Origin of the sequence: Streptomyces mobaraensis (genome assembly GCF_020099395.1) — a bacterium.
GTDB lineage: Bacteria > Actinomycetota > Actinomycetes > Streptomycetales > Streptomycetaceae > Streptomyces.
Genome location: NZ_CP083590.1, coordinates 173014 through 230684, shown reverse-complemented (window position 1 = coordinate 230684; position 57671 = coordinate 173014). Strand labels below are relative to the sequence as shown.

The 57671-nt window shown below is 71.6% G+C and carries 27 protein-coding genes and 2 pseudogenes (1 of these 29 running past the window's edge); 16 read left to right on the top strand and 13 right to left on the bottom strand.

Annotated features, from left to right (window positions below; all coding sequences use genetic code 11):
* Positions 1 to 1755: the 5' portion of a CASTOR/POLLUX-related putative ion channel gene (locus tag K7I03_RS00700; RefSeq protein WP_185945124.1), read on the bottom strand. 294 nt of this gene lie to the left of the window's left edge; 1755 of the gene's 2049 nt are visible here — the first part of the coding sequence; the start codon lies at positions 1753 to 1755; its stop codon lies off the left edge, out of view.
* Positions 1756 to 2279: 524 nt separating this feature from the next.
* Here K7I03_RS00700 and K7I03_RS00695 point away from each other — a divergent pair.
* Both K7I03_RS00695 and K7I03_RS00690 read left to right on the top strand, forming a co-directional pair.
* Complete coding sequence (locus K7I03_RS00695; RefSeq protein WP_398858444.1) at positions 2280 to 3665, top strand: amidase family protein; 1386 nt, start codon at positions 2280 to 2282, stop codon at positions 3663 to 3665.
* Positions 3666 to 3857: 192 nt separating this feature from the next.
* Positions 3858 to 4814: a tetratricopeptide repeat protein gene (locus K7I03_RS00690; RefSeq protein ID WP_185945123.1), complete on the top strand. Its 957-nt coding sequence runs from the start codon at positions 3858 to 3860 to the stop codon at positions 4812 to 4814.
* Positions 4815 to 4821: 7 nt separating this feature from the next.
* Here K7I03_RS00690 and K7I03_RS00685 read toward each other — a convergent pair whose 3' ends face one another.
* A complete protein-coding gene (locus K7I03_RS00685) occupies positions 4822 to 5217 on the bottom strand; it encodes an ArsR/SmtB family transcription factor (RefSeq protein WP_185945122.1) in 396 nt (131 codons plus the stop codon).
* A 164-nt stretch (positions 5218 to 5381) separates the two neighbouring features.
* Between K7I03_RS00685 and K7I03_RS00680 the strand changes: the two genes are divergently transcribed.
* The 8 genes from K7I03_RS00680 (at position 5382) to K7I03_RS00645 (ending at position 15008) form a co-directional block, all read left to right on the top strand.
* Positions 5382 to 6833, top strand: a complete 1452-nt coding sequence (locus tag K7I03_RS00680; RefSeq protein ID WP_185945121.1) for an MFS transporter — start codon at positions 5382 to 5384, stop codon at positions 6831 to 6833.
* Between the two features lie 256 nt (positions 6834 to 7089).
* The gene (locus tag K7I03_RS00675) at positions 7090 to 7686 is read left to right on the top strand and encodes a DsbA family oxidoreductase (RefSeq protein ID WP_185945120.1); all 597 of its coding nucleotides are present in this window, start codon (positions 7090 to 7092) and stop codon (positions 7684 to 7686) included.
* A 254-nt stretch (positions 7687 to 7940) separates the two neighbouring features.
* Positions 7941 to 8450 carry a hypothetical protein gene (locus tag K7I03_RS00670; protein ID WP_224346797.1) on the top strand — a complete coding sequence of 170 codons (510 nt, stop codon included), beginning with the start codon at positions 7941 to 7943 and terminating at the stop codon, positions 8448 to 8450.
* Positions 8451 to 8643: 193 nt separating this feature from the next.
* The gene (locus K7I03_RS00665) at positions 8644 to 10059 is read left to right on the top strand and encodes a hypothetical protein (RefSeq protein ID WP_185945118.1); all 1416 of its coding nucleotides are present in this window, start codon (positions 8644 to 8646) and stop codon (positions 10057 to 10059) included.
* 90 nt (positions 10060 to 10149) lie between these two features.
* Positions 10150 to 11397, top strand: a complete 1248-nt coding sequence (locus K7I03_RS00660) for an AAA family ATPase (protein WP_185945117.1) — start codon at positions 10150 to 10152, stop codon at positions 11395 to 11397.
* 320 nt (positions 11398 to 11717) lie between these two features.
* Positions 11718 to 12989 (top strand): vWA domain-containing protein, encoded by a 1272-nt coding sequence (locus tag K7I03_RS00655; RefSeq protein WP_224346796.1) that lies wholly within the window; start codon positions 11718 to 11720, stop codon positions 12987 to 12989.
* A gap of 47 nt (positions 12990 to 13036) precedes the next feature.
* A complete protein-coding gene (locus K7I03_RS00650) occupies positions 13037 to 13909 on the top strand; it encodes an endo alpha-1,4 polygalactosaminidase (RefSeq protein WP_224346795.1) in 873 nt (290 codons plus the stop codon).
* Positions 13910 to 14024: 115 nt separating this feature from the next.
* Positions 14025 to 15008, top strand: coding sequence for an LppY/LpqO family protein (locus K7I03_RS00645; RefSeq protein ID WP_185945116.1), 984 nt, complete (start codon positions 14025 to 14027; stop codon positions 15006 to 15008).
* Positions 15009 to 15023: 15 nt separating this feature from the next.
* Here the strand turns inward: K7I03_RS00645 and K7I03_RS00640 are convergent, their stop codons facing one another.
* Positions 15024 to 15527, bottom strand: a complete 504-nt coding sequence (locus K7I03_RS00640) for a metallophosphoesterase family protein (RefSeq protein ID WP_185945115.1) — start codon at positions 15525 to 15527, stop codon at positions 15024 to 15026.
* A gap of 116 nt (positions 15528 to 15643) precedes the next feature.
* Here K7I03_RS00640 and K7I03_RS00635 point away from each other — a divergent pair, with 116 nt between their 5' ends.
* Complete coding sequence (locus tag K7I03_RS00635) at positions 15644 to 15904, top strand: DUF6332 family protein (protein ID WP_185945114.1); 261 nt, start codon at positions 15644 to 15646, stop codon at positions 15902 to 15904.
* A 79-nt stretch (positions 15905 to 15983) separates the two neighbouring features.
* Here K7I03_RS00635 and K7I03_RS00630 read toward each other — a convergent pair.
* Both K7I03_RS00630 and K7I03_RS00625 read right to left on the bottom strand, forming a co-directional pair.
* Positions 15984 to 16577, bottom strand: a pseudogene (locus tag K7I03_RS00630) (chitinase); the annotation flags it as partial.
* A gap of 626 nt (positions 16578 to 17203) precedes the next feature.
* Positions 17204 to 17422, bottom strand: a complete 219-nt coding sequence (locus K7I03_RS00625; RefSeq protein WP_185945113.1) for an MbtH family protein — start codon at positions 17420 to 17422, stop codon at positions 17204 to 17206.
* 208 nt (positions 17423 to 17630) lie between these two features.
* On the opposite strand from K7I03_RS00625, the gene K7I03_RS00620 reads away from it, so the two are divergent.
* From K7I03_RS00620 to K7I03_RS00610, 3 genes and pseudogenes are all read left to right on the top strand, one after another.
* The gene (locus K7I03_RS00620; protein ID WP_449657234.1) at positions 17631 to 40478 is read left to right on the top strand and encodes a non-ribosomal peptide synthase/polyketide synthase; all 22848 of its coding nucleotides are present in this window, start codon (positions 17631 to 17633) and stop codon (positions 40476 to 40478) included.
* Entirely contained in the window at positions 40475 to 47392 is a 6918-nt protein-coding gene (locus K7I03_RS00615; protein WP_224346794.1) for an amino acid adenylation domain-containing protein, read from the top strand. The genes K7I03_RS00620 and K7I03_RS00615 overlap by 4 nt, the downstream gene beginning before the upstream one ends.
* A 206-nt stretch (positions 47393 to 47598) precedes the next feature.
* A pseudogene (locus K7I03_RS00610) lies at positions 47599 to 48475 on the top strand (IS5 family transposase).
* A gap of 252 nt (positions 48476 to 48727) precedes the next feature.
* Here K7I03_RS00610 and K7I03_RS00605 read toward each other — a convergent pair.
* The 4 genes from K7I03_RS00605 to lanL all read right to left on the bottom strand — a co-directional run bounded on the left by K7I03_RS00605 (position 48728) and on the right by lanL (position 53287).
* Complete coding sequence (locus K7I03_RS00605; protein WP_185946076.1) at positions 48728 to 49819, bottom strand: lanthionine synthetase LanC family protein; 1092 nt, start codon at positions 49817 to 49819, stop codon at positions 48728 to 48730.
* Between the two features lie 318 nt (positions 49820 to 50137).
* Positions 50138 to 50269, bottom strand: coding sequence for a hypothetical protein (locus K7I03_RS33700; RefSeq protein ID WP_260630472.1), 132 nt, complete (start codon positions 50267 to 50269; stop codon positions 50138 to 50140).
* 37 nt (positions 50270 to 50306) lie between these two features.
* Positions 50307 to 50462 (bottom strand): hypothetical protein, encoded by a 156-nt coding sequence (locus tag K7I03_RS00600; RefSeq protein ID WP_185946077.1) that lies wholly within the window; start codon positions 50460 to 50462, stop codon positions 50307 to 50309.
* A 44-nt stretch (positions 50463 to 50506) separates the two neighbouring features.
* Positions 50507 to 53287, bottom strand: a complete 2781-nt coding sequence (lanL, locus tag K7I03_RS00595; RefSeq protein WP_185946078.1) for a class IV lanthionine synthetase LanL — start codon at positions 53285 to 53287, stop codon at positions 50507 to 50509.
* Positions 53288 to 53582: 295 nt separating this feature from the next.
* Here lanL and K7I03_RS00590 point away from each other — a divergent pair, with 295 nt between their 5' ends.
* Positions 53583 to 54464, top strand: coding sequence for a chitosanase (locus K7I03_RS00590; RefSeq protein ID WP_185946079.1), 882 nt, complete (start codon positions 53583 to 53585; stop codon positions 54462 to 54464).
* Positions 54465 to 54530: 66 nt separating this feature from the next.
* On the opposite strand, the gene K7I03_RS00585 is transcribed toward K7I03_RS00590, so the two are convergent.
* Both K7I03_RS00585 and K7I03_RS00580 read right to left on the bottom strand, forming a co-directional pair.
* The gene (locus tag K7I03_RS00585; protein ID WP_185946080.1) at positions 54531 to 54890 is read right to left on the bottom strand and encodes a hypothetical protein; all 360 of its coding nucleotides are present in this window, start codon (positions 54888 to 54890) and stop codon (positions 54531 to 54533) included.
* Positions 54891 to 55109: 219 nt separating this feature from the next.
* Complete coding sequence (locus K7I03_RS00580) at positions 55110 to 56021, bottom strand: LysR family transcriptional regulator (protein ID WP_185946081.1); 912 nt, start codon at positions 56019 to 56021, stop codon at positions 55110 to 55112.
* Between the two features lie 101 nt (positions 56022 to 56122).
* Here K7I03_RS00580 and K7I03_RS00575 point away from each other — a divergent pair, with 101 nt between their 5' ends.
* The gene (locus K7I03_RS00575; RefSeq protein WP_185946082.1) at positions 56123 to 56389 is read left to right on the top strand and encodes a YciI family protein; all 267 of its coding nucleotides are present in this window, start codon (positions 56123 to 56125) and stop codon (positions 56387 to 56389) included.
* A gap of 116 nt (positions 56390 to 56505) precedes the next feature.
* Here the strand turns inward: K7I03_RS00575 and K7I03_RS00570 are convergent, their stop codons facing one another.
* Positions 56506 to 56865, bottom strand: coding sequence for an SH3 domain-containing protein (locus K7I03_RS00570; RefSeq protein ID WP_185946083.1), 360 nt, complete (start codon positions 56863 to 56865; stop codon positions 56506 to 56508).
* A 135-nt stretch (positions 56866 to 57000) separates the two neighbouring features.
* Positions 57001 to 57522, bottom strand: a complete 522-nt coding sequence (locus tag K7I03_RS00565; RefSeq protein WP_185946084.1) for a hypothetical protein — start codon at positions 57520 to 57522, stop codon at positions 57001 to 57003.
* Between the last annotated feature and the right edge of the window lie 149 nt (positions 57523 to 57671).

Below are 57671 nucleotides of genomic sequence, written 5' to 3'. Positions count from 1 at the left end.
GGCGGAGAACAACTCCTGGAAGACGGCGGCCAGATGACGGTTCTGCGAGATCTGGGCCATCAGCAGGCCGATGAGCTTGCCGCTGACGATGAAGTCGGCCCCCGGGCTGACCGGGGCCAGGGCCCGGTTGCGGTCGTCGGTCATCTCGGTGACCACCGGCAGCTCCCGCCCGGACGCCGCCTCCAGCGCGCGCAGCAACAGCAGTGTCACCAGCGTGCGGTCGTCCGGTTCCTCGGTGGCGCCGCCCGGGCCGGGCACGGGGTCGGGGCCGAGGACGATGACGCTGTCGTACGACGCGGCGTCCACCGCGTCGACCGTCTCCCGGTCGGCGGGGTCGCCGGGCCGCAGGACGACGGACAGGGCGCCCCCGGCCTCGCCGTCGGCGGCGCGCACGGCGGCGGCCGTCGCGGGCGCGGCCTCGGCGACGACGTCCACGACGGAGCCCGGCGCCGTGTACCGGCGCAGCCGGCCCACGATGAGCGGGGCCCGCCGGTTCCAGCCCAGCAGGAGCACCCGCTCCGGGCGCCGCCGCTCCGGCGGGACGTCCGTGACGATCGCCGCCTCGTCGACGGCGGGCGGCCGTTCGGCCAGGACGGCGGTGTCGTCGTCGCGGGTGACGACCACGATCCGGTCCGCCGCGCCGATCACCGTCTCCGCCGGCGGGTTGAGCAGGAGAGAGCCGTCGGTGCGGATCAGGCCCACGGCGGACGACGTCGCGTACGCCAGGAGCGCCTCCCCGAACGTCCGCCCGGCCAGGGCCGGTTCGCGGACGGTGTAGAACTCGTCGCCCGCGAAGTCCAGGAGCTCCTGGTAGACGAGGGACAGGCCGGGCCTGCGGGCGGACTGGACGATGAGCCGGGCGGTGATGTCGTCGGTCTCCAGGACCACGCCGCCGTCGCCCGCGGCCAGGGAGGCGGCGAGCCGGTAGCGGGCGTCGCGGACGGCCGCCACGACCCAGGCGCCCGCCCCGTTCGCCATGCCGCCCCCGCCACCTCCGCCGCCTTCGACGCCCGGGGGAGTGTCCGTACCGGCGTCGTCCGGTCCGTACGCGGCCCGGGTCGCCGCCCGCAGCGCCAGGAGCGTCTTGACCACCTCGGCGTCCCCCGACGGCCCGTCCCGCGGCAGGACGAGGACCGCGCCGGCGGTGTGCGGGCTCACCCGGGGCAGGACGGCGGGATCGGTGGTGGAGCCGCTGCGGCAGATGAGCCGGGTGCCGCCGGTCGTGCCGACCTTGATGTGCAGCGCGTCCTCCATGGCCGTCTTGTCCCGGTCGGCCAGGACGGCGACGGCGGCCCGCCGTTGGTTGGCGTTGGCGGCGACCAGCTCCGTGACCACGGTGAACACCTGCTCGGACCAGCCGAGCACCACCACGTGCCCGTCCTCCAGCACCGTCGAACGGCCCCTGCGCAGGGCGGCCATCCGCTCGTTGACCCCGGCGGTGATCAGACCCACGAGGGCGGAGACGTAGATCAGGGCGACGAGGGCGAGGATCACCGACAGCAGGACCTCCGCGGGCGGTCCCACCAGCCCGCCCAGCCGCAGCGTGTCGCCTGTCCGGTGCCAGACCTGGGCCAGCTTCCCGGGGAGGGACGCGGGCGCGTCCCGCGCTGTCCACACCATCAGCGCGCTGACCGGGACGACCACGGCCAGGCAGGCCAGGACGAGCCAGCCGATGAGGGCGGAGGCGCCCCGCGCCAGCGTGTTGTCGAACCAGTAGCCCGCCCGTTTCACCCACCGTAAGCGCCGCCGCGCCATGACCGCCCCCTCGCTGCCCAGCCGTCGCCCACCCGGCCCGGCCTCTCCCCTCGCACACCGCCGCCCCGGGCTCGCGAGAGCCCGATCACGTGATGACAGCGTGACAGGCTGAGGCCAGAAGAACGGACGTACGCATGCTTTTTCACTCTTTCGGGGGGGTGTTCCCGCTTCGCCCCCGCAGCCCGCCGGAACACCGGCGCGGCGGGCGGGCGCCACGGCACCCTTGCGCCCGCCCGCGGACATGCAGTGCGCTGGCTCGTATGAAGAGAAGCGAGTGGAGCACGAGACGAACGAGGCGACGGTCAACCCCCGTCCTGCTCACCGCCCTTGCCACGGTCGCCCTGACGGCCGGAGCGGCGTACCCGGCGACACCCCCGGCCCCCGCCCACCACCCGTCCGTGCCGGCACCGCGGCCCGCTCCGCCCAACCCACGCGATCAGCCCGATCAGCCCAGCCGGCCCGTTCCGCCCGGGCTGCCGGGCATCGACCTCGACACCGCGACCATCCCCCGGCTGCAGGCCCGCATGGCCGACGGCTCCCTGTCCTCGGCCGCGCTGACCCGCGCCTACCTGCGGCGGATCGCCGCCGTCGACCCCAAGGTCAACGCGGTGCTGCGCACCGACCCGACCGCCTTGCGCCAGGCGGAGGCCAGCGACGCCCGGCACCGGCGCGGCACCCCGCGCGGCCCCCTCGACGGGATCCCCGTCCTGCTCAAGGACAACATCGACACCCGGGACCTGCCGACCACGGCCGGATCCGCCGCCCTCACCGGCAAGCCGCCCCGGGCCGACGCCCCGCTGGTGACCCGGCTGCGGGCGGCGGGCGCGGTGATCCTGGGCAAGACGAACCTGTCCGAGTGGGCCAACTTCCGCGCCGCCAAGCCGACGTCGGGTTGGTCGGCGGTGGGCGGCCAGACGCACAACCCCTACGTCCTGGACCGCAACCCGTGCGGCTCGTCCGCCGGTTCGGCCGCCGCGCTCGCCGCCTCGCTGGCCCAGGTGGCGATCGGCACCGAGACGGACGGCTCCATCGTGTGCCCGGCCGGGATGAACGGCGTGGTCGGCCACAAACCCAGCCTGGGGCTGGTCGACCAGGCCGGCGTGGTCCCCATCTCCGCCGAGCAGGACACCGCGGGACCCCTGGCGCGCAACGTCACCGACGCCGCCCTCACCCTCGCCGTCCTCACCGGTTCCCGGGCACTCCCCACGGAGAGCCGTCCCGCCGATCTGCGCGGCAAGCGCATCGGCCTCTGGCGCCTGCCCGAGCTCGGCCCCGGCGTGGACGCCCTGATGACCCGCACCGCCCGGACCCTGCGCGCCGCCGGCGCGGACGTCGTCGAGGTGACGCCGCCCTACCAGCAGCGCCTGGCCGAACTCGAATACCCCGCCCTGCTGAGCGAGTTCCACCGGGACATCGACGCCTACCTCGCCACCCGCGACGGCCCTCGCGACCTCGCCGCGCTGAACGAGTTCACCCGGACCCACCCCGCCGAGCGGACCTGCTTCGCCGGCCGGGAACTCTTCGAACGCGCCCTCGCCGCGCCCGCCGCGGGCGGTCCGGAGCACCGGGCGGTCCGCGCGGAGCTCAAGGACCTGGCCCGGCGGTCCATCGACGAGACGTTGGCCGCCCACCGGCTGGACGCCGTCGCCGCCCCGGCCAACCCGCCCGCCTGGACGACGGACTGCGCCCGCGGCGACAACGACGTCATCCCCTCCTCCACCCCCGCCGCCGTGGCCGGCTACCCCTCCCTGGCGCTGCCGGCCGGATTCGTCGGCGAACTCCCCGTCGGCCTCCTGCTGACGGCCGGCGACCGGCAGGACGCCCGCCTGCTGTCCCTCGGCGCCGCCGTCGAGCACCGGCTGCCCGCCCGGCGCGCGCCGCGGTACCTCCCGACGACGGGTTGCCCGTGAGCCCCGGCAGCCCTCATCGACGCGTGAGCCCCGGCAGCCCTCATCGACGCGTGAGTCCCGGCAGCCCGCTCGGACGCGTGAGTCCCGGCAGGCCGCCCTGGCCGTTGGGTTCCGGCAGCGCCCTGCCCCCTGAGGGCCGCCGGCGCACCGGCCGGTAAGTCCCGGCGGCGTCCGGCCCGTTACGATCAACCGATGCGCCGCACCTCCGCCGGCCGGTCCGACGCGACCGCGCCGCACGACCTCGCCGCGGCGGCCCGGTCCGCCGCCGGCCGCCTGGTCGCGACCGACGCGGCGCGGGGCGCCACGGCCGCGCTGCCCGCCCTGCGCGCGGCGGCGCGGCGCTTCCCCGACCCCTTCGCCACGGGCGGCGCGTACCGGTGGGACGGGGACCGGCTCGCGGCGCTGGCCGAGCTGTACGAGGTGATGGGCTGGATCCTCTTCGACGCCGGACGCCACGGGCCCGCCCGGTGGGCCAACCACCGGGCGCTGGCCCTGGCGCGCCTCTCCGGCGACCGGTGGACGGAACGGCTGGTGCTGCTGAACGACAGCATGCTGATGAGCCACCTGGGACGGCCGCGCGCCGCCCTGGAGGACGCCGCCCGGGTGCCCGGCGCGCGGCGGTTGCCCGCCCTGGTCGACAGCCTCGTCCTGATCCGCCGGGCCCACGCGGTCGCGGCGCTGGGCGGGGAACGCGAGGCGGTACGGCTCGTCTCCCGCGCGGAGAGCCGCTTCCTGGACGGCGCCTCCGCGAACGACCCGCCGTGGGCCTGGTGGATCGACCACGACGAGGTGCTGGGCCACCGCGGCTGGGTCATGGCCCGGCTGGGCCGCTGGGACGAGGCGCTCCCCTTGCTGCACCGGGCCTCCACCGCCCCCGGCCCGTCCTACCGGCGGCTGTTCACCGCGCACCTGCTGGCGTCCCTCGCGCGGGCCGGCGCGTGGCGCGAGGCGGAACGGCTCGCCGACGACCTCGTGCCCGGCGTCCCCGCGATCGGCTCGGCGCGAACGCTGGGCACCCTCCGCACCACTACGGCGGCCCTGCTGCGCGGGGACGGCCGGCCCCCCGTCGCGCTGCGCGAGGCGGCCGGCCGGCTGCGGCAGGCGCTGCCCGCGGCCGGCGTACGGACTCCCGGCGGCCGTAACGCGTAGCGGCGCGCTACCGCTCCCCATCGTCCTCGCGCAGGACCAGGGCGAGCAGCCCGGGGAAGCGGGCGTCGAACTCCGGGCGGCGCAGCCGGTTGAGCCGCTTCGGTCCGGCGTCCCGCTGCTCCAGCAGCCCCGCCTCGCGCAGCACGGTGAAGTGCCGGCTCAGCGTCGCCTTCGTCACCGGTACGTCGAAGCTGCCGCAGGGCCGTACCCAGTCTCCGGCCGACGCCAACTCCCGTACCAGGGTGCGCCGTACGGGGTCGGCGAGCGCGAGGAGCGCCGCCTCCAGCGAGACCTCCGCCGGGTCGGTGTGGACGGGCGCCGGGCGGTGGTGCGCCGCCCGTGCCCCGGCCGGCTCCTGCTCCCGCCCCGACTCGCCTGCCCGTGACCGCGTCTGTGCCGACATGTTCCGTTCTCCTTCTGCCGTGCGTACGCAGCGGCGGATTGCGGAGTGTTCGATGACGTGCGTACACTCCTGATTGTTCGCCTCTCGACGAACACTCTAGCCGGGGTGCCGCATTCCGCGACCCCCTCCCGCTCCACCGCTGTGCCGAGGCAAGGAGAAGGACCATGGCACCCACCCAGCCCCCGTCCGGACCCCGACCGGACCGTCCCGCCCTCACCCTCCTCGCCGCCTGCCTGGGCTTCGTCGTCGTCATCCTCGACGTCAGCATCGTCAACGTGGCCACGAAGGCGCTCGCCGGCGACTTCGGCGGCAGCATCTCCGGCCTCGAATGGGTGATCAACGGCTACACCCTCACCTTCGCCGCCTTCCTCCTCACCGCCGGCGCCATGGGCGACCGCTTCCACCCCGGCCGGATCTTCGTCGGCGGCTTCGGCCTCTTCGCCGCCGCCTCGCTGGCCTGCGGCGCCGCCCCCTCGCTCGGGGTGCTGATCGCGGCCAGGATCGCGCAGGGCGTGGGCGCCGCGATGATCGTGCCGTCCTCCCTGTCGCTCGTGAACGCCGGCTTCCCCGACCCCGCCCGGCGCGCCCGCGCCATCAGCCTGTGGGCCGCCGCCGGCGGCCTCGCCCTCGCGCTCGGCCCGGTGATCGGCGGCCTGCTGGTGGACGCGCTCGGCTGGCGGTCCGTCTTCTACGTCAACGTGCCCCTCGCCGCCGTCGGCATCCTCCTCGCCCGGGCCGACGCCCGCCCCGCCCCCACCGCCCGCATCACGGCCGGGCGCTCCCTCGACCTGCCCGGACAGCTGCTCGCCGTCGTCAGCCTGGGCGCCCTCACCGCCGCCACGGTGGAGGCCAACTCCCGTGGCTGGTCCTCGGCGGCCGTGCTCGGCTGCGCCGCCGTCTTCGCCGTCGCGCTGGCCGGCTTCGTCACGGTGGAGCGGCGCGGCACCGACCCGATGCTGCCGCCGCGGCTGTTCGGGAACCGGACGTTCACCGCCACCACGCTCATCGGCGCCCTGCTCAACTTCGCCTTCTACGGCCTCATCTTCGTCTTCAGCATCTTCTTCCAGGAGGCGTGGGGATACTCGCCCAGTGTCGCCGGTCTGGCCTTCCTGCCCATGACCGCCGCCATCATGGCCGCCAACCTGGCCTCCGGCCCGCTGGTCCGGCGCCTCGGCGCCCGGGTGGTGCTGGTCCTGGGCAGCGCCCTCGCCGCCCTCGGTTACCTGACCGCCGCCCCCGCCGTCGGCGCGCACTCCTACGCCGCCGTCGTCGCCCAGTTCCTCGTCGCCGGCATCGGCCTCGGCCTGGCCGTACCGGCCATGACCAACGCGATGCTCGGCGCGGCCGACCCGGCCCACGCGGGCATCGCCTCCGGTGTGCTCAACGCCTCCCGCCAGATCGGCGGACTGCTCGGCGTGGCCGTGATGGGCCTGCTCGTCGGCGACGGCACCGCCGGGCAGCTCGTCCCCGGACTGCGCGCCGCGCTGCTCTGGGCCGGGGGAGCCCTCGCCGTCGCGGCGCTCCTCAGCGCGGTGGGCGTCCGCGGCGCCGCCCGGACCGCCGCCACGGCCCCCGCCGACACGCGACGTACGCCGGCCTCCGTGCCCACCCGCTGACGCCCCCCCCCGCAGTGCCGACGCCGCACCGCCCACGAGCCACGGCTCGCGGGCGGTGCGGCGGTCGCCGTCGGCCCGCCGGTCGCCACCACGCCCCCGGCGCCAGGGCGTCGTGACCCGAGACGCCGTGACCAGGGCGCCGTGACCAGGGCGGACGAACCCCGTCATCCGACAGATGCGGCCCCGGTCGCCGCCGCCGTAGCGTCGGGACGTACCGGGACAGCGTCCGCCACCCGCTTCAAGGGAGTTCACCGTCATGAAGGTCCGTATCGTGCTGGACGTCGCCTGCGCCTGGTCGTTCCTGGGGTTCACCCACTACCTGCGGGCCGTGGAGCGGTTCCGGGCCGAAGGCGGGGCCGTGGAGACCGGGTTCCTGCCGTTCCAGGTGGCCCCGGACGCCCCGACGGACGGTGAGCCCCTGCGGGAGGTCCACCGCCGGGTCTTCGGGCCGGCGGCCGAGGAGCGGACCGCCGAGTTCACGGCGGTGGCGGCCCGCAGCGGTCTGGACGTCCGCTTCGACCGCGCGGTCTTCGTCAACACCCGTCCGGCGCACGACCTCATCGCGCGGGCGGCCGCCCAGGGTGCGGGGGAGCGGGCCGTGGCCCTGCTGTTCGACGCCTACTTCACCGAGGGCCGCAACGTCGCCGACCCGGCCGTCCTGCGGGACGTCGCCGCGCGGAGCGGCGTCGACGCGGACGCGGACACCGGGGTGGCCGCTGACTTCCGCGCCACCGCCGAACTCGGCGTGCGCGCCGTGCCGTTGTTCCTCTTCGAGGACGGGAGCTCGGTGAGCGGCGCGCAGTCGCCGGACGCCTTCCTCGCCGCCCTCCGCCGGGTCCCCGCGAGCCGTTGACCGGATACCACGCGCACTCTCGCTCGCGCATGTGTTCGATGGCGGTGATGCACTTCTCACATCCCCGTCGGGCCTGATGACATTCCCGTCCCGCTCCGATGTCCTTACCGCCGACGACAGCCCTGATATGGGCATGACGAGGGGATCGGTGGGAAATGGACAGGCAATTCCGGCCATGGTGGAGCCTGCGGCGACTCGCTTCCAGAACGCCGGGAACCGACCGGACGACCCTGGGCGGCAGGATCGCCGCCGCCGTGGCTGCGGTCGCGCTGCTCGTGGCCGGCCTCACCGGCGTGACGGCGGGCGAGGCCGCCGCCCGGGACGGCAAGTGGTCCTGCTCGGGGGCTCCGGTCCCGGACGGCTGGGTCATCACCGGCTACGACCGCAACGGCTGCCAGGGCGCGGGATCCTGGTACCAGCAGCCCGTCAAGGACGGGATCTGGACGTGCTCCGGCTCGCCGATCGTGTCCGGCTACGTCATCACCAACTACGACCGCAACGGCTGCACCGGCATCGGCGCCTGGTACCACCAGCTCGCCCAGGACGGTCGCTGGACCTGCGCCGGTTCCCCGATCCCGGCCGGCTACGTCACCACGAACTACAACCGCACCGGCTGCAACGGCATCGGCTCCTGGTACCAGCAGCAGATCCGCAACCGCATGTGGGCCTGCTCCGGCTCCCCCATCCCGCCGGGGTACCGCAACACAACCTTCTCGTCGACCGGTTGCAACGGCGTCGGCGCGTGGCTCATGGTGCGCACCTGAGCGACACCCGGCAAGCGCGCACCGCACCGGACGCGCCCCGCGGCCGGTCCGTCCCGCACGGGAGCGGACCGGCCGTTCCCCGAGGCGGCGTGTAATTCCCTGGCGGCCGCCGCCCGACGGGCCATACGATCATCGTGATGACGACTTACTCCTCACACAGATCGGGGGTCCCGTCCGCGCAAGGTGAGCGCTGATGGGCACTCATCTCGCGAACGGGGATTCCCACCTCTCCTTCTGGCCGCGCGTGCGCGAGTTCGCCGTGCCGCCCACCATGATCGAGACCGCCACCGCCCGCCGCCGCGCGGGGGACTGGGCGGGGGCGTGCGCCGCCGCCGGGTTCGACGTGGACCTGGACCTCCGGGCCACGGCCCGCACCCACGGCCGGGAACTCGCCGCCCGGATCCGGACCGACCTCCGCCACCTGGCACCCGACCTGCTGCGCTGGCACCTGCCGAGGATCGCCCCCGACGGGCTGCTGCGCCCCGGCCTCACCCTCACACTGGCCCGCCACACCACCCCGGCCGGCCGTGCCGTGCACCTGGTGGCCCGGACCGCGCCCGCCTGGGCGGACGCCGGCCAGCGCGTCAGCCTCGCGCTGTGGGACGGCACCCGTCCCGAGCCCGGTGGGCCTTCCGGTCCGCGCTCCCACCCCCACCCGCGCCCGAACCGGCGGTTCCGCCTCGACCTGCACCGGCACCTGTGGGACGCCCGCAGATCCGGTGAGTTGGGGATCCGGTCCGGCGCCGGGCTGCCCTCCGCTGGCCCCCACCCCGTACCGGACGCGTCAGGCGGCCCGCCGCACGGGCCGCGTCCCGCCGTCGGCCGGTGGGCCGAGGAGGCGGCGCTCCTGCTCCGCGCCGAGGGCCGGTCCGCCGGGACCGTCCTCGTCCGGTGCGGGGCCCGGCGCCGGCTGCTCCTCGACGTCGTCGCGGACGGCGACGGGCCGCCCTCGGCGCGGATCACCCCCGCGCCGGCCCGCGCCGACATCACCGCGCTGCCCGTGCTGCCCGACGCGGCGACCTGGGTGCCGCCCGACCTCGAACTGCTCCGCGCCGGGGCCGTCGAGGCCGGCCGGCTGCACCCGCTGGTCGCCGCCGCCCTGGTACCGGGCCGGGTCCCCGACGCCCCGCCCCGGGAGCCGGAAGCGGCCGGCCGGTTCCACCTCGTCGAGTGCCGCGACGACGGGGGAGGCGGGCCGACGACACACCGCATCGGCCTCGTCGACGGGGTGCTCGTCCCGCTCGACCACGATCCGGACACCCTCCGGCGGGAGGAACTGCTCGCCGCCCTCACCGGCACCCCGCTGCCCTGCCTCCAGGCCGTCGACGAGGCGCACCGCCGGCCCGACTGCCTCACCGGCGTCCGCGAACGCCTCGACCACGGGGACACCGCGGGCGCGCTGGCCGTCGTCGAAGGACTGCTGGGGGCCGGCGCGGCGCTGCGCGACGGACCCCTGCGCGACGCCCTGGAGACGGCCGCGCGCCGGCGGATCGCGCACGGGATGTACCGGGCGGGCCTGACGGGCGCCGGGCCCGCGCCCGTCCGCGTCGGCGCGTACGCCCGGCCCCGCGACCGCCGCGCCCGCCCGCGGCACGCGACCCTCAACTGACCTCAGGCACCGCCTTTTCACCCGACTGACCTCAGGCATCGCCTCCTTCACCCATCGGCCCTCCCGGCCCCGCACCCCCAGGTGAACCACATGCCCAGCCGTACCGCTGTCCTCTCCGATCCCTCCGACGCCTCCCGGCTCGACGTCGCCGGCGCCCTGCTCGCCCTGCTGCGCGAGACGACCACCGAACCGCGCCCCGACCTCCAGCTGGAGGCCCTGACCCTCACCGTCGCCGCCGACCTCCCCGTCCTGCTGTGGGGCGAGCCGGGCATCGGCAAGACCGCGGCCCTGACCCAGCTCGCGGCGGCCCTCGACCTCCCGCTCACCACCGTCATCGCCAGCGTCCACGAACCGTCCGACTTCTCCGGCCTGCCCGTGATCGGGGACGACCCCGCAGAACAGGGCGTGCCGATGGCCCCGCCGGACTGGGCGGTACGCCTGGTCCGCGCGGGCCGCGGGCTGCTGTTCCTGGACGAACTCTCCACCGCCCCGCCGGCCGTCCAGGCCGCCCTCCTCCGGCTCGTCCTCGAACGCCGGATCGGCGCCCTGCGGCTGCCGCCCGGCGTCCGCATCGTGGCCGCCGCCAACCCGCGGGCCTCGGCCGCCGACGGCTGGGAGCTGAGCGCGCCGCTCGCCAACCGGTTCGTCCACCTCCAGTGGACCCACGATCCCGAGACCGTCGTCCGGGGCCTCGGCGGAACCTGGCCCCGGGCCGTCCTGCCCCGGCTCGACCCCGGCAGGCTGCCGGAGGCCGTGGACCTCGCCCGCCGGGCGGTATGCGGGCTCCTCGCCGCACGGCCCGCGCTCGTCCACCGGCTGCCCACCGGCGAGACCCGCCGGGGCGGCCCCTGGCCGTCACCCCGCAGCTGGGAGGCGGCGCTGCGGCTGACCGCCTTCGCGACGGCGGCCGGGTCCTCCCGCGACGTGCTGTCCTCGCTGGTCCGGGGCACGGTCGGCGACGGGCCCGGGCTCGAACTGCTGGCCTTCCTCGACCGGATGGACCTCCCGGACCCCGAGAGCCTCCTCGCCGACCCCGCCGGCGCCGTCCTTCCCGAGCGGGGCGACCGGCGGCAGGCCGTGCTCGACGCCGTGGTGGCGGCGGTCCGCGAACGGCCCGAGCGGTCCCGCTGGGACGCGGCCTGGACCCTCCTGGCCCAGGCCGCCGAGACCGGCGCCCCCGACCTGGTGGTCGTCCCCGCCACCACCCTCGCCGCCCTGCGCCGCGCGGACTGGGACGTTCCGGCGGCCATCGAGGGACTGGCCGGAGCGGTGAACCTCTCCCGACGGGCCGACCGGGCGGCCCACCGCGCGGCGACCGGCGCGCGGGGCGGCCGATGAGCGGGAAGGGAAGGCGGACGACACCGGACGACTCCGGGTCACCGACGACGCCGGAGGTCTCCGGTGCGGGGCACGAGCGGCGCGCGGAGCCGGTACGGGACGGGGCGCGGGCGCCGTCGGTCGCCTCCGGTCCGGGTGTTGGGCCGAAAGCCTCCGGCGCAGGGGGGAGTGCGGACGCCTTCGCCGTCCGGGCGGTGCCGGACGCGTCCGGTCCCGGGAACGCGCGGTGTCGGGAGGGTACGGCGGGAAGCGCCGGCCTCGGTGCTGCTGCCGGTACGGGTAACGCGCGGCGCCCGGCGCCCGTACGGGACGGAGCACGGGTGACGCCGGACGCCCCCGGGACACTGCACGCGCGCCCTTGGGCGCGCGAGGCCTTGGACGCCGACAAGCTGTTCGCCGCCCGGCTGTACGCCGCCCGCGTGCGGCCCTACCTGGCGACGGCGCTCTTCGCGCTGCGTCCCGTCGCGTCGTGGCGGGTGCCGACGATGGCCGTCGACCGGTACTGGCGGTGCTACGTCTCGCCCGCGTTCGTCGCCGGCACGCCGGTCGGGGAACTGGCCGGCGTCTGGGTGCACGAGGTGTCCCACCTGCTGCGCGACCACCACGGGCGCGGCGACCGGATCGCCCGGGAGCGCGGACTGACCGGCCGGGGCGACCGGTTGCGGATGAACATCGCCGCGGACTGCGAGATCAACGACGACGTGTACGGCGACGGGCTGGTCCGGCCGGAAGGCGCCGTCGTCCCCGCAGCTCTGGGGCTGCCCGAGGGCGAGCTCATGGAGGACTACCTGAGCCGCTTCGGCCTCGGACGCTACGACCGCGACCTGGCCTGGCTCGACTGCGGCAGCGGCGCCGACGGGCTGGAACGGGAGTGGGAGCTGGGACCGGAAGGGGCGGACGCGCTCAGCGAGCAGGAGCGGGACGCGGTCCGGTTCCGGGTGGCCCAGGGCATCACCGCCCGTCCGGGGGACTCCCCGCGCGGCTGGCGCCGCTGGGCGGAGGAAGTGTTCCACCCGCCGCAGCCGTGGCGGGAGTTGCTCGGTGCGGCGGTCCGCTCGGCCGCCACCGGTTCCGGCGCCGGCGAGGACTACTCCTACGGCCGGCCGGCGCGCCGCTCGGCCGGGGTCCCCGGCGCGGTGCTGCCGAGCCTGCGGCGCCGGCCTCCCCGGGTGACGGTGGTCGTCGACACCTCGGGTTCCGTCAGCGACGCCGAACTGGGCGGCGCGCTGCTGGAAGTGGCCGCGATCTCCCGCGCCGTCGGCTGCCGCCGTGATCTGGTCACCGTGGTGTCCTGTGACGCGGCGGCGCAGGGTGTGCACCTTCTCTGCCGCGCCGAGGGGATTCCGCTGGTGGGCGGTGGCGGGACCGATCTGCGGGCCGGGTTCGCGAGGGCGCTCGAAGCCCCGGGGCGCCCCGACGCCATCGTCGTCCTGACGGACGGTCAGACGCCGTGGCCGGACGTCCGGCCACCGTGCCGGACGGTGGTCGGCCTGTTCCGGCGGCCGGACGCGGGCCCGTCGTGGGACGAGGACGACCCCGGCCACGTCCCTGACGCACCGCCGGCTTGGGCGCGGGTCGTGGAGATCGGGTAGCGGCCCGCGCGGACGGACCGGCGACGGCCGGAACGTAAGGTGGCTTCGTGACGATTCTCCGCTCCCGCGCCGCAATCGCCGTCATGGCCCTGTCCACGGTCCTTGTCACGGCTTGTTCCGCCACCGGATCCGACGAGGACGCCGGTTCCGTGGCGTCTTCGCGCGCCGACGCCACGGAGAAGGCACGGATACCGGAGAAGATCCGGGTACCGGACGCGAACACCGCCTTCGACTACCAGCTCGGCGGCGCCTACCCGCCGCCCGTCGGCGTACGGGCCGTCTCCCGCGACCGCGCGGCCCGGCCCGCCGCCGGGATGTACAACATCTGCTACGTCAACGCCTTCCAGACACAGCCCGGCGACGCCGTCGACTGGTGGAAGAAGCGCCACCCCGACCTGCTCCTCAAGAACGACGACGGCGACCTGGTCGTCGACGAGGACTGGAAGGAGCCCCTGCTGGACATCTCCACCCCGGCCAGGCGCGACGCCCTGATGAAGATCGTCGGCCCCTGGATCGACGGCTGCGCGGATGCCGGCTTCGACGCGGTGGAGCCGGACAACCTCGACTCCTACGAGCGCTCCGACGGAAAGCTCACCCCGGAGCACGCGGAGGCCTTCGCCCGCCTCCTGGCCGCCCGCGCCCACCGCAGGCACCTGGCCGTGGCCCAGAAGAACACCGCCGACCTGCTGCCCCGGCGCACCCGCATCGGCTTCGACTTCGCCGTCGTCGAGGAGTGCGCGCGCTACAAGGAGTGCCCCGACTACAGCGAGGCGTACGGCGGCCGCGTCTTCGACATCGAGTACGTGAAGAAGGACTTCACCGCCGCCTGCCGCTCCTGGGGCGGAAAACTGTCCATCACCCTCCGCGACCACGACGTCCGCCCCGCCGGTTCCCGGGGGTACGTCCGCGCGTCCTGCTGACACCGCCCCGGCGATCCGGCGCGCGGAGCCGCTGCCCCGGACGGGCGCTCCCGTATCGCCGCCCCGAACGTCCCGGTGTGGGATGGGAGGACGGCAACCGGAGCGGAGGCTTTTTATGCGACAGGGCCGACTGTACGGCGCGGACAAGGGCAGACGGAGGGCGGCGCGGCGGTCCCTGATGGCGGGGACCGTACTGCTGTCGGTGCTGCTCACGGCCGGGGCCGCGCGGCCCGGCGACGCGCATCACGCGCGGCGGATCGAGCCGTCGGTCACCCGGGAGTCCGACTGGCGGGACGTGGCGACGGCACTGGGGCACCAGGGCGTACTCGTCGACCGCCGGGCCTACGGGATCGGGTTCCCCCGGGCCGACCTGGACGTGGTCAGCAAGGGCTACCACGTCAAGGCCATCGGGTCGTTCGTCTCGTTCATCCGCTACCCCGACCGGCAGACCATGATGATGGGCGAACTGGCGGTGACCGAGCGGGAAGTGCGCAAGGTGCTCGACGTCCTGAACGCCCACGGCATCGCGCAGACGTCCGTGCACAAGCATCTGCCCACTCACAGCCCGGCGCTCTGGTGGGTCCACTTCCACGCCATGGGTACCAAGCCGCTGACCATGGCCCGGGGGCTGAGGGCGGCGCTGGACGCCACCGGCACCCCCGCCGTCTCGGGCACTCCCCGGAAAGTCGTGCTGGGCCTGGACCAGCCGGCCGTCGACAAGGCACTCGGCGCCCGGGGACGCGCCCAGGGCCGGGTCTACAAGGTCACCTTCGCCCGCCGGGAGACCGTCGCCGACCACGGCCGGGTCCTGCCCCGGATGACCGGCGCCACCTCCGCGTTGATCTTCCAGCCCGTCGGCGGTGGCAAGGTGCTGCTCAACGGGGACATCGCCGTCGTCGCGAAGGAGGCCCCGGCCACCATGAAGGCGCTCCGGCGCGGCGGCGTGGACATCATCTCCTTCCACAGCCACATGCTCACCGACGAACCCCGGCTGTTCTTCCTGCACCTGTGGGCCGTCGGCGACCCGGTCCGCATCGCCAACAACCTCCGCAGCGCCATCCGCCACACCAACGCCGCGGCCACCGCGACGACGTCCTGACGGGGGACGGAGACGTCACACTCGCCGGGGCAGCGCGTGCAGCCGTACGCCGGTGAGCCGGCCGTCGGCGACGCGGGCCGTCATATACGTGCAGTGCGGCTGCCGGCGCCGGTCGGTGGGCGAACCGGGGTTGAGCAGCCGCAGCCGGCCGTCCGCCGTGGAGTCCCAGGGGATGTGGCTGTGGCCGAAGACCAGCACGTCCAGATCGGGGAAGCGCTCCGCGCAGCGCCGTTCGCGCCCCTGCGCGGCGCCGGTCTCGTGGACGACGCCGAACCGCAGGCCGCCGAGCTCCGCGTACGCCACTTCCGGCAGCCGGGACCGCAGTTCGGGGCCGTCGTTGTTGCCGTACACGGCGAGCAGCCGCCGCGACCGCGCCTCCAGCAGGTCCAGCGTGGCGGCGTCCACCCAGTCGCCCGCGTGGATCACCACGTCGGCCCGCGGTACGAGGCCGAGGAGCTCCGGCGGCAGGACCTTGGCCCGTTTCGGCAGGTGGGTGTCGGACATCAGCAGCAGTTCCACGCGGCCGACGGTAGCCCGGACGCCACCCCGCCGCCGGGAGCCCGGCCGGCCGTGTTCCGGCCACGCCCGGCCGGGAACACCGTCCACGCGCCCACCGGGGATGAGAGGCTGGGCGCATGGGGAGTGGGACGCGCGGTCAGGCGGAGCGGGACGCCGTCACCGTCGAGATCGGATACGCGCTGTTGAGCGCGTGCTTTCTGGGGTTCGTGGTGTTCGCGGCGGTCGCCGGGCCGGTTCTCGTGTGGGACCTGCCCGCCGGCGTCGGGAAGGCGCTGGTGGTCACCGGGACGGTGCTGGGGTCCGTCCTCGGGGTGGTGCGCGTCGTCCACGTGCTGTGGCGGTTCACCGGGGCGGCGGCCGGCCCGGGGGACGGCTGAGCGTACGGACGCGGGCGGACGCGGGCGGACGTGGGTGCCCGGAGCGCCGCGGACCGCCCCGCGTCCGCCCGCCGTCGGCTCAGCAGTACAGGTCGCCGCCCGGCGCGACGCCGAGGATCTGGGCGAACTGCCGGTAGCTGTCCACCCGGTGCTGCACCTGCGCGGGGTTCCGGCCGTCGCACTCGACGGACCCGTTGATGCTGCGGATCGTCTGGCCGAAGCCGCGGCCGTTGACCATGGCGTCGTGCGGCGTCATGCTGCCCGGGCCGCGCTGGGTGTTCCAGTACCAGAGCGCCGTCTTCCAGGCGACGGTCGCGTCGTTCTGTACGAGCCACGGGCTCTTCAGCAGGTCCAGACCGAGCGCGTCCCCGGCCGCCTTGTAGTTGAAGTTCCAGCTGATCTGGAGGGGCCCGCGCCCGTAGTAGGCGGCCTGCCCGGCCGGACAGCCGTAGGGCTGGTTCCGGTCGCAGTACGTGGGGTAGTTGGCGGTGTTCTGCTCCACGATGTGCACCAGGCCGCCGGTCTCGTGGTCGACGTTGGCGAGGAAGGCCGCGGCCTCCTGCCGGCGGACCGTGTCGCTGCCCGTGCTGGCGAAGCCCGGGTACGCCTTGAGGGCCGCGACCAGGCCGCTGTACGTGTAGAAGCCGTTCGGGTTCGGGAACGTCTGCCGGAAGAGACCAGTGAACGCGGTGACCTGCCGCGATGAGTGGCCTGTGGTCGCTGAGCTGCACGAATGACCTTTCGGCTGTTTCGCCGGGGAAAAGGCGCTCGGCCATGCTCTGAGTGACCGTGGCCTTATGACGGTGCCAGGTCACCGGATGGCGAGCCACCACCACAGCCGGTCAGGGCGCCGGCTGCGGAAAGCAGGAAAGCACTGAGGGGCACGTGCCGGTGCGGCGATATCAAGGGGCGTACCTCCCTTGGCGGCGGAGATCGGGCCCCGCGCTTGGCCCGCCTGAGCCGCATCCCGCTGCCCATTCAGGAGACAATGGGCTACGGAAACCAGACGGTGCGTCGGCCAGACGGTCAGCTGGCTGGATTCCAGGCCGGTCCGGCGGGATCAACGGCTTCATGATCTTCCTCGCCGCATGGAACAATCCAATTCCGTGTACCCCGCCCCATATTCGGTAACCCCCATAGAGGACCGTCTTACGGTGCCTTGCGCGGAGGCCCTGGCCCCATAAAGCCAATCATCGAAGCCGTCAGCGATGACGGATATTCAGCGAATATAAAGAATCGGCCCGCGCCTCTCGAAAGACGAGGTGCGGGCCGGATATATTCTGCTTCATCAGCCGAAATTCAGGATGCGGATTCCCGCATGGCGTCGACCAGGCTCTTCGGGCGCATGTCGGTCCAGTGTTCATTGACATAGTCAAGGCATTCCTGGCGGCCGGCCGGGCCGTGCACGGTCCGCCAACCAGCCGGGATCTCGGCGAAATCCGGCCACAGCGAGTGCTGTTCCTCCTGGTTGACCAGAACCCGGAAAATGCCATTCTCGTCTTCGAACGGATTGCTCACAGCGTGTCTCCACAACGATTCCGGAGTGATTCATCCAGGATCCTAGTACCTGCTCGCCCGGCCGAAGCGAGCGCTGCGCGATGTGGGGCTGCTCACATCCAGGCCGGTCTATCTCTGTGGTTGAGTGGGATTTCTGGACCTTGTCACCGGGTGCATTTCGCATGCGAAAAAACCAGTTGACGGGGGAAGAGACACCACTATGGGGGGATTGAGCGTTATGTGGTCCGGTGCCCGCGATGACTTCCAGGCGCTGCCGAGCGGGATGCCGCCTTTCACGGTAGCGGAGCTCTTCGAGGCGCAGGTGCGCCGGACGCCCGACGCTACGGCGGTGGTCCATGAAGACCAGCGGCTGAGCTATGCGGAGCTGGATGCCCGGGCCAACCGGCTGGCCCGGCTGCTGATCGGGCGTGGTGTCGGCCCCGAGCGCCTGGTGGCCCTGGCCCTGCCACGCTCGGCCGAGATGGTCGTGGCCCTGCTGGCCGTCCTCAAGGCCGGCGGTGCCTATCTGCCCATCGACCCGGCCTACCCGAGCCACCGCATCCGGTACATGCTCGACGACGCCGCTCCCGTGCTGATGGTGACCACGGTGGACGGCGCCGTGGAGAGCACCGTCCCCCGCCTGGAGACCGACCACCCCGAGACGCTGGCGGCGCTGGAGACCCTGCCGGGCACCCTGCCGGCCGCTCCCCGGGCCGGGGTGCACAACGCCTGCTATGTGATCTACACCTCCGGATCGACCGGCAATCCCAAGGGAGTTGTGGTCACTCACCACAATGTGGTGCGTCTGTTCACCGCCATCGGGCAGCGGTTGTCCTTCGGCGCGGACGACACCTGGGCCCTCTTCCACTCCTACTCCTTCGACTTCTCCGTGTGGGAGATCTGGGGCGCCCTGCTGCACGGCGGCCGACTGGTCGTGGTCCCGTACGAGACCAGCCGTACGCCCGCCGAATTCCTGCGGCTCCTTGTCGACGAGCGGGTCACCGTACTGAGTCAGACACCGTCCGCCTTCCACAGCCTGGTGCGGGCCGACCAGGACAACCCCGGACTGGGCGATGCCCTGAGTCTGCGCGCCGTGGTCTTCGGCGGTGAGGCACTGGACCTGGGCAGCCTGGCCGGCTGGTACCAGCGCCATGACGACCGTGCCCCGCTGCTGGTCAACATGTACGGCATCACCGAGACCACGGTGCATGTCACCGCCACCGAACTCACCCGTGAACAGGCCGTCTCCGGCGCGCCCAGCGCCATCGGCGCCGCCATCGCCGACCTTGGCGCACATGTGCTGGACGACTCGCTGCGGCCGGTCGCGGACAGCACCGTGGGAGAGCTCTATGTCTCCGGAGCCGGCCTGGCCCGCGGCTATCTCGACCGCGCCGCGCTGACCGCCACCCGCTTTGTGGCCTGCCCCTTCGCCGACGGTAAGCGGATGTACCGCACCGGCGACCTGGTACGGCGGCGCGCGGACGGCCAGTTGGAGTTCGTCGGCCGCGCGGACGACCAGGTGAAGATCCGCGGTTTCCGCATCGAACTCGGCGAGGTCGAGTCCGTCCTCGCCGAACACCCCGCGGTTGCCCAGGCCGCGGTCGTCGTCCGCCCCGACCACATCGGGGAACAGAGTCTCGTCGGCTATGTGGTGGGCGCGGCGACCACCGAACCGGAGGAACACGACCAGCAGGTTGGCGAATGGCAGCAGATCTACGACGACCTGTATGCCGGATCCGCCACGGCTGCCTGGGGCGAGAACTTCGTCGGCTGGAACAGCCTTTACGACGGCCGGCCGATTCCGGTCGAGGAGATGAGGGAGTGGCGGGACGCCACGGTGGAGTCCATCCGCTCGCTGCGTCCCCGACGGGTGCTGGAGATCGGCGTGGGCACCGGCCTGCTGCTCTCCCGGCTCGCCCCGCACTGCGAAAGCTACTGGGGAACGGACCTTTCCGGCGCAGCGATCGAGGCGCTGCGCACCCAACTCGCCGGTGAGCCCGGGCTGTCCGACCGGATCGAGCTGCGCCACCGGCCCGCCCACGACCTGGAGGGCTTGCCCGCCGCATTCTTCGATGTGGTGGTCATCAACTCGGTGGTGCAGTACTTCCCCAGCGCCGAGTATCTGGCCGAAGTGGTGGAATCCGCCCTGAAGCTGCTGGCCGCCGGCGGCGCGGTGTTCGTCGGCGACGTCCGCAACCTGCGGTTGGCCCGCACCCTGCACACCGCCATCCAGCTCCGGCAGGCCAACGCCGACACCGATGCCGCCACGGTCCGGGCCGCGGTGGAACGGTCCTTGGTACGGGATAAGGAACTGCTGGTCGCACCGGAGTTCTTCACCGCCCTGGCGGGCGCCGACACCGTTGAGATACGCGTCAAGCGCGGCCGGTTCCACAATGAACTCTCCCGCCACCGCTATGACGCCGTACTGCGCAAGCAGCCCGAGAACCTCCTTCAGGTGACCCGGACTCCCGCCCTGGACTGGGGAACGGAGCTGACGGGCCTCGACGCCCTGGCCCACCGCCTCAGCACCGAACGGCCCGACCTGCTCAGGGTGAGCGACATCCCCAACGGCCGGGTCACCGCCGAGGTGACGGCCCGGCTCCGGCTGGCCGAGGGCGCACTGAGCGATGCCCTCAAGGCCGTCACCTACGGGGACGCCGTCGGTGTCGAACCCGAGGACCTCCACCAGCTGGGGGAGGAGCTTGGCTACCGGGTCACCCTGACCTGGTCGGCCAACCGCGAGGATGGCCTGGACGCGATCTTCGTCGCCCAAGGCGCCTACCAGGAGGCCGCCCTGGCCGGTCTTTGCCCGCCGCCCGCGGCAGGCGCCATCAGCCTCTCCTCGCTGACCAGCAGCCCCGCCATGGCCCGCGACATCGGCGCCTTCGTGGCCTCGGTGCGCGGCTATATGCGCGGCGTTGTACCGGAGTTTATGGTTCCGGCCGCCTTTGTGGTGCTCGACGAGTTCCCGCTGACCGCCAACGGCAAGCTGGACCGCGCGGCCCTGCCCGACCCCGATTTCACCACCTCCACCGGGCGTGCTCCTCGTACTCCGGCCGAGGAAATTCTCTGCGGGCTGTTCGCCGATGTTCTTGGTGTGCCCGAAGTGGGCGTGGAGGACAGTTTCTTCGATCTGGGCGGCCACTCCCTGCTGGCCACCCGGCTGGTGTCCAGGGTGCGTTCCGCGTTCGGTGCCGAACTCGGTGTGCGGGCGCTTTTCGAGGCGCCCACCGTGGCCGGGCTGGCGCGGGTGCTGGCCGGAGCCGGTCAGGCGCGGGCGGCGTTGGAGCCGATGGCTCGGCCGGAGCGGCTGCCGTTGTCTCATGCGCAGAACCGGTTGTGGTTCCTCAACCGGCTGGAAGGGCCTTCGGCTACCTACAATGTGCCGCTGGTGGTGCGGCTGACCGGTCCGCTCGACCAGGGCGCGTTGCAGGAGGCGCTGGCCGATGTGGTGGTCCGGCACGAGAGCCTGCGCACCGTCTTCCGCGACTATGACGGCACGCCCTACCAGAACATACTCGACGGCGAAGAGGCCCGAACCACCCTGGCGACCAGAGCGGTTACCGAAGCCGGCCTGGACGAGGCGGTCGCCTCCGCCGTCCGGTACGCCTTTGACCTCGCCCTTGAGATCCCGTTGCACGCTGAACTCCTCGCTCTTGGCACCGAGGAGCACGTCCTCGTACTGGTGCTTCACCACATCGCCTCTGACGGGTGGTCGCTGGAGCCGCTGTGGCGCGATGTCGTCACCGCTTATGAGGCCCGGCTGCGGGGTGCCGCTCCGGGCTGGCGGGCGCTGCCGGTGCAGTACGCCGACTACACCCTGTGGCAGCGCACGGTGCTGGCCGACAGCGTCGCCCCGCAACTGGACTACTGGAAGGGGACGCTGGCCGGACTGCCGGAGCGGATGGAACTGCCCACCGACCGTCCCTACCCCGCGGTGGCCTCCTACCGCGGTGGCTCCTTCACCTTCCAGTGGGACACCGACCTGCACCATGGCCTGGCGCGTCTCGCCAGGGAAGCCGGGGCGAGCGTCTTCATGGTGGTGCACGCGGCGCTGGCGGCGCTGCTCGCCCGTTCCGGCGCGGGTGAGGACATCGCCATCGGCAGTCCGATCGCGGGCCGTACCGATGAGGCCCTGGACGATCTGGTGGGCTTCTTCGTCAACACCCTGGTGCTGCGTACCGATGTCTCGGGTGACCCGACCTTCCGTGAACTGCTCGCCCGGGTCAGGGAAGTGGACCTGGAGGCATACGCTCACCAGGACGTGCCGTTCGAGCACTTGGTTGAGGTTCTCAACCCGGAGCGGACGCTGGCCCACCATCCGCTGTTCCAGACCATGCTCGCCTGGCAGAAGGCATTTGAACTGGAACTCCCGGGCCTCCAGGCGGACGGCGGGCTGGCGGCAACCGGTACCGCCCGTATGGACCTGGTCTTCAGTATCACGGAGCACCGCACGTCCGCCGGCCGGCCGACCGGCCTCGCCGGAGTCGTGGAGTTCAGCACGGATGTCTTTGACCAGAACACGGTGGAGGCACTGACCGAACGCCTGGGCCGCTTGCTGACGGCCGTGGCTGCCGACCCCGATATGCCGGTCAGCGACATCGAATTGCTCGATGAGCGGGAGCGGGAGTTGGTGGTTTCGGGGTGGAATGACACGGTGCGTGAGGTGCCGGGGTTGTCGTTGGTGGAGTTGTTTGAGGCGCAGGTGGTGCGGTCTCCGGGTGCGTTGGCGGTGGTGTGTGAGGGGGTGGAGTTGTCGTATGGGGAGTTGAATGAGCGGGCGAACAGGTTGGCTCATTGGTTGGTGGAGCAGGGTGCGGGGCCTGAGCGGGTGGTGGCGGTGGGGCTTTCGCGGTCTGTTGAGTTGGTGGTTGCGGTGTTGGCTGTTTTGAAGTCGGGGGCGGCTTATTTGCCGGTGGATCCGGCTTATCCGGCTGATCGTATTGCTTTTATGCTTGAGGATTCCCGGCCGGTGTTGGTGCTTGATGGTCTGGTGGATGTCTCCGGTTACCCGTCCTCCAATCCTGTTGTTTCGGGCCGTAGTTTGTTGCATGCGGCGTATGTGATTTATACGTCGGGTTCTACGGGGCGGCCGAAGGGTGTGGTTGTTTCGGTGGGGTCGGTGGTGAATTTGGTGTCGTGGGCGGCGTCGGAGTTTGGTGTTTCGGGGTTTGGGCGTGTGGTGGCGTCGACGTCGTTGGCGTTTGATGTGTCGGTGTTTGAGGTGGTGGGGCCGTTGGTGTGTGGTGGTTGTGTGGAGTTGGTGCGGGATGGTTTGGCGGTGGGGGAGCGGGTTGGTGTCGGGGTGCCGGTGGGTTTGGTGAGTGGTGTTCCGTCGGTGTTGGGGCGGGTTTTGCGGGGTGGGGTGAGTGGTGCGGTGGTGTTTGCGGGTGAGGCGTTGCCGGTGCGGGTGTTGGGTGATGTGCGGGCGGCGTTGCCGGGTGTGCGGGTGGTGAATGCTTATGGGCCGACGGAGGCGACGGTGTATGCGACGTCGTGGTCGGCTGAGGGTGAAGTGGGGTCGGTGGTTCCTATTGGTTCGCCGTTGTGGAATGTGCGGGTTTATGTGCTGGATGGGCGGTTGAGGCCTGTTCCGGTGGGTGTTGAGGGTGAGTTGTATGTGGCGGGTGCGGGTGTGGCGCGTGGTTATGTGGGTCGTTTTGGTTTGACGGCGGAGCGTTTTGTGGCGTGTCCGTTTGGGGTGGGCGAGCGGATGTATCGCACGGGTGATGTGGTGCGGTGGCGGGGAGATGGTGGTCTGGAGTTTGTGGGGCGTGCGGATGATCAGGTGAAGGTGCGTGGTTTCCGGGTTGAGCTGGGTGAGGTTGAGGCCGTGTTGGCGTCTCATCCTGGGGTGGTTCAGGCTGTGGTGGTGGCGCGTGGTGAGGTGTTGGTGGGTTATGCGCTGGCTTCCTCGGTGGTGGATGAGCGTGAGGTGCGGGAGTTTATGCGTGAGCGGTTGCCGGAGTTTATGGTGCCGGCGGCTGTTGTGGTGGTGGATGAGTTCCCGTTGACGGCGAATGGGAAGCTGGATCGGAGTGCTCTTCCGGAGCCGGAGTTTGTGTCCGGTGTGATGTCGCGGTCGCCGCGGACGCCGGTGGAAGAGGTGCTGTGCGGGTTGTTCGCGCGGTTGCTGGGGGTACCTGAAGTGGGTGTGGAGGACAGCTTCTTCGATCTGGGCGGTCACTCCCTGCTCGCCACCCGCCTGATCTCACGGGTGCGTTCGGTGTTCGGAGTGGAACTCGGAGTTCGCGTCCTCTTTGAGGCACCCACGGTGGCCGCGCTGGCCGCGGTGGTGGCCGGAGCCGGGCAGGCGCGGGTGGCGTTGGGGCCGATGGCTCGGCCCGAGCGGCTGCCGTTGTCGTTCGCCCAGAACCGGCTGTGGTTCCTCAGCCGGCTGGAAGGCCCGTCGGCCACCTACAACATCCCCTTGGCGGTACGGCTGACCGGACCGCTCGACCCGTCGGCCCTGGCAGACGCCTTGGCGGATGTGGTGGCCCGGCACGAGAACCTGCGCACCGTCTTCCCCGAGGACCAGGGCACTCCCTTCCAGCGCATCCTGGAGGACGCGCACGCCCGGCCGGCCCTGACGGTGACCGAAGTCAACGAGGAAACGCTCGCCGAGGCGATGGACCGAGCCATCCGCCACCCCTTCGACCTGGCCTCCGAACTCCCGCTGCGCGCAGAGCTTCTGGCGCTTTCACCGGAGGAGTCCGTCTTCGTCCTGGTGCTCCATCACATCGCCGCCGACGGCTGGTCGCTGGCGCCCTTGTGGCGTGATATCGCCGCCGCCTATGCCGCCCGGCTGCGGGGCAGCGCTCCGGACTGGCGGTCGCTGCCGGTGCAGTACGCTGACTACACCCTCTGGCAGCGCAAGCTGCTCGGCGATGAATCCGACCGGAACAGCGTGCTGGCGAGCCAGCTCGCCCACTGGAAGCAGACGCTCAACGGCCTGCCGGAACGCATCGAGCTGCCGGCCGATCGTCCTTACCCCGCCGTCGCCTCCTACCGCGGTGGTTCCCACACCTTCCACTGGGATGCCGAACTCCACAACGGCCTGGTGAAGTTGGCGCGTGCACATAACGCCACCGTCTTTATGGTGGTGCACGCGGCGCTGGTGGCGCTGCTGCACCGGATGGGTGCGGGTGAGGACATTGCCATTGGCAGTCCGATCGCGGGCCGTACCGATGAGGCCCTGGACGATCTGGTGGGCTTCTTCGTCAATACCCTGGTGCTGCGTACCGATGTCTCGGGTGACCCGACCTTCCGTGAACTGCTCGTCCGGGTCAGGGAAACCGACCTTGATGCCTATGCCCACCAGGAGGTGCCCTTCGAGCACCTGGTGGAGGTGCTCAACCCGGCGCGGTCCCTCTCCCACCACCCGCTGTTCCAGGTGCTGCTGGCCTGGCAGAACACGGCCGACTCCCAGCTGGAGCTCAGCGGGGTTTCCACGGATCACCTTTCGGTGAGCACACAGTCGGCCCGAATGGACCTGGCTTTCACCCTGATGGAGAACTCCGGCGCGGAAGGCGGAGTCGATGGTCTTGTCGATTTCAGTGTTGACCTCTTTGACCAGGCCACCGTGGAATCGCTGGTCGCCAGGCTCGGCCGGCTGCTGACGGCCGTTGTCTCCGATCCGGATATTCCGGTGAGCAGGGTGGAACTGCTCTCCGATATGGAGCGGTTGCGGGTGTTGGGTGAGTGGGGTGGTGTGGTTGGTGGTTCTTCGGGTGGGTTGTTTGTGGAGTTGTTTGAGGGGCGGGTTGCGGCTGCTCCGGATGCGTTGGCTGTGGTGTGTGGTGGGGTGGAGCTTTCGTATGGGGAGTTGAATGCATGGGTGAACCGGGTGGCGCATTGGCTGGTTGAGCGGGGTGTGGGGCGGGAGTGTGTGGTGGGGTTGAAGCTTCCGCGTTCGGTGGAGTTGGTGGTGTTGGAGCTGGCGGTGTGGAAGGCGGGTGGGGCGTTTTTGCCGGTGGATCCGGTGTATCCGGAGGATCGGGTTGCGTTGATGTTGGAGGGTGCGGGTGTGGGGTTGGTGGTGGATGGGCCGGTGGTGGCTGAGGGTTATCCGGAGGGTAATCCTGTGGTGGGTGGTCGTGGTGTGTTGGATGCGGCGTATGTGATTTTTACGTCGGGTTCCACGGGGCGGCCTAAGGGTGTGGTGGTGTCGCATGGGGGTGTGGTGGGTTTCGTGCGGGCCCATGCGGAGGCGTTGGGGCTGGGCGCGGGATCGCGTGTGTTTCAGGCGGTGTCGCCCAGTTTTGATGTGGCGGTGGGGGATGTGGTGATGGCTTTGGGTTCGGGTGGGGCGTTGGTTTTGGGTGGGGCGGAGGGTTTGGTGGGGGATGAGTTGGCATTGGCGTTGGAGGTGGGTGGGGCGACGCATGTGGCGTTGCCGGTGTCGGTGCTGGCGTCCTTGCCGGTGGGGCGGGCGCCGGAGTTGGCGTGTGTGGTGGTGGGCGGCGAGGTGTGTCCGGGGGAGTTGGCGCGGCGGTGGGTGTCGAGTGGTCGTCGGTTGGTGGTCGGGTATGGGCCGACGGAGACGACGGTGAGTGTGACGTGTGGCGCGGTGGATGGTGATGGCGGTGTGCCGTCGTTGGGGCGGCCCATTGATGGGGTGGGTTGTTTTGTGCTGGACGGGTGGTTGAGGCCTGTTCCGGTGGGTGTGGTGGGGGAGTTGTATGTGGTGGGTGAGGGGGTTGCGCGTGGGTATGCGGGGCGTGCGGGTTTGACGGCGGAACGTTTTGTGGCCTGTCCGTTTGGTGAGGGTGGGCGGATGTATCGGACCGGGGATTTGGTGCGATGGCGGGGGGATGGTCGGCTGGAGTTCGTCGGTCGTGCGGATGAGCAGGTCAAGGTCCGTGGTTTCCGGATCGAACCCGGCGAAATCGAAACCGTTCTGAGCGGGCACCCTGCCGTTGACCGTGCCTTGGTCATCGCGGACCAGGGGCAGCGCCTGGTCGCCTATGTCGGACCGAAGGCCGATGCGCATACCGGTGAACTCGGCGAAGAGCTGCGTCAGTTCGCTGGCGGGCAACTGCCGGACTTTATGATTCCCTCGTCATTTGTAGTGCTCGGGGAATTCCCGCTGACCGTCAACGGCAAGGTGGACCGGGCCGCTCTTCCGGCGCCGGTATTCGACTCCGGCTCCGCCCTTGCTCCTCGTAATCCGACCGAGGAAATTCTCTGCGGGCTGTTCGCCGATGTTCTTGGTGTGCCCGAAGTGGGCGTGGAGGACAGCTTCTTCAACCTGGGCGGCCACTCCCTGCTGGCGACGCGTGTTATCTCCCGGGTGCGTTCGGCGTTCGGTGTGGAGCTTGGTGTGCGGGCTTTGTTTGAGGCGCCCACGGTGGCCGGGCTGGCGCGCGTGGTGGCCGGAGCCGGGCAGGCGCGGGTGGCGTTGGAGCCGATGGCTCGGCCCGAGCGGCTGCCGTTGTCGTTCGCCCAGAACCGGTTGTGGTTCCTCAGCCGGCTGGAAGGCCCGTCGGCCACCTACAACATTCCCTTGGCGGTACGGCTGACCGGCCCGCTCGACCAGGAGGCGTTGCGCGAGGCGCTGTCCGATGTGGCAGCCCGGCACGAGAGCCTGCGCACGGTCATCAGTGACCAGGACGGCATGCCCTACCAGCAGGTGCGGGCAGGCGGCGCGGCTCGACCCGCCCTGATGGTGACCGAGATTACTGAGGCGGAGCTCGGCAATGCCCTGGATTCGGCCGTCCGGCATGCATTCAACCTGGGGCAGGACATTCCCGTCCATGCCGAGCTGCTGGTGCTCTCCGCCGAGGATTCCGTCCTGGTTCTGGTGATTCACCACATCTCTGCCGACGGCTGGTCGCTGGAGCCGCTGTGGCGCGATGTCGCCACCGCTTATGCCGCCCGGCTGCGGGGTGCCGCTCCGGGCTGGCGGCCGCTGCCGGTGCAGTACGCCGACTACACCCTGTGGCAACGCGACCGGCTCGCGCAGTCCCTCGAACCCCAACTCGACTACTGGAAGCGGACGCTGGCCGGACTTCCGGAGCGGATGGAACTGCCCACCGACCGTCCCTATCCGGCGGTGGCCACCCACCGGGGCGAAACCCTGGACTTCCACTGGGACGCGGAGCTGCATCAGGGTCTGGTGGAACTCGCGCACGCCGGCAATGCCACGGTGTTCATGGTGGTGCACGCGGCGCTGGTGGCGCTGCTGCACCGGATGGGTGCGGGTGAGGACATTGCCATTGGCAGTCCGATCGCGGGCCGTACCGATGAGGCCCTGGACGATCTGGTGGGCTTCTTCGTCAACACCCTGGTACTGCGCACCGACGTTTCCGGTGACCCGACGTTCCATGAACTGCTCGACCGGGTCAGGGAAGTGGACCTCGGCGCCTACGCCCATCAGGAGGTGCCCTTTGAGCACCTGGTGGAGACGCTGAACCCGGAGCGGACGCTGGCCCATCACCCGCTGTTCCAGACCATGCTCGCCTGGCAGAACGCGGCGGACTCCGAACTGACCCTGTCCGGTCTGTCATCGGCGGTCACCCTCCCGGTCCATACGGGTACGGCCCGCATGGACCTGGTCTTCGGTCTGACGGAGTCCCTGACCGGCGGCCTGGACGGCTTGGTCGAGTTCAATACCGATGTCTTCGAGCGGTCCACGGTGGAGGCACTGACCGCCCGGCTGGGCAGGCTGCTGGCAGCCGCCGTGGCGGAGCCCGAACGCCCCGTCAGCGAGCTGGACCTGCTCGATGAGCGGGAGCGGGAGTTGGTGGTTTCGGGGTGGAATGACACGGTGCGTGAGGTGCCGGGGTTGTCGTTGGTGGAGTTGTTTGAGGCGCAGGTGGTGCGGTCTCCGGGTGCGTTGGCGGTGGTGTGTGAGGGGGTGGAGTTGTCGTATGGGGAGTTGAATGAGCGGGCGAACAGGTTGGCTCATTGGTTGGTGGAGCAGGGTGCGGGGCCTGAGCGGGTGGTGGCGGTGGGGCTTTCGCGGTCTGTTGAGTTGGTGGTTGCGGTGTTGGCTGTTTTGAAGTCGGGGGCGGCTTATTTGCCGGTGGATCCGGCTTATCCGGCTGATCGTATTGCTTTTATGCTTGAGGATTCCCGGCCGGTGTTGGTGCTTGATGGTCTGGTGGATGTCTCCGGTTACCCGTCCTCCAATCCTGTTGTTTCGGGGCGTAGTTTGTTGCATGCGGCGTATGTGATTTATACGTCGGGTTCTACGGGGCGGCCGAAGGGTGTGGTTGTTTCGGTGGGGTCGGTGGTGAATTTGGTGTCGTGGGCGGCGTCGGAGTTTGGTGTTTCGGGGTTTGGGCGTGTGGTGGCGTCGACGTCGTTGGCGTTTGATGTGTCGGTGTTTGAGGTGGTGGGGCCGTTGGTGTGTGGTGGTTGTGTGGAGTTGGTGCGGGATGGTTTGGCGGTGGGGGAGCGGGTTGGTGTCGGGGTGCCGGTGGGTTTGGTGAGTGGTGTTCCGTCGGTGTTGGGGCGGGTTTTGCGGGGTGGGGTGAGTGGTGCGGTGGTGTTTGCGGGTGAGGCGTTGCCGGTGCGGGTGTTGGGTGATGTGCGGGCGGCGTTGCCGGGTGTGCGGGTGGTGAATGCTTATGGGCCGACGGAGGCGACGGTGTATGCGACGTCGTGGTCGGCTGAGGGTGAAGTGGGGTCGGTGGTTCCTATTGGTTCGCCGTTGTGGAATGTGCGGGTTTATGTGCTGGATGGGCGGTTGAGGCCTGTTCCGGTGGGTGTTGAGGGTGAGTTGTATGTGGCGGGTGCGGGTGTGGCGCGTGGTTATGTGGGTCGTTTTGGTTTGACGGCGGAGCGTTTTGTGGCGTGTCCGTTTGGGGTGGGTGAGCGGATGTATCGCACGGGTGATGTGGTGCGGTGGCGGGGGGATGGTGGTTTGGAGTTTGTGGGGCGTGCGGATGATCAGGTGAAGGTGCGTGGTTTCCGGGTTGAGTTGGGTGAGGTTGAGGCCGTGTTGGCGTCTCATCCTGGGGTGGTTCAGGCTGTGGTGGTGGTGCGTGGTGAGGTGTTGGTGGGTTATGCACTGGCTTCCTCGGTGGTGGATGAGCGTGAGGTGCGGGAGTTTATGCGTGAGCGGTTGCCGGAGTTTATGGTGCCGGCGGCTGTTGTGGTGGTGGATGAGTTTCCGTTGACGGCGAATGGGAAGCTGGATCGGAGTGCTCTTCCGGAGCCGGAGTTTGTGTCCGGTGTGATGTCGCGGTCGCCGCGGACGCCGGTGGAAGAGGTGCTGTGCGGGTTGTTCGCGCGGTTGCTGGGGGTACCTGAAGTGGGTGTGGAGGACAGCTTCTTCGATCTGGGCGGTCACTCCCTTCTCGCCACCCGCCTGATCTCACGTATCCGGTCCGTCTTCCAGGTGGATCTGGGCGTACAGGCGCTGTTCGAGGCACCTACTGCCGCAGGGCTCGCCAAGAAGGTCCTGGGGGCCGATCGCAAGCGTCCGGCGCTGGAGCCGGTGGCACGGCCCGAACGGCTGCCGTTGTCGTTCGCCCAGAACCGGCTGTGGTTCCTCAACCGGCTGGAAGGCCCGTCGCCCACGTACAACATCCCCTTCGCCATCCGGCTCTCCGGTCCGCTGGACCGGTCCGCCCTGGCAGACGCCTTGGCGGATGTGGTGGCCCGGCACGAGAGTCTGCGTACCGTTTTCCCCGAACGGAACGGTGCCCCGCACCAGCAGGTCCTCGAAACCACGGCGGCCCGGCCGGAGCTCACCGTGACCGAGATATCCGGGGACGAGAGCGAGGGTGAGGCCGCACTGCGGGAGGCGATAGACGCCGCGGTGGCCCACTCCTTCGACCTGGCCCGCGAACTGCCGCTGCGCGCGAGGCTGGTGGCTGCCTCACCGGATGAGTGCGTGCTGGTCCTGGTCGTCCACCACATCGCGGCTGACGGCTGGTCGCTGGCACCGCTGTGGCGTGATATCGCCACCGCCTATGCCGCCCGGCTGCGGGGGAGCGCTCCGGACTGGAGGGCGCTGCCGGTGCAGTACGTCGACTACACCCTCTGGCAGCGCGAACTGCTGGGCTCTCCGGACCAATCGGAGAGCACCATGGCTCGGCAGCTGGACTACTGGCGGCGGACCCTGGAGGGACTGCCCGAGCGGATCGAACTGCCGACGGACCGGCCGCACCCGGCGGTGGCCACCTACCGGGGCGGCACTTATGCCCACCAATGGAATGCCGAACTGCACCAGGGACTGACCGAGCTGGCGCACACCAGCGGAGCCACGGTGTTCATGGTGGTGCACGCGGCGCTGGTGGCGCTGCTGCACCGGATGGGCGCGGGTGAGGACATCGCCATTGGCAGTCCGATCGCGGGCCGTACCGATGAGGCCCTGGACGATCTGGTGGGCTTCTTCGTCAACACCCTGGTGCTGCGTACCGATGTCTCGGGTGACCCGACCTTCCGCGAACTGCTCGCCCGGGTCCGGCAGGTGGACCTGGACGCCTATGCCCACCAGGACATCCCCTTCGAGCATCTGGTGGAGGTGCTCAACCCGTCCCGCACCCTGGCCCACCACCCCTTGATCCAGGTGATGCTCGCCTGGCAGAACAACACCCGCGGCGACCTCGAACTCCCCGGGGTCGAGTCGCGCGCCGAATTCGTGGAGATGGGCACCTCGAAGTTCGATGTGTCCTTCTACCTCGACGAGCACGGCGGGGTCGTCGAATACAGCACCGAAGTCTTCGACGAGGCCACCATCGCGGCGCTGATGTCCCGCCTCGGCAGGGTGCTGACCGCGGTGATCGGTGACCCGGACCAGCGACTGAGCGGCATCGACCTGCTCTCCGCCGAGGAGCGCGAGCAGGTGACCACCGGCTGGAACAACACCGCACTCGAGCTGCCGCCGGTCACCGTGCCGGAGCTGTTCGAGGCCCAGGCGGCCCGCACTCCCGAGGCGGTGGCCCTGGTCGGTGAGGACACCGAGCTGACCTACGCCCAGCTCAACGCCCGGGCCAACCGGCTGGCCCACTGGCTGATCGAACGGGGCGCCGGGCCGGAGCGCACCGTCGGGCTGAGGCTGCCCCGGTCCGTCGAACTGATCGTGGCCATGCTGGCGGTTCTCAAGACCGGAGCCGCCTATCTGCCCATCGACCCGGCCTACCCGGCCGAACGCATCCGGCTGATGCTGGAGGACACCCGGCCCGTAACGGTCATCGACGGACCGGTGCACACCGAAGGCCACCCGGAGAGCAACCCGGCCGTACCGTCTCGCGACCCGCTGCACCCGGCGTATGTCATCTACACCTCCGGTTCCACCGGCATCCCCAAGGGTGTATGCACCACCCACCACAATGTGGTGGCCCTGGCCCTGGACCCGTGCTTCCGGCCCGAGGCCCGGGAGCGGACGCTGGTGCACTCGCCGCACACCTTCGACGCCGCGACCTTTGAGACCTGGGTGCCGCTGCTGGGCGGCGGCTGCCTGGTGTTGGCCCCGGAGGGCATGCTCACCCCCGCCGGCCTGAGCACGCTGGTCGAACAGCACGGCATCACCGGCACCTGGCTCAGCGCCGGCCTCTTCCATGCCTTCGCGGCCGAGGCCGCCGACTGCTTCACCGGCCTGCGCGAGGTGTGGACCGGTGGCGACGCGGTGTCGGCGGCCGCCGTCCGGCGGGTCCTGGAAGCCTGCCCCGGGCTGGTGGTGGTGGACGGCTATGGCCCCACCGAGACCACCACCTTCGCCACCTGCCATCCGGTGCGCTCCGCCGCCGAACTGGGCTCCGTACTGCCCATCGGCGCCCCCCTCACCAACACCCGCGCCTATGTGCTCGACGACCGGCTGCGGCCGGTCGGCGTCGGTGTGACCGGCGAACTGTATGTAGCGGGCGCCGGACTGGCCCGGGGCTACACCCGGCGCGCCGCGCTGACCGCGGAACGCTTTGTGGCCTGCCCCTTCGGGACCGGCGAGCGGATGTACCGCACCGGTGACCTGGTGCGCCGGCGCCCCGATGGACGACTGGAGTTCATCGGCCGCGCCGACGGCCAGCTCAAGGTGCGCGGATTCCGGGTGGAACCCGGCGAGATAGAGACCGCGCTGGCCGGCCACCCCGCCGTGGCCAAGGCCGTGGTGGTGCCACGCGCCGACCACGCCGGTGAACTGCGGCTGATCGGCTATGTGGTGGGCGCCGCCGGCGCCGGAACGGAGGAGACCGCCGAACAGGTCGGCGAATGGCAGCAGATCTATGAGGACCTCTACGCCGAATCCGCCTCCGCGGTCTGGGGAGAGAACTTCATCGGCTGGAACAGCAGCTATGACGAACGGCCCATCCCCCTCGAGGAGATGAGGGAGTGGCGGGACGCCACGGTGGAATCCATCCGCTCGCTGCGTCCCCGCCGGGTGCTGGAGATCGGCGTGGGCACCGGCCTGCTGCTCTCCCGGCTCGCCCCGCACTGCGAAAGCTACTGGGGCACCGACTTCTCGGCCGAGGTGATCGCCGCACTGCGCACCCAGCTCACCGACGAGCTGGCCGACCGGGTGGAACTGCGGACCCGGCCCGCCCACGATGTCGAGGGCCTGCCCGCCGGCCACTTCGACCTGGTGGTGCTGAATTCGGTGGTGCAGTACTTCCCCAGCGCCGAATACATGGCCGAAGTGGTGGAATCCGCCCTGAAATTGCTGGCCACCGGTGGCGCGGTGTTCATCGGCGACGTCCGCAACCTGCGGCTGGCCCGCACCCTGCACACCGCGATACGCCTCCACCAGGCCGACGCCGACGGCGATGCCACGGCGATCCGGGCCGCCGTGGAGCGGGCCCTGGTACGGGACAAGGAACTGCTGGTCGCGCCCGAGTTCTTCACCTCCCTCGAAGGCGGCCCGGCGGACGCGGTCGAGGTCCGCGTCAAGCGCGGCCGGTTCCACAATGAACTCTCCCGCCACCGGTATGACGTGGTGCTGCGCAAACAGCCCGCGAGGACGCTGCGGCTCGGCGACATCTCCCGGCTGCGGTGGGGGCAGGAGGTATCCGGGCTCGATTCCCTGGCCCAGTGGCTGAGCGCCGGGCGGCCCGAGACCGTACGGGTCTGCGGAATCCCCAACGGACGGCTGACCGCCGAAGTGGCCGCCATGCGCCGGCTGGCCGCCGGCGATCCCCTGGCCGCCGTCCGGCGGGTGCTCACCGGCCCCGAACACCCCGGAATCGAACCGGAGGAACTCCACCGGCTCGGCGCCGGCCTGGGCTACCGCACCCTGCTCACCTGGTCACCCGACGCCGAGGACCAGCTGGACGCGGTGTTCGTCACGGCCGCGGCGCATGATGGCGCCGCCCTGGCCGGACTGTGCCGCCCCACGGCCGGAACGGACGACCCCGCCTCCTGGACCAACAGTCCCGCCGTCTCCCGTGACCTGGGCTCCTTTGTACGGTCGGTGCGCGAACATGTTCGTGGCCGGTTGCCGGAGTTCATGGTTCCGGCCGCCATCGTGATGGTCGACGAGTTCCCGCTGACCGCCAACGGAAAACTGGACCGGGCCGCGCTGCCCGTTCCGGAGTTCCTGGCCGCCTCGGCCTCCAAGGCTCCCAGGACCCCCGTGGAAGAGCTGCTGTGCGGACTCTTCGCCCAGATCCTGGGCGTGCCCACGGTCGGCGTCGACGACAACTTCTTCGAACTGGGCGGCCACTCCCTGCTCGCCACCCGCCTGGTGTCCAGGGTGCGTTCGGTCTTCGGTGTGGAGCTCGGAGTCCGGGTGCTGTTCGAGGCGCCTACGGTGGCGGCGCTGGGCAGGCTGCTGGCCGGTGCGCAGCGGGCCCGGCTGGCTCTGGAGCCGGGGGAGCGGCCGGAGCGGTTGCCGCTGTCGTTCGCGCAGAACCGGCTGTGGTTCCTGCACCGGTTGGAAGGGCCGTCGGCGACTTACAACATTCCGCTGGTGGTGCGGCTGACCGGCTCGCTCGACCAGGAGGCGTTGCGCGAGGCGCTGGCCGATGTGGTGGCCCGGCACGAGAGCCTGCGCACTGTCTTCCGCGACCACGACGGCACGCCCTACCAGCACATCCTGGACGGACCGGCCGCTCGCCCGGACCTCACCGTCACCCAGGTCACACCGGACGCACTGGAACGCGCAGTGGCCTCGGTCGTACGCCATGCCTTCGACCTGGGCGAGGAACTGCCGCTGCGTGTCGAGCTGTTGAACAGCGCACCGGAGGAGTACACCCTCGTTCTGGTCCTGCACCATGTGGTGGCCGACGGCTGGTCGCTCCAGCCGCTGTGGCGCGACCTGGCCACCGCTTACGCCGCACGCTCGCGCGGTACCGCACCTCGGTGGGAGCCGCTGCCGGTGCAGTACGCCGACTACACGCTCTGGCAGCATGAACTGCTGGGCGACGGCGCCGACCCCGACAGTGTGCTCGCCGTGCAGCTGGCCTACTGGCGGCAGCGCCTGACCGGGCTGCCGGAGCACATCGAACTGCCCACCGACCGGCCCCACCCCGCCGTCGCCTCCTACCAGGGCGGCACCCACCCCTTCCACTGGGACGCAAACACCCATGCCGCGCTGGCAGAGTTGGCGCGCGGCAGCGGAGCCACCGTCTTCATGGTGGTGCACGCGGCGCTGGTGGCGCTGCTGCACCGGATGGGTGCGGGTGAGGACATCGCCATTGGCAGTCCGATCGCGGGCCGTACCGATGAGGCCCTGGACGATCTGGTGGGCTTCTTCGTCAACACCCTGGTGCTGCGCACCGATGTCTCGGGCGACCCGACCTTCCGTGAACTGCTCGCCCGGGTCAGGGAAACCGACCTTGATGCCTATGCCCACCAGGAGGTGCCCTTCGAGCACCTGGTGGAGGTGCTCAACCCGGCCCGGTCCCTCTCCCGCCACCCGCTGTTCCAGACGATGCTGGCCTGGCAGAACACGCCCGACGTCGGGCTGGAACTGCCCGGTATGACCGTGGAGCCCGCCCCGGTGGGCACCGGCACCGCCAGGATGGACCTGGTGATCAGCATCGCCGAGAAACGGAACGGCGATGGCGAGACGGCCGGACTGGACGGTGTGGTCGAGTTCAACACCGATGTCTTCGACAAGGCCACCGTCGCCACCCTGGTGGAGCGGGTGCACCGGGTGCTGACGGCGGTGGCGGCCGACCCCGGCCTCCGGCTGGGAGCCATAGAGCTGCTGGCCGAGGCGGAACGCAGGGAACTGCTCACCACCTTCAACGACACCGCACACCGGCTCCCCGACCGGATGCTGCCTCAGCTGTTCGAGGCGCAGGTGGCCCGGACGCCGGGTGCGACCGCGCTGGTCCACCAGGACACCGAAATCGGCTACGCGGAGCTGAACTCGCGGGCCAACCGGCTCGCGCGCCGGCTGGTGGCCCAGGGCGTCGGCCCCGAGACTCCGGTGGCCGTGATGCTGCGCCGCTCACCGGAACTGGCCGTGGCCCTGCTCGCCGTGATGAAGGCCGGTGGCGTCTACCTGCCCGTCGACCCCGGCTATCCGGCCGAGCGGGTGGCCTTCATCCTCGAGGACGCCGCACCGCTGTGCCTGCTGACCTCAGCGGACCTCGCGCCGCCGGCCGGGGCACGGATCCCCAGGCTGCTGGTGGATGACCCCGCCATGGCCCAGGAGCCGGACGGCGACCTGACCGACGCCGAGCGGACCGCGGCTCTTCGCCCCCGGCACACCGCCTATGTCATCTACACCTCCGGATCGACCGGCCGGCCCAAGGGCGTGGCCGTCACCCACCACGGCATCGCAAGCCTCGCGGCCGCTCAGCGGGAACGGCTGGGGGTCTCCGGCACCAGCCGCGTGCTCCAGTTCGCCTCGCCGAGCTTCGACGCCGCGGTCTGGGAGCTGTGCATGGCACTGCTCTCCGGAGGCGCCCTGGTGATGGCGGCCGAGGACGAGCTCGCCCCGGACCGGCTCGGCGCACTGTGCACTCGCCGGCGGGTGACCCATATGACGCTGCCCCCGGCCCTGCTGGCGGTGCTGTCGCCCCATGACTTCCCGGCCGGTGGCGTCCTGGTGGTCGCGGGTGAGGAGTGCCCGCACGAACTCGCCGCCCGCTGGTCCGCCGGCCGGACGATGGTCAACGCCTATGGCCCGACCGAGTCCACGGTCTGTGTCACGGCCAGCGCACCGCTCACCCCGCACACCCTCTCCGGGGCAGTGCCCATCGGCACCCCGGTGACCAACACCCGCGTCTTCGTCCTGGACGCCGGGCTGCGCCCGGTACCGCCCGGTGTGGTGGGCGAACTATATGTGGCGGGCGCCGGCCTGGCCCGCGGCTACCTCGGCCGCCCCGCGCTGACCGCCGAGCGGTTCGTACCCTGCCCGTACGGTGAGCCCGGTGAGCGGATGTACCGCACCGGCGACCTGGTGCGTCACCGGCCCCAGGGCGGGCTGGAGTTCGCGGGCCGGACCGACGACCAGATCAAGGTCCGCGGCCACCGGGTGGAGCCCGGCGAAATCGAGGCTGTCATGGCCCAGCACCCGGATGTCGCTCAGGCCGCCCTGGTGGCCCGGGGCGACCAGCTGCTGGCCTATGTGGTGCCCGCCACCACGACCGTACGGACCGGGCTCACCGCTCAGGTGCGCGAGCATCTGCGCGGCCGGCTGCCGGAGTTTATGGTTCCGGCCGCCGTCGTGGTACTGGACGAGTTCCCGCTGACCGCCAATGGAAAGCTGGACCGGGCCGCCCTGCCGGCCCCCGAGTTCACCACCACGGCCACCGCCCGCGCCCCCAGGACACCGGCGGAGGAACTGCTGTGCGGACTGTTCGCCGATGTGCTGGGTGTGGCCACGGTCGGCGTCGACGACAACTTCTTCGAGCTGGGCGGCCATTCGCTGCTGGCCACCAAGCTGGTGTCCCGCATTCGCACGGCCTATGGTGTGGAACTGGGCGTCAAGACGCTGTTCGAGGCGCCTACGGTGGCGGCGCTGGGCAGGCTGCTGGCCGGTGCGGAGCGGGCCCGGGCGGCTCTGGAGCCGGGGGAGCGGCCGGAGCGGTTGCCGCTGTCGTTCGCGCAGAACCGGCTGTGGTTCCTGCACCGGTTGGAAGGGCCGTCGGCGACTTACAACATTCCGCTGGTGGTGCGGCTGACCGGCTCGCTCGACCAGGAGGCGTTGCGCGAGGCGCTGGCCGATGTGGTGGCCCGGCACGAGAGCCTGCGCACCGTCTTCCGCGACCACGACGGCACGCCCTACCAGCACATCCTCACCCCCGAGGAGTCCCGGCCCGCACCGCACATCCGGCCGGTGACCGGGACCGAGCTGGAAGAGGCCATCGGCGAGGCGGTCCGTTACGCCTTCGACCTGGGCGGTGAGCTCCCGCTCCACGCCGAACTGCTGGTCCTCTCACCCCAGGAATGCGTCTTTGTCCTGGTGGTGCATCACATCGCCGCCGACGGACAGTCGTTGGCCCCACTGTGGCACGACCTGGCCACCGCCTACGCCGCACGCTCGCGCGGTACCGCACCTCGGTGGGAGCCGCTGCCGGTGCAGTACGCCGACTACACCCTGTGGCAGCACCGGCTGCTGGGTGATGCCACCGATCCGGACAGCCCGCTGGGCCAACAGCTCAACCACTGGAAGAAGGTCCTTACCGGCCTCCCGGAACGCACCGAACTGCCCACCGACCGGCCCCACCCGGCGGTGGCCAGCCATCGCGGCGGTAGCCTCACCTTCCACTGGGACGGCCAATTGCGCGAAGAACTCACACAGTTGGCGAGAACGGAAAACGCCACCGCGTTTATGGTGCTGCACGCGGCGCTGGTGGCGCTGCTCGCCCGTTCCGGCGCTGGTGAGGACATCGCCATCGGCAGTCCGATCGCGGGCCGTACCGATGAGGCCCTGGACGATCTGGTGGGCTTCTTCGTCAACACCCTCGTGTTGCGCACCGATGTGTCCGGTGACCCGACCTTCCGTGAACTGCTCGCCCGGGTCCGGCAGGTGGACCTGGACGCCTATGCCCACCAGGACATCCCCTTCGAGCACCTGGTGGAGGTGCTCAACCCGTCCCGCACCCTGGCCCACCACCCGCTGTTCCAGACGATGCTGGCCTGGCAGAGCGCCGGGCACCAGTCCCTGGACCTCCCCGGACTGTCCGCCGCACCCGTTCCGGCGGCCACCCGGACCGCCCGCATGGACCTGGTGTTCAGCCTCACCGAAGACCATGACGCCAACGGCGGCATCGACGGCCTGGTGGAATACAGCACCGACGTCTTCGACCACAACACCATCCAGACCCTGGTGGCACGGCTGGGACGACTGCTGGCGGCGGTCACCGCCGACCCCGGACAGCGCCTGGGCGACATCGATCTGCTGACAGCCGAGGAACGCCGACAACTCACCGCCTGGAACGCCACCCACCGTGAGATCCCGCACTCCTCGGTCACCGAACTCTTCGAGGCCCAGGCCGAACGCACCCCCCAGGCGGTGGCCCTGGTGTCCGGCGATGAGCAACTGACCTATGCGGAGCTCAACGCCCGCGCCAACCGGCTGGCCCGGCTGCTGATCGAGCGGGGCGCCGGACCGGAGCGGCTGGTCGCACTGCGGCTGCCGCGCTCGGCCGCCCTGGTGGTGGCCCTGCTGGCGGTGCTCAAGACCGGAGCCGCCTATCTGCCGATCGACCCCGACTACCCGGCCGAGCGCATCCGTTACATGCTCGACGACGCCCGGCCGGTGGCGGTGCTCGACCAGGCGGAAGCAGCGGACGGCCATGCGGAGACCAACCTCACCGCACACCCCGGACACCCCCTCAACCCGGCCTATGTGATCTACACCTCGGGTTCGACGGGACGGCCCAAGGGCGTCACGGTGCCCCGCGGCGCCCTGCTCAACCTGCTGATGGACATGCGCGACCGGCTGGCCCTGGACACCGGCGACCGGTTCCTGGCGGTGACCACCATCGGCTTCGACATCGCCGGACTGGAGCTGTATGTACCCCTGCTCAGCGGCGCCCGCGTGGTGCTCGCCCCTCGCGAGGTGGTACGCGATCCCGCGGAACTCGGCGTCCTGCTCACCCGGTCCAAGGCCACCGCGATGCAGGCGACCCCCAGCCTCTGGCGGTCCCTGCTCGCCGAGGACATACCGCTGGACGGAATCAGGGCCCTGGTGGGCGGCGAGGCACTCCCCGCCGATCTGGCCACCGCGCTGTCCCGGCGCGCCGGCTCGGTGCTCAATGTCTACGGCCCCACCGAAACCACCATCTGGTCCACCTCGGCCCAAGTCCGCGATGCCACACCGGGAATCGGCACCCCCATCGCCAACACCGGGTGCCATGTCCTGGACCAGTGGCTGAACCCGGTGCCGGCAGGCGTGGTGGGCGAGCTCTACCTCACCGGCTCCGGCCTGGCCCGAGGCTACGCCGGCCGCGCGGGGCTGACCGCCGAACGGTTCGTCGCCTGCCCGTACGGCGAGCCCGGTGAGCGGATGTACCGCACCGGCGACCTGGTGCGCCGACGCCCCGACGGCGGACTGGAGTTCCTGGGCCGCGCCGACGGCCAGGTCAAATTGCGCGGTTTCCGCATCGAACTCGGCGAGATCGAAGCGGTGCTGGCCGAGCATCCGGCCACCGGGCAGGCGGCCGCCGTCGTCCACCCGGGCGGCACACTGACCGGCTATGTGGTACCGGCCAAGCCGACGGACACCATCGAACTGGCGGCGTCCCTGCGGGACTTCGCCCGGACCCGACTTCCGGAGTTCATGGTGCCCGCCGTGGTCATGGTGCTGGACGCCTTCCCGCTGACCGCCAACGGCAAGCTGGACCGCGCGGCCCTGCCCGCCCCGGAGTTCACCACCATGCTGTCCCGGGCACCGAGGACCCCGGCCGAGGAGACCCTCCGCGCGGTGTTCACCGAGGTGCTGGGCGTCCAGGCGGGAGTGGAGGACAACTTCTTCGACCTGGGCGGGGACAGCATCTCCTCGATCCAGGTGGTCGGCCGGGCCCGAGCGGCCGGAGTGCTGATCAGCCCCCGGGATGTGTTCCTCCACAAGACCGTGGCCGCCCTCGCCGCCATCGCCGGCACGGAGGAACCGGCGGGCCCGGCGGAAGCGGCCGGCACCCAGGACGACAGTGCAGCACCCAACAAGCCCCTGGTGAAGATGGACCGGGGCCGGATGTCAAAGCTCGAAGCAGCGTGGAGGAAGCGCAAGTGACCCAGTCGGAACTGATGGACATCTGGCCGCTGGCCCCCTTGCAGGAGGGCCTGTTCTTCCACTCCCGTTATGACCAGGACCAGGCCGATGTCTATGTGCTCCAGGCCGTCTTCGACCTGGACGGCCCCCTCGACCGCCAGGCACTGCGGGACGCGGCGGACGCCCTGCTGCGCCGGCACCCCAATCTGCGCGCCGGCTTCTGGGACGAGGACCTGGAACACCCGGTACAGCTGATCCCCGCCGAGGTCACCATCCCCTGGCAGGAAACCGATCTCGGCCACCTCCGGGAAAGCGCCCAACACCAGGAGCTGGAACGGCTCCTGGCCGCCCAGCGGACGCTCCGCTTCGACCCGGCCGACCCGCCGCTGCTGCGCTTCGCCCTGGTGCGCCTGGGCGAGCAGCGGCACCGACTGGCGCTGACCGCCCACCACATCCTGCTGGACGGGTGGTCGCTGCCGGTGCTCTACCGCGACTTCTTCCACCTCTACCAGCACCATGGAGACCCCGCCGGCCTGCCACCGGTGACGCCCTACCGCGACTACCTGGCCTGGCTCACCGAACAGGACCCGGAGCCGGCCCGGGCCGCATGGCGCAAGGCGCTGCACGGAGTGACGCCGACCCGGGCGGTGCGCGCCGAGCCCGAGCGGGCCGGCAGCCACCCGGAGCGGCTGGACCTGGAACTCTCCATGGAGCTCAGCGCCGAACTGGTCACCGTCGCCCGCCGCCTGGGCATCACTCTGAACACCCTTGTCCAGGGCGGCTGGGCCGTGCTGCTGCATCAGCTGAGCGGACGCGACGACTTGGTCTTCGGCGTGACCGTTTCCGGACGGCCGCCCCAACTGCCCGGCGTCGAGGGGATGGTCGGGCTGTTTATCAACACCCTGCCGGTCAGGGTCCGGCTCGACCCCTCCCGGCCCATGGCCGAGCTGCTCTCCGGCCTCCAGATCGAGCAGGCCGAACTGGCCGAGTACCACCACCTGGGCCTCACCGAGATCAACCGGCTGGCCGGCCACAATGAACTCTTCGACACCCTGATGGTGTTCGAGAGCTACCCCGTCGGTTACCCCCAACACCGGCCGGAATTCAGCGGACTTCGCGTCAGCGGCGTAACCGGGCATGACGCGACCCACTACCCGCTCAGCCTCGCCGTGGTGCCCGGGTCCCGGCTGCGCCTGCGCATCGACCACCGCCCCGATGCGCTTGACCGCGAGGCGGCCGAGGCGCTGGCCGGCCGGCTGGAAAGAGTGCTCAAGGCGATCGCCGCCGACCCCTGGACGCCGGCGGGCGCAATCGATGTGCTTTCCGAAGGAGAGCGGTTGCGGGTGTTGGGTGAGTGGGGTGGTGTGGTTGGTGGTTCTTCGGGTGGGTTGTTTGTGGAGTTGTTTGAGGGGCGGGTTGCGGCTGCTCCGGATGCGTTGGCTGTGGTGTGTGGTGGGGTGGAGCTTTCGTATGGGGAGTTGAATGCATGGGTGAACCGGGTGGCGCATTGGCTGGTTGAGCGGGGTGTGGGGCGGGAGTGTGTGGTGGGGTTGAAGCTTCCGCGTTCGGTGGAGTTGGTGGTGTTGGAGCTGGCGGTGTGGAAGGCGGGTGGGGCGTTTTTGCCGGTGGATCCGGTGTATCCGGAGGATCGGGTTGCGTTGATGTTGGAGGGTGCGGGTGTGGGGTTGGTGGTGGATGGGCCGGTGGTGGCTGAGGGTTATCCGGAGGGTAATCCTGTGATGGGTGGTCGTGGTGTGTTGGATGCGGCGTATGTGATTTTTACGTCGGGTTCCACGGGGCGGCCTAAGGGTGTGGTGGTGTCGCATGGGGGCGTGGTGGGTTTCGCGCGGGCCCATGCGGAGGCGTTGGGGCTGGGCGCGGGATCGCGTGTGTTTCAGGCGGTGTCGCCCAGTTTTGATGTGGCGGTGGGGGATGTGGTGATGGCTTTGGGTTCGGGTGGGGCGTTGGTTTTGGGTGGGGCGGAGGGTTTGGTGGGGGATGAGTTGGCATTGGCGTTGGAGGTGGGTGGGGCGACGCATGTGGCGTTGCCGGTGTCGGTGCTGGCGTCCTTGCCGGTGGGGCGGGCGCCGGAGTTGGCGTGTGTGGTGGTGGGTGGCGAGGTGTGTCCGGGGGAGTTGGCGCGGCGGTGGGTGTCGAGTGGTCGTCGGTTGGTGGTCGGGTATGGGCCGACGGAGACGACGGTGAGTGTGACGTGTGGCGCGGTGGATGGTGATGGCGGTGTGCCGTCGTTGGGGCGGCCCATTGATGGGGTGGGTTGTTTTGTGCTGGACGGGTGGTTGAGGCCTGTTCCGGTGGGTGTGGTGGGGGAGTTGTATGTGGTGGGTGAGGGGGTTGCGCGTGGGTATGCGGGGCGTGCGGGTTTGACGGCGGAGCGTTTTGTGGCCTGTCCGTTTGGTGAGGGTGGGCGGATGTATCGGACCGGGGATTTGGTGCGATGGCGGAGGGATGGTCGGCTGGAGTTCGTCGGTCGTGCGGATGAGCAGGTCAAGGTCCGTGGTTTCCGGATCGAACCCGGCGAAATCGAAGCCGTCATCAGTGAATTCCCTCCCGTTGCCAGAGCAGTGGTCACAGTCCACCGTGACCAGCTGGTCGCCCATGTCATACCGGCCGACGACGCCGACCCGGCCGGAATACCGGAGGCCGTCCATGACTTCCTCCGCACCAGGCTTCCCGAATTCACGATTCCGGCGGCATTTGTCCTCCACGAGGAGTTCCCGGTGACCGTCAACGGCAAGGTGGACCGGGCCGCCCTTCCCGAGCCGGTATTCGACTCCGGCTCCGCCCTTGCTCCTCGTAATCCGACCGAGGAAATTCTCTGTGGGCTGTTCGCCGATGTTCTTGGTGTGTCCGAAGTGGGCGTGGAGGACAGTTTCTTCGATCTGGGCGGCCACTCCCTGCTGGCCACCCGGCTGGTGTCCAGGGTGCGTTCCGCGTTCGGTGCCGAACTCGGTGTGCGGGCGCTTTTCGAGGCGCCCACTGTGTCCGGCCTGGCGCGGGTGCTGGCCGGAGCCGGTCAGGCGCGTGCGGCGTTGGAGCCGATGGCTCGTCCCGAGCGGCTGCCGTTGTCGTTCTCCCAGAACCGGTTGTGGTTCCTCAACCGGCTGGAAGGGCCTTCGGCTACCTACAATGTGCCGCTGGTGGTGCGGCTGACCGGTCCGCTCGACCAGGGCGCGTTGCAGGAGGCGCTGGCCGATGTGGTGGTCCGGCACGAGAGCCTGCGCACCGTCTTCCGCGACCACGACGACACCCCCTATCAGCAGGTGCTGGACGGCGAGGTGGCCCGCCCCGCCCTGAAGGTCCGCCCGGTGTCCCATGACCAGCTCGACGAGACGGTGGCCTCCGCCGTCCGGCACCTCTTCGACCTGAGCACCGAAATCCCCCTGCGCGCCGAACTTCTGGCACTCGGGCCTCAGGAGCACATCCTCACCCTGGTGCTGCACCACATCGCGGCCGACGGATGGTCCCTGGAACCACTGTGGCGCGACCTCGCCACCGCCTACGAGGCCCGGCTGCTCGGCGCCCACCCGAAGTGGGACGCCCTGCCCGTGCAGTACGCCGACTACACCCTGTGGCAACGCGACCGGCTCGCGCAGGCGCTGGAGCCCCAACTCGACTACTGGAAACGGACACTGGAGGGACTGCCCGAGCGGATCGAGCTGCCCACCGACCGTCCCCACCCGGCCATGGCCAGCTACCGGGGCGAGACCCACACCTTCCACTGGGACGCCGAACTGCACCGGGGCCTGGTGGAACTGGCGCGCACCGGCGGCGCCACCGTATTCATGGTGGTGCACGCGGCCCTGGTGGCCCTGTTGCACCGATCCGGTGCCGGCGAGGACATCCCCATCGGCAGCCCCATCGCGGGCCGCACCGACGAGGCCCTCGACGAGCTGGTGGGCTTCTTCGTCAACACCCTGGTGCTGCGCACCGATGTCTCCGGCGACCCCACCTTCCTCGAACTGCTCGCCCGGGTACGGGAAGTGGACCTCGATGCCTACGCCCACCAGGACGTGCCCTTCGAGTACCTGGTGGAGACGCTGAACCCGGCCAGAGCGCTGTCCCACCACCCCCTGTTCCAGACCATGCTCGCCTGGCAGAACACCACCGGAGCCCGCCTCGGCCTGCCCGGCCTCACCGCCGCTTCGGTGCCGGCCGGCACCGCGACGGCCAGGATGGACCTGGTGTTCAGCATCGCCGAGCACCCGGAGGGCGGCCTCGACGGCCAGGTCGAGTTCAGCACCGACACCTTCGACCGCGCCACGGTGGCATCCCTCACGACCCGGCTCGGCAGGCTGCTCACGGCTGTCATGGCCGACCCCGAACTACCGGTCGGCGAACTGGACCTGCTCGACGAGCGGGAGCGCCGGCTGACCCTGGTGGAGTGGAACGACACCACACGCGAACAGCCCACGGCCGGCCTCGCGGAACTCTTCGAGGCGCGGGCCGCACTCACCCCCGACGTTCCGGCCGTGGTCTGCCAGGACACCGAGCTGACCTACGCGGAACTCAACTCCCGGGCCAACCGGCTCGCTCACCTGCTGATGGGCAAGGGCGCCGGGCCCGAGCGGGTGGTCGCCCTGAAGCTGCCCCGGTCCGCCGAGATGGTGGTGGCGATACTGGCCGTACTGAAGTCCGGCGCGGCCTATCTGCCGGTCGACCCCGGCTACCCGGCCGAGCGCATCGCCTACATGCTCGACGACACACGCCCGGTACTGGTCCTCGACCAGCCGCTCGCCACCGAGGACCAGCCCGATACCAATCCCGTGGTCACCGGCCGCCATCCCGCTCAGCCGGCCTATGTCGTCTACACCTCCGGTTCCACCGGCCGCCCCAAGGGCGTCGCCATGCCCAGCGGTGCGCTGGCCAACCTGCTGGCCTGGCACGGCAAAGTACTGCCGGTCGCACCGGGCACCCGGACCGCCCAGTTCTCCGCGCTCAGCTTTGACGTCTCGGTACAGGAGATCCTCTCCACGGTGCTCTCCGGCAAGACACTGGTGATCCCCTCCGACGACATCCGCTACAGCCCGGAACTCCTGGCGGACTGGCTGGAACGGCACCGGGTGAACGAACTGTTCGCCCCCAACCTGGTCATCGACGCCCTGTGCGAGGCGGCTCTCGCCAATGGCCACGCCCTGCCCGCACTGCGCGAGGTGGTCCAGGCCGGAGAACCGCTGACCTTGAGCCCGCATATGAGCGAGTTCTTCCGGCAGGTTCCCGGACGGCGACTGCACAACAACTACGGGCCCAGCGAGACCCATGTGGTCACCGCGCACACCCTCCCCGAGGATGTCGCCGCCTGGTCCACCCCGGCCATCGGCACCCCCGTGGACAACATCCGCGCCTATGTGCTGGACGAGCGCCTGCGCCCGGTGGGCATCGGGGTGACTGGAGAGCTGTACCTGGCGGGCGCCGGACTGGCCCGCGGCTATGTCCGCCGTCCCGCGCTGACCGCCGGGCGCTTTGTGGCATCCCCCTTCGACGCGGGGGAACGGATGTACCGCACGGGCGACCTGGCGCGCTGGTGCGCCGACGGCGAGCTGCGGTTTGTCCGCCGTGCGGACGACCAGGTCAAGGTACGGGGCTTCCGGATCGAACCCGGCGAGATCGAAGCGGTGCTGGCCGAACACCCGGACGTGTCCCGGGCACTGGTGTCGGTCCATGAGGGACAACGGCTGGTCGCCCATGTGACCACCGGCCGGCCTGATCCCCAACTGGCCGCCGCGCTGCGCGAGTTCGCCCGTACCCGGCTGCCGGAGTTTATGGTCCCGGCCGCGGTGGTGGTGCTGGACGCCTTCCCGCTGACCGCCAATGGCAAGCTGGACCGGACCGCCCTGCCCGCACCCGAATTCGCTTCCACGTCCCGCGCGGCCCGCAGCGAGGAGGAGCGGCTGCTGTGCGAACTGTTCGGCGAGGTGCTGGACACCACGGTGGGCGCCGACGACAGCTTCTTCGACATGGGCGGCCACTCCCTGCTGGCCACCCGGCTGATGTCCCGGATCAAGGCGGTCCTAGGTGTGGAGCTCGGCGTACGCGCCCTGTTCGAGGCCCCGACCCCGGCCGCGCTGGCCGGCCGCCTGCACGGCGGGATGGCCATGGACGCCCTGGGCGTCCTGCTGCCCCTGCGGACCGCCGGCAGCCGTCCGCCGCTGTTCTGTGTCCACCCCGCCGCGGGCATCAGCTGGCCGTACGCCGGTCTGCTGGGGCATATCGCGCCCGGCCGCCCGGTCTACGGGCTCCAGGCACGCGGCCTCACCGGGGCACAGCCGCCCGCCGCCGCCATCGAGGAGATGGCCGCCGACTACCTGGCGCAGATCCGCACCGTACAGCCCAGCGGGCCCTACCACCTGCTCGGCTGGTCCTTCGGCGGACTGGTCGCACACTCCATCGCCACCCGCCTGGAGGCCGAAGGGGAAGAAGTGGGACTCCTCGCCGTCCTGGATTCCTTCCCCCCGGCCCGCAGACCCGGTGAAGAACTCCCCGAACTCGGCCGGAACGACATCCTGGCCCTCCTCTTCGAGGAGATCACCGGCTATGACCGCGGACAGCCGGGCGAAAAGGACCTGTCTCCTGAGGAGTTGACCGAACTGATCCGCGGCCAGAGCGGCGCGCGGGCCGACCTGCTGCTGGAACAGGACGTCCTCACCCGGGTCATCGGGCTCTTTATGCGGGTGCCGGAACTGCTGGACGCCTTTGTCCCCCAGCGGTTCGGCGGTGAACTCACCCTGTTCACCGCCGAGGAATCCGCGGCCGAATGGCCCTCGGACGACCCCCGCCGCTCCCCGGAAGCCTGGCTGCCCCATGTGGGCGGCGGAGTGCGCGTCCACCCCGTCCCGGTACGGCATGAGCACATGCTCAAGCCCGAGGCGCTTTCCCTCATCGGGCCGCTGCTGAACGCGGCACTGGAACGGCGGTAGCGGCAACAGCGTGCCCGGCGGGCGTGCCGTTGACGGCCGCCGGGCGGATCGCTGTTCAATGGTGCGCACCCGGTCGAACCCGCGCCGCAGACACCAGGCCGTGGCCCGCTGCCGGAGGACTAGTAGTGCTTCGTTACGTAGGTCGGTGAGCGTCTGGTTCCAGGGATCGATTGGAATGTTGATCTTGATCGTGGAACGATCTTGGTGTGACGCGTGGGGATCTGACAGAAGAACAGTGGGAGCGTCTGGAGCCGCTGTTGCCACCGGTGCCCACGATGGGGCGGCCGCCGAGGGACCGGCGGCAGGTCTTCGACGGGATCTGGTGGCGGGCCAGGACAGGCTCGCCCTGGCGGGACGTCCCCGAGCGGTACGGGCCGTGGGAGGCCACGTATTCGGTCTTCCGGCGCTGGCAGATCGACGGCACCTGGGCCCGCGTCCTCGAAGAACTCCAGGTCAACGCCGACGCGGACGGCGTGATCGAGTGGGAGGTGTCCATCGACTCGACCGTGTGCCGGGCCCGCCGGCACGCTGCCGGGGCGAGGAAAAGGAGGCCACGATCCAGGCCGGAAGGGCCCGGATTACCTGGCGACCGAGCCGGACGACCACGCGCTCGGCCGCTCGCGCGGCGGCCTGACCACCAAGCTCCACCTGGCCGCCGACGCCTCCGGGCACGTCCTGGCCGTCATGGTCACCGGCGGCAGCGCGGGGACGCACCACAGTTCACCCGCCTCATGGAACGGATCCGCGTCGCCCGGACCGGCGGCGGACGCCCCCCGTACCCGGCCGGCACGCGTGAACGCCGACCGCGCGTACTCGTCCCGCGCGATCCGCGCCTGTCTGCGCCGCCGGCAGATCCCGCACACGTTCCCGGAGAAGCGCGACCAGGTCGGCCACCGGCTCCGCCGGGGCTCGGCGGGCGGCCGCCCGCCCGGCTTCGACCGCGAGGCCTACAAGCGCAGGCACTAGGTCGAATGCCGCATCGGGCTCCTCAAGCAGGCTCGGGGCGTGGCCATCAGGTACGACAAGCTCGCCATCCGCTACGAAGCGACCGTCCAACTCACGTTGCTACGGCAGTCGCTGTGACCACACCTCAAACACTGCGGGCGGCGAGTGGGCGCCCGTCCCGATCCGTGACCCTGATGGTGTCGACCAGCGCAGGGCCGAGCTCGGGCTGAACACCGTCGCCGAGCGGGCCCGGGAGATCGCAGAAGCCCACCCGCGGAAGCCGTAAGGAGGGCCGCGCCGGGTCGCACCATCAGGCCACAACGGAAACGGGCGGCACTATCGGACGGAGGGCATGTCGCCGCTCCTTTCCGGCCGTTCGCCCGGACCGCGTCACGCCAGGAGGAGCGCCCGGTCCCACCCCGGCTCGACGTCCGTCGCCGCGCCCAGGAGCGCGAGCGTCACCCCCGCGGCACCGTCGAGGAAGCCGGGACCGCCGCCGGAGGGCAGCGGGCCGGCCGCGAGGCGGGCGGCGGCGCCGGCGAGTTCGGGGTCGCCCGTGTCACGGGCGAAGCGGGCGGTGACGTGGAGGAGTCCCGCCATACCGTGGCAGAGGCCGGGATCGCCGTCGACGCGCCGCCGCGCGGGCGGCCGCCGGAGGGCGGCCTTCAGCGCCCGCACCGCGAGACCGCGCGGCCCGTCGTCGCCCAGCGCCGTCCCCGCCAGCCACAGGGCGCGGGCGATCCCCGGACCGCCCCGGCACCACGAGGCACGCAGCGGACGGCCGGTGGCCGGCCCGGCCCAGTCCGGGCCCCAGGCGTCGTCGGCGCGCCCGGCGACGAGCGCCGCGGCCAGCCGGGCGGCCGCCTCGCGCTGCCCCGGAACGGCGACGTCCGCCGCGAGCTCCAGCGCCAGCGCCAGGAGGGCGAGCGGACCGGCGATCCCGTGCGCCATCCCGGGGTCGGGCCGGTCGGGGAAACGGGTCCGCGACAGGGCGGCGAGCACCGTCCGCAGCGCTTCCGCCGCCGCCGGATCGTCCCGGCGGCACAGCAGGTACGCGCCCGCGCCCGTCAGGCCCGCGACCACGTCGACGGCCCGGGGCGCGTACGGGCCGTCGGCGGCCCGCCGGGCCCACGCGCCCGCCGCGTCGACGACCTGACGGTGCGCCGCCGGTGCGTCATGGGACAGCGACCAGGCGGCGAACGCCAGTCCGGCCGCCCCGCCGAAGAGGCCCGGCGAAGCGCCGCACCGCGCGTAACCCCGCAGCGCGGCGGCCAGATAGCCCTCGGCGAGGGCACCGTACCCGCGCCCGGGCAGGGCGCGGTCGAGCCAGCGGTACGCGAGGGCCAGGCCGGCGCCGCCGTCGGCCAGATCGGGCCGGACGCGGTGGGGCACGCGGTGCGGCCGCGCGGCGGCGGCGAGCCGGTCGAGGACGGCGGCGCGGTCGCGGGCGGGCAGGAGGGGAGACCATGCCGCGTCGGTCAAAGTGGGGTTTCCGTCCGGGGTGCGGTATGTGCGGTACGTGCGGTTCCTGCGGTACGTGTGGGGTGCCTGCGGGGCGGGGGCGGCGAGGGCGTCGATCCGGGGCGCGGCACAAGCGGTCGGGACCGACGGCGGAGGCGAGCCTGTCGAGAACGTCGGCGGAGCGTCCACCCCGCGTCCGTGACCAGGATCTTCGCGCGGGACGCGGCGGCGTGCGGAGCGAGGCCGTCGAAGGCGGCGGCACGGGTGCCCCCGGCGGCTGCCGGGGTTCCGCGCGGCGGGCCGGACGACGCGGCCGGCCGCGCGGAACCGATGGCCGGCCTACGGCGGACAGCGCGGCGGGTCCGTGCACTGGCCACTCGTGTGGTCCGTGTCGCAGCACATGACCGGTTCCAGCGCCTGCTCATCCGTCTCGGGCAGTTCCTGGAGCTCCAGAACGGCGTCCTCCATCATCCTCACCTCCCTTCACACGGGCCGGTTCCCAGCATCCTCAAAAAGACGGGCAGCGCGGGGGATCCGTGATGTCCCAGCTCGTCTCGGCCGTGTCGCAGCACATCCACGGCTCCCGCACCGGGCCCTCCGCCTCGGGCAGTTCCTGCAGCGCGAGGACGTTCTCGTCCATGGCCGCCACCCTCCTCTCCGGCACGGCGTCACTCCTGGCAGCGGGGTGTGTCCGTGCAGCAGTCGGTGTCACAGCGGCTGGTCGTCAGGCTCACCTGGCAGTGCAGGGCCGGCTCCAGCCGCCGGTCGTCCGTCTCCGGCAGCTCCTGCAACCGGAGGACCAGTTCCTCCACGTCCGTCACCTCCTCGGCGTCCGTCCGGCCCGTCCACCATCCAGGGGCGCCCGCCCCCGTACACCAGCCGCAGCAGCAGGTCCAGGGCGCCGGCCAGGCCGACTTGGTAGCTCACGCAGAACTCGCGCAGCGTGTCGTCGGGGACGAGCAGCCGCCCGTCCCGCAGCGCCGCCCGCGCGGACAGGCAGAAGGCGGCCTCGGCGGCCCGGACGCGGTGGGCGGCGTCGCCGGTCAGGTCGGCGACGTCCAGCAGGAACTGGGCGTTCCCGGCCACGCCGTGGCACGCGCCGGTGCCGACCCGCCAGCGGTCCGCGTACACCGCGCGGGCCGCCCGCTCCGCGTACTCCCGGAACAGCGGCTCACCGGTCGCCCGCCACAGGCGGACCAGCGTCGTGCCGATGCCGGAGGCACCGTTGCACCAGAAGTCGAGGCCCATCCGCTCCGTACGGCCCGGCCCCTTGGGCCACAGGGCGATGTCGCCCCGGTCCTCCGCCACCGCGCACAGGGCGTACCCGCCGCCGGCCGCGATGTCGACGAGTTCCGGCCGGCCGAGGTCGCGGCCCGCCGCGAGCAGGAACGCGGCGTGGCCGGCGACCCCGTGGGCGAATCCGTACAGGGCGGAGCCCGCGAGCTCCCGGCGGTGTTCCGGGCCGAGCGGCCAGTCCACCCCGCCGTCGGCCGCGGCGGTACGGCGGAGCACGCCGTCCGCGCACCGCCCCGCCCGCTCGGCGAAGCGCGGGTCGCCGGTGGCGTGCCACAGGTGCAACTGGGCGAGCCCGGCGCCGGCGAGGCCGTGGCAGACGTCCGGGTTGTCCCACTCCAGCGGGACGCGCAGGGCGAACGTGCAGGCGCGCGCGGCGAGTTCGGGGTCGTCGAGGGTCAGCGCCGCGTCGTGCAGCGCCCAGGCCGTGCCGGAGCGGCCGAAGTAGAGCCCGGGCAGGACGCGGCCGGGGAGCGCGAGCCGGCCGGCGATCCAGTCGGCCGCCGTGCGCAGCAGCGGTACGAGCCCGGGCGCCCGGCCGCTGCGGACGGCCCGGTCGAGGACGGCCAGGACGCCCGCCGCGCCCTGCTGGACGTTGCACGGGTCGCCCTCCGGCAGTGAGCGGGGGCGGGGCCAGAGGTGCTCCTCATGAGGCGTCACCGTCGCGGCGATGTGGGCCAGTCCGTCGTCCAGCAGCCGGTCGAGCGCCGCGCCCTCCAGGACGGGACCGGAGGTCTCCGGCGCCTCCTCGGCCGCCTCCGCGTCGAGGAACGCGGCGGCCCACTCCGGCGTCCGGCGGGCGGCCGCCTCGGCGGTGAGGCCGAGGACGAGCGGGGCGAGGGCGCGCAGGGCGGGGCGGTCCGCGGCCGCCGCCCGGGTCATCACGGCGAGCCGTTCGCCGACGGGCCGTTCGGGCGCGGTGTCCGGTGCGAGCAGCGGGTTGATGCCGGTGACGGCGTGCAGGAGGGTGGTGCCCAGGCCGAAGCCGTCCACCTCCGGGCCGGGCACGGGTACGGTCCCGGTCAGGGAGAGGTACTCGGGGGCGGTGAAGCCCTGGGTGCCCGCGACGTGGGCCGTGCCTCCGGCGCGGACCGCGCACTCCAGGTCGACGAGGACGGGCGTGCCGTCGGGCCGGACCACGACGTTGGTCGGTTTGAGGTCGCGGAGGACGAAACCGGCGGCATGCGCGGCGCGGACCAGGCGGGTGAGGTCGCGGGCGAGGCGCCAGGCCGTCCCGGCCGGCAGCCGGCCTCCGTTCCGCGACGCCTCGTCCGCCGCCCACCGGTGCAGGTTCTCGCCGTCGATCAGGTCCTCGGCCAGGAACACATGGCCGCCGGCCGTGAAGACGCCCCGGGGCGCGGGGGTGATGCCGAGCGGCGCCAGCCGGGCCAGCACCTCGGCCTCGTAGCGCAGCCAGTCGCGGGCGTCCGTGCCGCCGGGCCGGGCGCCGACGTGGGCGCGGGCCTCCTTCAGCAGGACGTCCTCGCCGGTCCGCCGGTCGAGGGCGCGGTAGACGCCGCCGCGGTTGGAGTGGCGGACCGCCTCGCGGACGAGGTAGCGGCCGGCGAGAAGCACCGGGTCGCCGCGCCCGCGGGAGCCGGCCGGCCGGACGGGCGGGTCGAACGGCGGCCGGGCCCAAGGGGGCGGCGAGAACCACGCGTTGCGTTCGTCCGGGACCAGGCTGCCGTCCGGGGCCCGCAGCCGCCCCCGGTAGAAGCCCTCGTCGTCGAGTTCGCGCGGCGGCGCGAAGCAGCCGAACCGGTAGTGCACCAGGCTGTCGGGCCGGTACCGCCGGTCGGACAGGATCGCCGGCCCGGCCAGCCCCAGCGTGGCCCGGTGCAGCTCCTCGGCGAGCGCGCGCGACTGCCCGTCGTCCGCCGGGTAGGCGGTGAGGAACTTCCCGGAGTGCTCGCGCGGCGCCCGGACGGAGGTGAGGTCGGCGGTGATCCGCGGCGACACCGCGAACTTGAACGCGCACCCGTGCGCCACCAGGACGCCCGCCGCCGCCTCCAGGACGCGGGGGGCGGACTCGACGGTCGCCGGCAGGTGCAGCTTCCAGCCCTGCCGCCGCGACCGGTGGCCCACCGGCCGCACCATGCACCACGTCTCACCGTCCCGCAGCGTCCACCGGGACCGCCCGGTCCCGAGGACCCGCAGGACGACCGCCTGATAGCTCGCCTGGAGGCTCACCGTCACAGGGCGAGCGTGGCACGGCCGCCCGTCGCGGTCGAGAGCTTTGCCGGAACGGTCTTGCGGGGAGGCGCCGGCCCGTTTCCGCGGCGCCTGGGGACGACGTGTCACCCGTCTGCGAGCGGCGAGTTGGCCGAAAACAGTCGAACGATGGTGTTTCCACGCGCTTTACGCGCACTTAAGCGGATCGGCCCTTGTGGCGGAAGTGACGAAAGCGCTTCAATGCGTCCTGATCGGCCGGGAACGCCGTGCAGCGGTTCCCCGGCCGTCCCCTGACGCCTTATCAGGAACGGAGTTCCGTATGCCGCGGCCGCCGCAGCGCACGACGACGAAGAAGAAGCTCCCCCGTACCGCCCTCGCCGGCGTGACCCTGGCCCTGCCCGCCCTCGTCCTCGGCGGCACGTCGGTCGCCGCGTCCGCGGCCCCCGCCTCCGCCCCCGCGTCGGCCCTCCGCATACCGGCGGCCACCGCGGCCGGGCTGGAGGACCCGCACAAGAAGGACATCGCCATGCGGCTCGTCTGCAGCGCGGAGAACTCCTCGCTGGAGTGGCGCCGGTACTTCGACTACATCGAGCCCTACGACGACGGCCGCGGCTACACCGGCGGCATCATCGGCTTCACCTCGGGCACCGGCGACATGCTGAAACTGGTCGAGGAGTACACCAAGAAGAAGCCCGGCAACCCGCTCGCGCCCTTCCTGCCCGCGCTGCGCAAGGCCAACGGGTCCGACACCCACGCCGGCCTCGGCAAGCCCTTCGAGGAGGCGTGGCACAAGGCCGCCCGGGACAAGGCGTTCCAGGACGCGCAGGAGGACCTGCGCGACCGCATGTACTTCGACCCGGCCGTCAGGCAGGCGAAGGAGGACGGGCTGCGCACCCTCGGCCAGTTCGTCTACTACGACGCGATGGTGATGCACGGCCCCGGTGACGGCAAGGACAGCTTCGGCGGCATCCGCAAGGCCGCGCTCAAGAAGGCCAAACCGCCGGCGCGCGGCGGGGACGAGAAGGCGTACCTCGACGCGTTCCTCGACGCCCGCAAGAAGGTGATGAAGGCCGAGAAGGCGCACAGCGACACCAGCCGGATCGACATGGCCCAGCGCGTCTTCCTGAACGACGGCAACTTCGACCTGGAGCCGCCGCTCAAGTGGAAGGTGTACGGCGACGCGTACCGCATCGACGAGTAGCGCGTCCGCGGGGTTCCGGGGCCCGGACCCCGGGCGCGGAACCCCGCTCCCACGCGCCGCCGTCGCTCAACGGCGGTAGTACAGGTGCCAGTAGTAGTCGTAGTCGTCGTGGTGCCGCTTCTCCTTCTTGCAGCGGTAATCGTGCCATTTGTGCTGCTGCTTCCCCTTGTCGCCGGCCTTCTTGCACTCGTGCTCGCTGTCGTACCAGCCGTCCGGCTTCCAGGAGGACGACAGCTCCTCCGTGTTCGCTCCGCCGCTCGCCGCGTCGTCGCCCGACGCGCCGCCGGAGTCGCTGCCCGCCGCGCTGCTCGACGCGCTCGGCGAGTCGTCCGGCGGGGCGGCGAAGGCCGCTCCGGCCGTGCCGGCGAGCAGCAGCCCCGAGATGACCACCGCCGCCGGGGCGCGGAGGAAATTCCTCGACCTCACGGGATTCCCCTTCTTCTTCCGAACCTCGTTCCGGGTTCCTGACCCTCATGGTGGGCTCGGTCCGGGTACCCCAGGAAGCCGCCGCCGCAGGCGTGTTGGGGTGGGGTTTCCCTCGTGTACCGCGCGGGCGGGCGCGAGTCCCACGCGGCGTGAGGAGGGGGAGGCCGCCATGTGGCGGCCTCCGCTTCCGCCGCCCCCGCGCGCGCCGCCGCCCGGCGGTCACCCGTCGTGGCCGGACCGGGATCCGGTGTCCGGGCCGGCCACCGGCTCGGCCCACGGTGAGTTTGCCGCCGCGGCCAACAGCAGCCGCTCGCGCGGTGGTTCCGGGCCGACCGGGCGCCAGACGAGGTCCGGGTCGCCGAGGGAAGTGGCGCGCGTGCGCAGGGCGACCAGGCCGTGGTCGCCGATGAGGCGGTGCCGGAAGAGGGTGTGGCCGCCGTCCGCGTCGACCCGCGTCTCCGGCGTCCAGCCGCGCGCGCCCACGTGCGCGAGGACCTCCGCCGCGTAGCCCGGCGCCCGTGCGGACGGGAACCACAGCAGACGCCGGCCCGCCAGGTCGGACCAGGTCAGCTCCGGCCGCTCCGCCAGCGGGTGCCGGACGTGCAGCAGGACGCCGAGCGGTGCGTCGGCGAGCGTGCGCACGGCCAGGCCGGAGGTGTCGACGGGCGCGCGCAGGATGCCGAACGCCAGGGTGCCGTCGCGCAGCAGCTCGCCCTGCTGCCCGGAATCGGCCTGCCGGTAGGCGAGCCGCAGCGGCCGGCCGCGCGTCATGACCTCCTCCGCGGCGGCGATGACGGCCTGCGGCACGCCCCGGCACACCCCGACCGCCGCCGTCGTGTCCGGGACGGCGCGCGCGGCGGCGACGGCGGACCGCAGCTCGTCGAAGGCCCGTCCGGCGCCTTCCAGCAGCAGCCGCCCCGCGTCGGTCGGCACCATGCCGTGCGGCAGCCGCCGGAACAGCGGCGTGCCGACGCGGCGTTCCAGCCGCCGGATCTGCTGGCTGAGGCTGGGCTGCGCGATCCGCAGCCGCCGGGCCGCCTCCGTGACGGTCCCGGCCTCGGCCACCGCGGCGAAGTACCGCAGATGCCGCAGCTCGATCCCCGCCAGCTCGCCCTCGTCCGGTCCCTCCACCCCGACACCCCTCCTGAACAGGCGTTATAGGTCTCATCCTATGCCCCACCCCGGGCGATCGGTCTTGGCGCGGGGCGGGGGCGGTGGCGCTTACTGGAGGCATGTACGTGATCGTGTTCCGTTACCGCGCCCCGCTGGAGAGGATCGACGAACTGAAGGAGGCCCACTACACGAACCCCGACGGCGTCTTCGCCAAGGGCCTGGCCCGGCTGGCCGGCCCGCTGGAGCCGCGCACCGGCGGGCTGGTCCTGGCCGACGGCGAACGGTCCGAGATCGAGGCCGCCGTGGCCACCGACCCGTTCGTCACCAGTGGCGCCGCCACCGCCGAGATCCTCCGCTTCCGGCCCGTGTGGACGGCGGAGGACTGACGGACGAGGGGGAGGAGTGGCGGACGAGGGGGAGGGATGACGGACGAGGGGGCCCGGCGAGCGTTCGCCGGGCCCCCTCGTTCACCGCCGTCCCCGCGCGGGGCGGAGCGGCCGGGTCAGCGGCCGCAGAACGGCGGGATGATGTTCTTGTGCGCCACCCAGCCGCGGGTGCCCTTGGCCAGGCCGCCCTTGCTCTTGGACTTCAGCTGGATGTAGTCCCAGCCGCCGGACTTGCGCAGGATCCGGATCGGGTCCCCGAAGTAGAGCTGGCCCTTGACCGCCCCCGACGTGCTCGCCTTGCTGCGCAGGCGGGTGCCGTCGGTGTAGATCATGGCGTTGTCCTCGTGGCACTCCTTGGCCGCCACGGTGGCGGCGTGCGGAGCGGCGGCCGGGGTGGCGGCCTGGGCCGGGACGGCCAGGGCGCCGGCGGTGCCGATCAGGGCGGCCGTGGTGAGTGCGAGGGATATACGACGCACGGATCCTCCGGAAGTGGTACTCGTTCGATGCGGCGGACGCCGCGCGAACACCCTAAGAGACGAGAGGGTCCGTTCCGCTTACGATCTTGTCACGTCCCTGCCACAAGTCGAACGCCGCGCGGCGGCGGGCCGCGGCTAGGGCAGGATCTCCAGCTGGACCGAGCTCCTCGTGCCCCGGAGCCCGGTGGCGAGGCAGTCCGTGGGAAGTTGGGCGGACGTCGCGGTCACCGTGCGGCGGACCGGGTGGCCCTCGCCGCGGCCCTCCACCACCCGGCCAGACTGCTCCGAGGTCAGGGCGCCCGCGGCGCGGACGACCGTGGCGCTGTCGATGACGATCCGTGAACGCGCGCCGTCGGCGTAGCGGACCGTCTCGGTGCCGCTCGCGAAGGTGACGGAGAGGCAGGACGCCGAGGGCGAGGACGAGGTGAAGGAGCCCGTGGCGGGGATGGTGCGGCCGGGGGCGGTGGTGCAGTGGTAGCGGACTTCCGCCAGGTTCCGCGTCGGCTGGGGCTGGAGGGTGAGCGGTGGGACATAGCGGCTGGTGGCGTCGCCGGTACAGGTGACGGACCCGCCGTCGGCCGCCTCGCCGGCCCGGCCGGCCGGCGCCACCACGCATGAGGAGACCACCAGCACCAGAGATCCCAGTGCGACCGCCACACCCCGCCCACCGAACACGCGTCCTCCCGAGAGTCCTGTTCCGCTCCAGGTGCTGCACCTACCCGCGGCCGCACCCCCCGCCACCGGCGCCCCGGTGCGCGGCACCGCGCCCGTCCGTCCCGCCGCGCCGCCGCGCGCGCCCCTCCTTC

Excerpts from the sequence above, each read along its gene's own strand:
- K7I03_RS00695 (WP_398858444.1), top strand. The coding sequence starts at position 2,280 with ATGGCCGACGGCTCCCTGTCCTCGGCCGCGCTGACCCGCGCCTACCTG.
- K7I03_RS00690 (WP_185945123.1), top strand. The coding sequence starts at position 3,858 with ATGCGCCGCACCTCCGCCGGCCGGTCCGACGCGACCGCGCCGCACGAC.
- K7I03_RS00685 (WP_185945122.1), bottom strand. The coding sequence starts at position 5,217 with ATGTCGGCACAGACGCGGTCACGGGCAGGCGAGTCGGGGCGGGAGCAG.
- K7I03_RS00680 (WP_185945121.1), top strand. The coding sequence starts at position 5,382 with ATGGCACCCACCCAGCCCCCGTCCGGACCCCGACCGGACCGTCCCGCC.
- K7I03_RS00675 (WP_185945120.1), top strand. The coding sequence starts at position 7,090 with ATGAAGGTCCGTATCGTGCTGGACGTCGCCTGCGCCTGGTCGTTCCTG.
- K7I03_RS00665 (WP_185945118.1), top strand. The coding sequence starts at position 8,644 with ATGGGCACTCATCTCGCGAACGGGGATTCCCACCTCTCCTTCTGGCCG.
- K7I03_RS00660 (WP_185945117.1), top strand. The coding sequence starts at position 10,150 with ATGCCCAGCCGTACCGCTGTCCTCTCCGATCCCTCCGACGCCTCCCGG.
- K7I03_RS00645 (WP_185945116.1), top strand. The coding sequence starts at position 14,025 with ATGCGACAGGGCCGACTGTACGGCGCGGACAAGGGCAGACGGAGGGCG.
- K7I03_RS00635 (WP_185945114.1), top strand. The coding sequence starts at position 15,644 with ATGGGGAGTGGGACGCGCGGTCAGGCGGAGCGGGACGCCGTCACCGTC.
- K7I03_RS33700 (WP_260630472.1), bottom strand. The coding sequence starts at position 50,269 with ATGATGGAGGACGCCGTTCTGGAGCTCCAGGAACTGCCCGAGACGGAT.
- K7I03_RS00590 (WP_185946079.1), top strand. The coding sequence starts at position 53,583 with ATGCCGCGGCCGCCGCAGCGCACGACGACGAAGAAGAAGCTCCCCCGT.
- K7I03_RS00575 (WP_185946082.1), top strand. The coding sequence starts at position 56,123 with ATGTACGTGATCGTGTTCCGTTACCGCGCCCCGCTGGAGAGGATCGAC.